This window comes from Bradyrhizobium sp. Tv2a-2 (genome assembly GCF_000472425.1).
Lineage (GTDB): Bacteria > Pseudomonadota > Alphaproteobacteria > Rhizobiales > Xanthobacteraceae > Bradyrhizobium.
Genome location: NZ_AXAI01000034.1, coordinates 1 through 49,824, shown reverse-complemented (window position 1 = coordinate 49,824; position 49,824 = coordinate 1). Strand labels below are relative to the sequence as shown.

32 protein-coding genes and 4 pseudogenes are annotated in these 49,824 nt (G+C 59.1%); 10 read left to right on the top strand and 26 right to left on the bottom strand.

The features are described 5' to 3' along the window. The first annotated feature begins 580 nt into the window (after window positions 1-580). From ltrA to pdxY, 3 genes and pseudogenes are all read left to right on the top strand, one after another. Window positions 581-1,828, top strand: a complete 1,248-nt coding sequence (ltrA, locus tag A3AI_RS0137910) for a group II intron reverse transcriptase/maturase (protein ID WP_024520505.1) — start codon at window positions 581-583, stop codon at window positions 1,826-1,828. Between the two features lie 67 nt (window positions 1,829-1,895). Further along, window positions 1,896-2,975, top strand: a pseudogene (locus A3AI_RS0137905) (IS5 family transposase); the annotation flags it as partial. Window positions 2,976-3,275: 300 nt separating this feature from the next. Continuing rightward, window positions 3,276-4,103, top strand: a complete 828-nt coding sequence (gene pdxY / locus A3AI_RS0137900; RefSeq protein ID WP_024520503.1) for a pyridoxal kinase — start codon at window positions 3,276-3,278, stop codon at window positions 4,101-4,103. Window positions 4,104-4,500: 397 nt separating this feature from the next. On the opposite strand, the pseudogene A3AI_RS50400 reads toward pdxY, so the two are convergent. Beyond that, window positions 4,501-5,046, bottom strand: a pseudogene (locus A3AI_RS50400) (LysR substrate-binding domain-containing protein); the annotation flags it as partial. Window positions 5,047-5,237: 191 nt separating this feature from the next. Between A3AI_RS50400 and A3AI_RS44385 the strand changes: the two are divergent. Both A3AI_RS44385 and A3AI_RS0137880 read left to right on the top strand, forming a co-directional pair. Further along, a pseudogene (locus tag A3AI_RS44385) lies at window positions 5,238-5,533 on the top strand (type II toxin-antitoxin system HigB family toxin). Then, a complete protein-coding gene (locus tag A3AI_RS0137880; RefSeq protein ID WP_024520501.1) occupies window positions 5,533-5,916 on the top strand; it encodes a helix-turn-helix domain-containing protein in 384 nt (127 codons plus the stop codon). The pseudogene A3AI_RS44385 and the gene A3AI_RS0137880 overlap by 1 nt, the downstream one beginning before the upstream one ends. Window positions 5,917-6,030: 114 nt before the next feature. Here A3AI_RS0137880 and A3AI_RS48420 read toward each other — a convergent pair whose 3' ends face one another. Both A3AI_RS48420 and A3AI_RS49645 read right to left on the bottom strand, forming a co-directional pair. Further along, window positions 6,031-6,168 carry a hypothetical protein gene (locus A3AI_RS48420; RefSeq protein WP_156928129.1) on the bottom strand — a complete coding sequence of 46 codons (138 nt, stop codon included), beginning with the start codon at window positions 6,166-6,168 and terminating at the stop codon, window positions 6,031-6,033. A gap of 514 nt (window positions 6,169-6,682) precedes the next feature. Then, complete coding sequence (locus A3AI_RS49645; RefSeq protein WP_245287044.1) at window positions 6,683-6,835, bottom strand: DUF930 domain-containing protein; 153 nt, start codon at window positions 6,833-6,835, stop codon at window positions 6,683-6,685. Window positions 6,836-8,729: 1,894 nt separating this feature from the next. Here A3AI_RS49645 and xopAD point away from each other — a divergent pair. Further along, complete coding sequence (gene xopAD, locus A3AI_RS44380; protein WP_024520499.1) at window positions 8,730-16,313, top strand: XopAD/skwp family type III secretion system effector; 7,584 nt, start codon at window positions 8,730-8,732, stop codon at window positions 16,311-16,313. 681 nt (window positions 16,314-16,994) lie between these two features. On the opposite strand, the gene hypE is transcribed toward xopAD, so the two are convergent. The 13 genes from hypE to A3AI_RS0137780 all read right to left on the bottom strand — a co-directional run bounded on the left by hypE (window position 16,995) and on the right by A3AI_RS0137780 (window position 30,546). Next, entirely contained in the window at window positions 16,995-18,044 is a 1,050-nt protein-coding gene (gene hypE, locus A3AI_RS0137845; RefSeq protein WP_024520498.1) for a hydrogenase expression/formation protein HypE, read from the bottom strand. Further along, a complete protein-coding gene (hypD, locus tag A3AI_RS0137840; protein ID WP_024520497.1) occupies window positions 18,041-19,180 on the bottom strand; it encodes a hydrogenase formation protein HypD in 1,140 nt (379 codons plus the stop codon). Before hypD ends, hypE begins: the two co-directional genes overlap by 4 nt. Further along, on the bottom strand, window positions 19,177-19,413 hold the full coding sequence (locus tag A3AI_RS0137835) for a HypC/HybG/HupF family hydrogenase formation chaperone (RefSeq protein ID WP_024520496.1): 237 nt from the start codon (window positions 19,411-19,413) through the stop codon (window positions 19,177-19,179). Before A3AI_RS0137835 ends, hypD begins: the two co-directional genes overlap by 4 nt. Further along, window positions 19,391-21,679 (bottom strand): carbamoyltransferase HypF, encoded by a 2,289-nt coding sequence (gene hypF / locus A3AI_RS0137830; protein WP_024520495.1) that lies wholly within the window; start codon window positions 21,677-21,679, stop codon window positions 19,391-19,393. The genes A3AI_RS0137835 and hypF overlap by 23 nt, the downstream gene beginning before the upstream one ends. Next, window positions 21,676-22,569, bottom strand: a complete 894-nt coding sequence (hypB, locus tag A3AI_RS0137825; RefSeq protein ID WP_024520494.1) for a hydrogenase nickel incorporation protein HypB — start codon at window positions 22,567-22,569, stop codon at window positions 21,676-21,678. Before hypB ends, hypF begins: the two co-directional genes overlap by 4 nt. Further along, a complete protein-coding gene (hypA, locus tag A3AI_RS0137820; RefSeq protein ID WP_024520493.1) occupies window positions 22,569-22,910 on the bottom strand; it encodes a hydrogenase maturation nickel metallochaperone HypA in 342 nt (113 codons plus the stop codon). Before hypA ends, hypB begins: the two co-directional genes overlap by 1 nt. Beyond that, on the bottom strand, window positions 22,903-23,997 hold the full coding sequence (locus A3AI_RS0137815) for a nickel-dependent hydrogenase large subunit (RefSeq protein ID WP_024520492.1): 1,095 nt from the start codon (window positions 23,995-23,997) through the stop codon (window positions 22,903-22,905). The genes hypA and A3AI_RS0137815 overlap by 8 nt, the downstream gene beginning before the upstream one ends. Window positions 23,998-24,483: 486 nt before the next feature. After that, a complete protein-coding gene (locus tag A3AI_RS0137805) occupies window positions 24,484-25,350 on the bottom strand; it encodes a hydrogenase expression/formation protein (protein ID WP_024520490.1) in 867 nt (288 codons plus the stop codon). Between the two features lie 646 nt (window positions 25,351-25,996). After that, on the bottom strand, window positions 25,997-26,287 hold the full coding sequence (locus tag A3AI_RS46825; protein WP_024520489.1) for a HypC/HybG/HupF family hydrogenase formation chaperone: 291 nt from the start codon (window positions 26,285-26,287) through the stop codon (window positions 25,997-25,999). Window positions 26,288-26,304: 17 nt separating this feature from the next. After that, complete coding sequence (locus tag A3AI_RS0137795) at window positions 26,305-26,886, bottom strand: HyaD/HybD family hydrogenase maturation endopeptidase (RefSeq protein ID WP_024520488.1); 582 nt, start codon at window positions 26,884-26,886, stop codon at window positions 26,305-26,307. Between the two features lie 13 nt (window positions 26,887-26,899). Next, a complete protein-coding gene (gene cybH / locus A3AI_RS0137790) occupies window positions 26,900-27,631 on the bottom strand; it encodes a Ni/Fe-hydrogenase, b-type cytochrome subunit (protein ID WP_024520487.1) in 732 nt (243 codons plus the stop codon). Window positions 27,632-27,642: 11 nt separating this feature from the next. Continuing rightward, the gene (locus A3AI_RS0137785) at window positions 27,643-29,433 is read right to left on the bottom strand and encodes a nickel-dependent hydrogenase large subunit (RefSeq protein WP_024520486.1); all 1,791 of its coding nucleotides are present in this window, start codon (window positions 29,431-29,433) and stop codon (window positions 27,643-27,645) included. A gap of 21 nt (window positions 29,434-29,454) precedes the next feature. After that, a complete protein-coding gene (locus A3AI_RS0137780; protein ID WP_024520485.1) occupies window positions 29,455-30,546 on the bottom strand; it encodes a hydrogenase small subunit in 1,092 nt (363 codons plus the stop codon). A gap of 350 nt (window positions 30,547-30,896) precedes the next feature. Between A3AI_RS0137780 and A3AI_RS48415 the strand changes: the two genes are divergently transcribed. Next, window positions 30,897-31,166 carry a hypothetical protein gene (locus tag A3AI_RS48415; RefSeq protein WP_036051243.1) on the top strand — a complete coding sequence of 90 codons (270 nt, stop codon included), beginning with the start codon at window positions 30,897-30,899 and terminating at the stop codon, window positions 31,164-31,166. Between the two features lie 297 nt (window positions 31,167-31,463). Here A3AI_RS48415 and A3AI_RS0137765 read toward each other — a convergent pair whose 3' ends face one another. Then, on the bottom strand, window positions 31,464-33,080 hold the full coding sequence (locus A3AI_RS0137765; RefSeq protein WP_245287043.1) for an ABC transporter substrate-binding protein: 1,617 nt from the start codon (window positions 33,078-33,080) through the stop codon (window positions 31,464-31,466). Between the two features lie 33 nt (window positions 33,081-33,113). After that, window positions 33,114-33,551 (bottom strand): hypothetical protein, encoded by a 438-nt coding sequence (locus A3AI_RS48410; RefSeq protein WP_156928128.1) that lies wholly within the window; start codon window positions 33,549-33,551, stop codon window positions 33,114-33,116. A gap of 2,364 nt (window positions 33,552-35,915) precedes the next feature. On the opposite strand from A3AI_RS48410, the pseudogene nodU reads away from it, so the two are divergent. After that, window positions 35,916-37,596: pseudogene (gene nodU, locus A3AI_RS44370) on the top strand (nodulation protein NodU). 684 nt (window positions 37,597-38,280) lie between these two features. On the opposite strand, the gene A3AI_RS44365 reads toward nodU, so the two are convergent. The 6 genes from A3AI_RS44365 to A3AI_RS0137720 all read right to left on the bottom strand — a co-directional run bounded on the left by A3AI_RS44365 (window position 38,281) and on the right by A3AI_RS0137720 (window position 44,741). Further along, entirely contained in the window at window positions 38,281-39,579 is a 1,299-nt protein-coding gene (locus tag A3AI_RS44365; RefSeq protein ID WP_084801179.1) for a condensation domain-containing protein, read from the bottom strand. Beyond that, window positions 39,533-40,906 carry an MFS transporter gene (locus tag A3AI_RS46810; protein ID WP_245287042.1) on the bottom strand — a complete coding sequence of 458 codons (1,374 nt, stop codon included), beginning with the start codon at window positions 40,904-40,906 and terminating at the stop codon, window positions 39,533-39,535. The genes A3AI_RS44365 and A3AI_RS46810 overlap by 47 nt, the downstream gene beginning before the upstream one ends. Continuing rightward, a complete protein-coding gene (locus A3AI_RS0137735; protein WP_036051240.1) occupies window positions 40,903-41,844 on the bottom strand; it encodes a sulfotransferase family protein in 942 nt (313 codons plus the stop codon). Before A3AI_RS0137735 ends, A3AI_RS46810 begins: the two co-directional genes overlap by 4 nt. 26 nt (window positions 41,845-41,870) lie before the next feature. Further along, complete coding sequence (locus tag A3AI_RS50065; RefSeq protein ID WP_051382713.1) at window positions 41,871-42,377, bottom strand: PLP-dependent aminotransferase family protein; 507 nt, start codon at window positions 42,375-42,377, stop codon at window positions 41,871-41,873. Then, a complete protein-coding gene (locus A3AI_RS50060) occupies window positions 42,370-42,708 on the bottom strand; it encodes an aminotransferase class III-fold pyridoxal phosphate-dependent enzyme (RefSeq protein WP_024520478.1) in 339 nt (112 codons plus the stop codon). Before A3AI_RS50060 ends, A3AI_RS50065 begins: the two co-directional genes overlap by 8 nt. 518 nt (window positions 42,709-43,226) lie before the next feature. Then, the gene (locus A3AI_RS0137720; RefSeq protein ID WP_024520477.1) at window positions 43,227-44,741 is read right to left on the bottom strand and encodes a GMC oxidoreductase; all 1,515 of its coding nucleotides are present in this window, start codon (window positions 44,739-44,741) and stop codon (window positions 43,227-43,229) included. 426 nt (window positions 44,742-45,167) lie between these two features. Between A3AI_RS0137720 and A3AI_RS44355 the strand changes: the two genes are divergently transcribed. Then, the gene (locus A3AI_RS44355) at window positions 45,168-46,016 is read left to right on the top strand and encodes a radical SAM/SPASM domain-containing protein (RefSeq protein WP_036051237.1); all 849 of its coding nucleotides are present in this window, start codon (window positions 45,168-45,170) and stop codon (window positions 46,014-46,016) included. A gap of 526 nt (window positions 46,017-46,542) precedes the next feature. On the opposite strand, the gene A3AI_RS48400 is transcribed toward A3AI_RS44355, so the two are convergent. Further along, the gene (locus tag A3AI_RS48400; RefSeq protein ID WP_024520475.1) at window positions 46,543-46,911 is read right to left on the bottom strand and encodes a hypothetical protein; all 369 of its coding nucleotides are present in this window, start codon (window positions 46,909-46,911) and stop codon (window positions 46,543-46,545) included. Between the two features lie 532 nt (window positions 46,912-47,443). Here A3AI_RS48400 and A3AI_RS0137705 point away from each other — a divergent pair. After that, window positions 47,444-48,769: a DUF3422 domain-containing protein gene (locus tag A3AI_RS0137705; RefSeq protein ID WP_024520474.1), complete on the top strand. Its 1,326-nt coding sequence runs from the start codon at window positions 47,444-47,446 to the stop codon at window positions 48,767-48,769. Window positions 48,770-49,564: 795 nt separating this feature from the next. On the opposite strand, the gene A3AI_RS44350 is transcribed toward A3AI_RS0137705, so the two are convergent. Further along, window positions 49,565-49,824 (bottom strand): integrase core domain-containing protein (locus A3AI_RS44350; protein WP_024520986.1); only part of this gene is annotated, 260 nt, incomplete at its 5' end.

Sequence of the window (49,824 nt, the reverse complement as noted above, 5' to 3'; positions counted from 1 at the left end):
GATGAGGTGTTGTGCGCCCGCTGGATCGAGAACCCCTATTACCGTGTGCCTCGTAGCCGGTGCGTATCTGCCGGCAGAACTGTGTTGAAGATGGGAGTTGGCCTCCCGGAGCCGGCCTGCAGGGGCAGGCTTCAAACCACTCCAGGCTGCTGCGTTTAAGAGACGTGGTGGTGAGCGCTGGGGGAAAAGGCGGCGGGCTACGCCGTCAGGTGAGTGATGAGAAGATGAGCGCAAGCGAACGGCCGATGACGCATCGAAATGGGTCCAGACGCTGTCAAAACGAGCATCGTGGTAATGATGCTGGGAAGAGTGTGGGCGATACCTGCTTACGGTCCACGCGGCAGCCGGTGTATAGGTGGCATGATCTCATCACAGGCTTCAATCCGGAACGAGGGAACCTGGCTCGGGGTGTTAAGGGAAATCCGCAAGTGGCGCACACCACGAGGGAGAATACCAAAACCCGAGACAGGGGCGGAGCAGCCTGTAGTAGCGCTGAAGTGGCTGTAATGGCCATGGAGCGAAGGGGCTGCGTTATCCTGTCCGACATCGGACGCCAACCGGCTTTGTCGGGAGGAGCGTCATGACGCCGGACAAACCGTTGCCGATCACCAAACGTATGGTCTGGGAGGCCTACCAGCTGGTGGCAGGGAATGGAAAGGCGGCGGGCGTCGATGGCCAGAGCCTGGACGAATTCGCGCAGGACCTTGGGAATAACCTCTACAAGCTCTGGAATCGCATGGCGTCGGGAAGCTATCTCCCGCCTGCGGTCAAGCGCGTGGAGATTCCCAAAGCCAATGGCGGCATCCGCCCATTGGGCATTCCGACGGTCGCGGACCGCGTCGCACAGATGGTGGTCAAGCAGTATCTGGAACCGGGGTTGGATCGAGTGTTTGATCCTGACTCCTATGGCTATCGGCCGAGAAAATCAGCGCATCAGGCGATCGAGCAAACGCGCAAGCGATGCTGGGACTATGACTGGGTTTTGGACCTCGACATCAAAGGCTTTTTCGACACGATCGATCATGCCCTTTTGGTGAGAGCGCTTCGGAAGCACTGTCAGGAGCCCTGGGTTTTGCTCTACGTCGAACGATGGCTGAAGGCTCCGGTAGAGATGCCAGATGGGACCATCCAGAAACGGGAAGCCGGAACACCGCAAGGTGGAGTGGTAAGCCCGCTGCTGGCGAATCTTTTTCTGCATTATAGCTTCGATACGTGGATGCGTCGGACGTTTCCGCGCATTCCGTTCGAGCGCTATGCCGATGATGCAATCTGCCATTGCCGGACACGGCAAGAGGCGGAGCATCTGAAGGCGGTTTTGGAGAAAAGGTTGGCCGACTGTCATCTGACGCTGCACCCGCAAAAGACCCAAGTGGTTTACTGCAAGGACAGCAATCGACGCGGGACACATCCGCAAGTCCAGTTCACCTTCCTTGGCTTCACCTTCCGACCCCGTATGGCGAAGAACCGTTGGGGAAAGCTCTTCACGTGCTTCCTTCCCGCAGCTGGCCCGCAGGCGCTCAAACGCATGCGGGAGCGGATAAGGAGCTGGCGCCTGCCACAGCATGCGCCGCTTCCGTTGGCTGACATAGCCCGAATACTCAATCCGACCCTTCAAGGGTGGTGGCAGTATTATGGGCGTTTCTATCCAACGGAAATGTGGAAGCTGTTCACGTACTTTGATGAACGTCTCGGAGCCTGGCTCCGGCGGAAGTACAAGTCGCTCAAAAGGCACCGAGGACGGAGCTTGCGGCGACTGAACAGTATTGCGAAGCGCTATCCCTCTTTCTTCGTCCACTGGGCGCGCCTTGGCCACGCAACGGTTGGGTGACAAGAGCCGGATGATGCGAGAGTATCATGTCCGATTCTGTGAGGGGCTGAGGGTGAAACTCCCTCGGCCCACTCGACAATACTTNTGCGGCGAATTGAGCTTCTGCCACCGTCTGCCGTTCGATCGATCGTCGATAACACGCTGGCGCCAACGGCTCGGAGAGGAGCAACTCGTTGCGCTGATCCAGGAAAGTCTGTCGGTGGCNCACAAGACTGGTGCCATCGGCCCCAAGGACCTGGAGCGGGTGGTCGTCGATACCACCGTGCAGCCCAAGGCGGTTGCGCATCCAACCGACGCACGGCTGATGCATCGGGCGATCATCAAGCTCGTCGGGCTCGCCAAGCGCAACCGTTTGCCGCTGCGCCAGAGCTATCTGCGCCTGGCCAAGCGCGCCGCCATCATGGTCGGCCGCTATACTCACGCTCATCAGTTCAAACGCGCCCGGCGCCAGCTCAAGTTCCTGCGGACACGGCTTGGCCGGATCATCCGCGACATCCGCCGCAAGATTGATGGCGATGCGGTGCTGGAAGCTCGCTTCAACCCGCTGCTCGGTTTAGCGCAACAAGTGCGCAGCCAGGACCAGCATCAGCGCGGTCCAAAGGTCTATGCGTTACATGCCCCGGAGGTCGAGTGCATCGGTAAGGGTAAAGCCCGCGCGCCTTACGAATTTGGCTGCAAGGTCAGTATCGTCACCCCCGTGACGTCTCCGAAGGGCGGNCAGTTCGTGCTCCACGCCAAGGCCCTGCACGGCAATCCCTTCGACGGGCATACGCTNGGCCCCGTGATCACCGACATGGAGAAGCTCACTGGCGTGGAGGCTCGCCGCATCCACGTCGACAAGGGGTATCGCGGCCACAACCACCCGCATCGGTTCAGGGTCTGGATCTCNGGGCAGGTCCGCCGCGTCACGGCTTCCATCCGTCGCGAGATGAAGCGNCGCGCGGCCGTCGAGCCTGTCATCGGCCACGTCAAGGCCGAGCATCGCATGGACCGCAACTACCTCAAGGGACGTCTCGGCGACCGCATCAACGCCGTCCTCGCCGCTGCAGGNTACAACTTCGGCCTGCTCCTGCGATGGCTCGCAAAACTCTTGCGTGTCATTATCCGAGCCTTCATCGAGACCGTCCCAGCTCAAAACATCGCTTGAACCCGGTTCTTCACAGACGACTAGATGTCGGACCAGAGGCTGTGGCTGCGACCTTCTTGCCCGCGCGGCTTCGGAAATCAGGGCGCGATCTCTGCAACGCGACGGTGATCGGGTCGTCTACAATAGCAACGGTCGTGCGGCACCGATTGGCAAGTAGAAGTGTTTCTTGACCTTCTGGACGAGCGAAGCAATTATTTCGCTAACTGCACACACGAGAGCTAACGACCGGTCATCCCAATAGGCGGCATGTGTGCGGTTCCGCGTTCTCGCGTACTGGCCGAGTGCCTCAGGAACTAGTCGATGCTTGTGATCTCAATCCAAAGCCAGGTTGTCTTCGGCCACGTCGGCAATAGCGCCGCAGTCTATCCGATGCAAGCCGAAGGAGTGACCGTAGCTGCCGTTCCGACGACGCTGCTCTCCAACCATCCCCGGTATCCGACGATGCGCGGGCGCGTGCTGGATGCCGACCTGGTTGCGGATCTCCTCCTTGGTGTTGAGGAGCGCGGCCTGATTGAACAGGCTGCGGTCCTCGTGACCGGATACCTAGGTTCGCCGGCAATCGCTGACACGGTCGCCGATTTTGCGGAGCGGGCGTTAGAGCGGAATCCGAAGCTTGTCTATCTTTGCGATCCGGTGATGGGGGACGACGATCTCGGCATTTTTGTCGCAGACGGAATAAAGGAAGTGATTTGGGAAAGATTGGTGCCGATCGCTTCGCTGGTAACGCCCAATCAATTCGAGCTCGAGCTGTTGACCAATATCAAGGCCCGAGACGCCTCGCGGCTGCTGGCCGCAAGCCGCGCGGTCGCCGCTCGAGGTCCGGTGGGAGTAGTCGACACTGGTTGCACACTCATTGATACGCCTCCGGGGATAGTGGAGACGATACTCTGCTCGGACGGAAAGCTGTTGCGCATCGCGACACCTAGACTGCAAATCCGTCCGTGCGGTACAGGCGATCTTCTGACCGGCCTCATTGCTGCTCATCTTGCCAAAGGGCAGGACGTTGAGACTGCTCTCCGACTTGCCGTAGATCATATTTTTGGCGTTCTCGAACGCACCCAGCGAGCGAAAGCGCACGAAATGTGCCTCTTGCCGCGACCGCGTAGAAGTCATTCGAAGAAGTTTTGACATGACCAACGCGGTTAGGCGGATCCCGACCGGCGATGTCGAAGGCCCGCTCGCCGGCGTGTGGGCCGGCGCGATCCCGCATCCAGCTGTGCTCTTCGCACATCTCGTTCCGAAAAAAAATACGTCGGGCATGCACGGTTTTGTCTATCCCAGCGGCTTCTTCAGCGGGCGCGCCGAACGCACAAGCGACTTCCATTGTTCCAAGATACGCGCCGCGGCATCCTTCAAATCTTTACCGAGAAGCGACTTCGATCGGCTCGGCCGCGCCATGGATGCAGGGCGAGGGCACATGGTGGGACCTCGAACTGATGTGTCTGAGCTTCATCCAGATATCTTGTCTCGCGAATGCCTTCGTCTCGCTGGTCGTCGGTCTCAGCGCCTCGTGCGGAACGCCAGTTCACGGAGCCGCGGCAGGGCGGAGTTGCGGTTGTCTTTCCGCCAAATCCGATGCTACTCGGCTTAGACCAATGCTCCCAGCTGCTCCCAGCTTGATCGGGCGAAACACCACATTATCGAAGCAGGCGTTGCGCATTTCCTCCGGGACAATTGTGAGGCCGAGACCTGCGCTGACCAAGGACAGGATGGCCGGTGCTTGGCTCATCGATTGGACGACCCGCGGCCGAACGCCGTTGTCGTCATAGGCCGATGTCAAAAGCGCGCGCATATATGGTCCGTCCGGTGAGTACATAATGAATGCTTGGCCTTCGAGCTGCGACAGTTCCGGGCGTCGGCGAACCGCGAGCGGATGATTGAGCGGCAGAGCGAGGGCAAGGCCCTCGCGGAATACGCTCGCGCTTCTCGCCGTTCGTCTCGATCGGCCGGATCGGCTCGAAATCGATCCGTCCCGCCTGAGTGCGTCGAGCTGCTGACAGGAGGTGAGCTCCTGGAACGTGATCTCGACGTTCGGCAACTCGTCGCGAACGCGGGTCGCAACCTCACTAAACGGGACCTTGCAAGACTCGCTAGACGCTTCTTAAGATGGCGTGAAAAGCGAGCGCATCAGGGACGCGCCAAAGCCCTGAAATTGTTAAAAAATCGGGAAAAAGACCCTGTTTGGGTCTGTATGGAGCAGAAATTTAGGTTCCCATATTGGGAATTTTCAAATTGATCCCATATTGGGAACATGCTATGGCAATGAACGTAATAGCAAGGAAGGCACTCAAGGCCTTTTGGGAGCGGTACCTCAAGCTGAGAAACCTCTTGGCACTTGGTACGAGATTGTTTCCAAGGGAGACTGGGGTGGACCAGCAGACCTGAAGACGGCGTTCGGAAGCAATGTGGACTTTGTGGGAGACAACAGAGCCATCTTCGATATCGGCGGGAATAAATACCGCCTTGTGGTTCACTTCTCCTACAAATTCAAAAGCGCCCTAATCAAGTTTGTGGGCACGCACGAAGAGTACAACGGCGTAAACGCGGAGACTGTGTGATGATGGACGTGAAGCCTCTCCACAATGAACAGGATTACGACTGGGCTATCCGCGAAGTAATCCGCTATTTCGAAGATGAGCCCACCCCCGGCACACCTGATGGTGATCGTTTCGAAGTGCTGTCTACTCTTATCAAGGAGTACGAAGATGGCCACTTCGCCACCGCACGTGGAGATCCCGTAGACGTTCTGCATTTCGCAATTGAGTCTATGGGCAAATCTCAGGCCGAACTCGCAAACCTAATTGGGCGGAATCGCGCATCCGAAATTTTGAATCGTATTCGCCCTCTAACGCTGGAAATGATTCGTACCATTAGCAAGGAATGGAACATTCCTATTGACGCGCTAACCGCTCAATACAAGTTAGAGCGCGCTTATGCTTGACCCAATTGGCCCCGCTTCGTCGGGGCCTTCTGAATCTTGTCTTTCTCACTTAGTGATTTATGCGGCGTTTTGAGCGCGGCCACGCAGTGCAGCCTCAAAGCGCTCTTGGGCTTCTTAATTCTTGTCCTTGTCGTCGGTCATGGCGCTACCGGAGCTAATGGAGGTCCGATAAAATTCGCTCTGGCGCAATTCATCACGCAAAAGTTGGCGGTTTTTTCCATCTCTGAAGGCCGCCCGCAATTCGGAAGACATTTTTCTCTTCAAAGTCCTAGGATCAAACGGATGCATCGCCCCCACGTTTACACATGAATTGAGCAATTAGGGCACGACGCCTCCGCCCGGTCTATCCCATGAGGTTGGATCTTCACCCATAATGACCAGACCTCCGATACGCTGCGTAGAACCGAAGAACCTGCGCTGAATGGTGTCAAATCGCGCACGCACAGTTTCTACTGGATAATACTACGCGTCGGGAATGATACAAAAAATGCCGCAGGGTTCCCCTTGGGTAGTTGTTTTCGTTTTTTATTCAGCGCATCCAAAATAGTCGTTTGTGAAGAACGTTTCTGAGCGCCGTTTTACGCAAGGTGTGGTTGCGATAGGTGGCGACAGCGTATCGATAACAGGCCGCGTAAAAGTTCCACGAGCCAGCGGCGGAGCAGGCTGAAATTGTAGCCGGCGGCGGCGAGCACGACTCGGGTCTGGGCACTGGCGCCCCGAGCGTGTAACCGAATGAACGAATTGTGACGCCGTCGTCGCTCGTTTCTCAATGATGCGCGACATGGTACCACACGCCGCGGCTTCGCAACGCGGCTCCGCCGGCGGCTATGGCATGGCCGCGAATGACCGGATTCGCGAACGCATAGGCGACGAATTCATCCGGCCGAAAGCGCTGGTGCTCGCGGCGGATCGCTCCCATTGCGCGTGCATCGCAACGCTGCTCAAGTCGTGTTTCGGGAGAAAGCGTCAGCATCTGCTCTTCGGTGGATTTGGCCGCATGGGCAATCCGAGGCAAGGCGAGGAAGATCAGGTAGGCTGATAAAAAGTATCGTCTCATGATTCAACTTTGCTCTGGCGGTCGACGGCGGTCACATCAGAAGAGCGGCGTGCCTTGCGGAAATTCGTGCCACGGTCACGAATCTCTGTGTCGACCGCATCGTTGAAGGCAGCCGCCATACAATGCTTGTGTTAGGCAACATTACGGCTGTCCCTGACGGATTGAATATCTTGGCAATATCCGAGAGCTGGGCGCTCTGTTCTCAAAGCAGCCGTTCGAGCAGAGCAGTTCAGGTAACCCCTGAGGAATCGGTCAGCTCATACCGGCGTCAGCCGAGTAGGGGAGCGTCAGTTAGACGCGTTCAAGGTGCGGTTCGCCTTGATGCTCGCCGGCGGTATCGGCGAGGAGGGCCGCAAGTGCCGAGCATTGGTTGTGTTTGATGTCACGAAACATGTCCCCCAGCCCGCGCATTTATGCGCGGTGCCGATCGTTAAGCCGCCATAAGGGGAACCGGTCATGTAACTGGACTCATCGCTAAGCAGGGAAACCGCTTGAGAGAACTTTCGGCTTGGTCTTGCCGGGAGACTGGTTTTGGTCGCGGGGCCGGGTTTGGACCGCACCTCTGACCGTCTGCCGCGGGTTTGTCAGCTTTTCGTCAGCTCGCCCCTTTAGCTTTGTCGTGCCTTCGATAGCTGCAACTAGGATTATCCATTTTGAAGTGATCACTCCCAGTCTATGGCCGTCCAACCGATATGCTCCACTGTGTAGTCGGGGAAGGTGTTGGTGGGCACATCCAGTCTCAGCAGAGACGTTCACGCTGACTGCTACTTAAAGGCAACATCCATGAGTGAGTGAAGGAAACGCTGATCCGCTGTTCGACGTTCATCAGCTGACATCAAAACTCAACTTCGCAGGTGCCGCAAGCCGGCAGAGTTAGCAGCGCGTCCATGCGGCAACGAGCTTCGGATAGCCAGCTTACCTCGAGCATCGAGGCGGGCTAGCAAAGGCATCTATTGCTTTCGCGAAAATTGCAACTTCAGCGATGGATGACGGTGACGCTGCTTGCTTGTTCTGCTCGAAGTAGCCCTCGTCAAGCCGTCTACTCTGTATCGAGCAATTTTGGCATCGCCATTTCGTGCTCCTACGCTCTTGGAGGAGCCAAACATATCGGTCCAGGGCGCAGCTAGGCAAACGCATGATCGCCCGCGCATCCGTACCTCATCGGAGACGCTGCATGAGAGACATCACCGGACGTATGAACTACCGGATTTCCGACTTGGATGCGAGCAATGTCGGCCGGGACAATGAATCTCAGTTCGCATCCAGCCGCGGCGATGGAGAAGCTAGTGGAACGTTCGGATCCGCGCTTGTGCGGACGCGCTCTGAGCTTCAAGGCGTAAAGGCTCCCTCGACACGCACCGCGTCCGCGCCTGGCAATGATCTTTGCGACGCGTTTGCCGATCCTAGCCTTGACGCACATGGAACCTTAGCGGGTGCGCCGTACGGAACCAATGGCGAGCGCGAGTGCTCCTCGAAACGCGCGCGTGGCGCGCAAACTTGGAAAGCAAGCTTGTCGCGTTCCGGCGTCGATCCCCGGGGAGGTGATCTGGAGCTGGAAAGCTCCCAAACAGGTGCGCTGCAACGACGCCAAGGCGCGTCGGGACGGGAGGCTGGATCGGGAGCGCATCGTTCCGGCGATGTAGTAGGAGAGAGCTGGCGTCATGCCACTTATCGAAGCGCGGAGGATTCGGAAGGCGGCTTGACGCATTATCGACCTGAGGATCGGCGAGCTGACCTAGCCACCGAAAGCTCGCGAATGGGCACATTTGCCGCAAATGTGCAGTTCGCTCCGCAACAGCGTTCCAGGGCAGGTAAGCGTCGTATCGACGAACTGGCTGGGCACCGTCCGCATGCCGCGACCTCGGAACGGTACGGACGTGCAGAGCTCGAAAGTAAAAAAGTTCACGAAGCGATCGAGATCATTGATCGCGCTTCTCGCGCGCATGACTTCTATCAATTCTCGAGAAGTATAGTCGACCATACACAACAGAATAACCCCAAGCAGCTGAAGATGCCGGGGTTGGCAGCTTTTCTGCAAAGGGCTGCGACTCTTTTCAAAACTGAATTTGTCCCGCGATGGGAAGATAACCTCCGCGGCCGGCAATCGTGGGGCTACGCCACGACCTGCAATGCCGTGAGCCGGGAGGCCGGAGGTCTGGCGGGTAGAGACGCGTGCAAGGCCATGGCAGCTCAACTGTCACAACTTGATAGCGTCCTTATGAGGAAAGTCGACCTCAAGGCGTTTTCCCTCTTTGCGGCGTCATTCGGCCGGCACACGCAATCGAGTACCTGCCGCAATGGAACAATCAGGATCGCCGAGTTTTTTTGCGATGAGAACGAAGCACTTCAGGAGCTGAACGAACAGGGTCTCTCATTGCTCGTGAACGGATTTAGCAAGTGGCCGGAACGGACGGAGTGTCGGGAAGCCACAATTACGATTGCGAGCGAAGTCTCTCGCCGCGCCAGCCGTGCGGGGCTCGCCCATCTCACTCAGCAGCAACTGTCCAACTTGGTAAACGCCTTCTGCAAGTGGCCTAACGAGACGAAATGTTGCAGAGCAACCGCCGTGATTGCCGATGAGGTGTGTCGTCGCACGCACCTCTCTGATTTCAATCCGCAAGCACTTACGAACCTGGCGAATGCGTTCTGCAAATGGCCGGACGAAACGAGGTGTAAGCGCGCGACAGTCGCCATCGCCAGGGAGGTTGCTCGACGCCGGCTCAGTGATTTTGAGCCGCAGGGCTTGACGAACTTGTTGAACGGCTTCGGCAAGTGGCCAGACGAGCGGCCTACTCGGCGAGCCGCGGTCGCGATCGGCGGTGAGATCTGTCGTCGGCACCTCTCTGAGTTCACTCAACAGAACCTCGCCCTCCTGGCAAACGGTTTCAGCAAGTGGCCGAAGGAGGAAAATAGCCGGGTAGCCATAGTGGCAATCGCTGAGGAGGTCCTCCGCCGCGGGCTCAGTGATTCCACGCCACAGGGATTGGTGAACCTAGTGAGCGGCTTTAGCAGATGTCCCGAGGAGGCGGACTGTAGAGCGGCCACAGCAGCAATCGCCGGGGCGGTCGTCCGCAAGCGACTACTTGGTCTGACTCCGCAGGGCCAGACCGTCCTGGTAAACGGCTTCAGCAAATGGCCGAAAGATTCGACCTGTCGCGCGGGAACCGTGGTCATAGCCTCCGAGGTTCTTGAGCTCGCCCGCCGAACCGACGGTCTTTCTCGCTATCCGGAGCAGGACCTCGCGAAGTTGGTGAACGGCTTTTGCAAGTGGCCGCAAGAGACAGTCTGTCGCGAGGCGATCGTCGCGATTGCGGGCGAGATCCTCACCTTTCCTGACCGGCTTTCTAATAATACGCAGCAGGAACTGGCAAATCTGGCAAACGGTCTCAGCAAGTGGCCAAGAGAGCTGGCCTGCGGTGAAGGCATAGGTGCAGTCGCCCGGGAGATCCTTGGTCGTGCCGACCGCGATGGTCGGCTCACTGGTTCTACTGAGCAGTCGCTCGCGAATTTGGCGAACGCTTTCAGCAAATGGCCAGACAAGACGGCTGTGTTTCAAGCCACGATCGCAATCGCCAATGAGGTGCTTAGCCGTTCCGATCGGCTTTCGGCTTTTACTCGGCAGGAATCCGCGAACCTGGTGAACGGCTTTTGCAAGTGGCCGGCAGATGAGCGCTGTCGCCAAGCAACAGCCGCGATCGCCCGTGAGCTTTGCGACCACGACAAACCATCCAGTTACAATAGCCAAGCGTTGTCGAACCTAGCGAACGGCTTTGGCAAGTGGCCTGCAGACGAAGACTGCTCCGAAGCCGCTGTCGCGATCGCTCGGGAGGTCCTCCGCCGCCGGCCCTCCGATTTTACTCCGCTGCAACAGGCTGACCTGATGAACAGCTTTATCAAATGGCGGGGTGAGACTTCGTGCAGCCAGGTCATCGTACACCTATCGCGCGGTCTTGGTCGCGGAGGGCAACGATTCGCTACTTTCACCACGCCTCAACTCAGCATGATCGCCAATGCTGTGGGACGAAGTTTCATGAGGGCGGAGGAGAGTGGAGACATTGCTGACGCCACCCTGCTCAAAAACCGGCTACAGCAGCTGGTTCATTACTTGCATTATGCAAATGATCGGCTTGAGCAGGCCAATGCTTTAAGCATTACCAACATCTTCAAGGCGCTGGGAAAGGCCCGGCTGTTTGACGATCTCGGTTTGCTCGCACCGACAGGGTTAGGCCGGCTCGAGGAATTGCTTCATGCCTCGGGCTTTGTCGCCGAGAACAACCTCGAATCCATGGGCAATATTTGCATCGCTCTGCTGCCGCTAGCCCGCAGTCCGCAGAAGGCGATGCGCTGGCACCGCATGCAGGCTCTAAACCTGCTCAACGATCTCCAACCAGTTTTGGAGCAGAAGATCGCGGCACATCTAGCAGCAAGCAATGCTGAGCCACGGGTCCGTGGTTCGGTTTCGGCCCGCCGTCCCGCACTCTCGATTTTTCAGGTGCTCAAGGCGCGTGAGGTCCTGGTGACTTTGTACCGCCGGCCGCATGTCGAGGGCAAAAAGTCCGATTTGGCGATGAGGCGGCAAAAACTGGAGCACGGGACCAAGCAGATCCTGGCCGACGCACGAGCCCTCATCGAAAGCGATCTTTCCAACATGAGCTGGAATCTGATCGCGCAGATCGAGGCGGACGATGTGGTTGATGCACTCGACTCATTCATGACGCTGGATGAGGCCGCGATCCGGACTCAACATCCGGCGTCCGTCTTCGATACGAACCAGGTGTTACGAACCATGGATCACGAGCCAAGACCGCCGCACGGTGAGGCGGGACTGATGCAGTTGCCAGTGGTGGACATGCAGGGGCGGCGACTGGCCACGGCGCCCGAGACGCGATACTCGATGTTTCATCGCTTGACCTCGGGGGCCTTGCCGGTCGTCGCAGTGCAACTACCGGGAAAGCCGAGCCCCTTCATGTTGAGGCGCGTGTTCTGCGTCGATGACGTGCCCTACCGCATGGACCTGTTCGGCGGAAGCAAGTTAAAGGCGCCGAAACCAACCCTGTCGCAGATTGCTGCCGTCGTTCCGGGCGAGCCAGGACCCAAGGCTTCAGGGGGGAAGCTGTTGGCAATTCCGTATGCCGACACCGCGCCCGGCACGGCGTTCGAGCAGCTATCGCGCGCCTGGGCGCCCTTTAAGGAAGCATATTATTACACTCAGCGCAGGGGGTTTGCAGCGCCACCTGCTGTCAAAAATCTAGGCCCTCATGACTATGCGCTGGAGGGGACCTTTCAGTTGTCGCTGCTGCCGGACCGCCCTGCTGGCGAGGAGCATCCCTTTAAGCTGACGGGACCGGACGGGCCGATCGCATTGCGACCGCACGATGGCTGCGGCTTCATCAGGGCTTCGTTGGCCGAGCGCATGTTAGCTGTTCGTCGAGGTAGTCAGCAGGAAGGTCCTGATCGCCTACCTGCTTTCGCTGAGGAAAAGAGGGCGTCGCTGCCCGCTGCGGCGCTGCAATATTATTCGCGCAGCGATGAGGTGGCGGAAGAAGTACGCGAGAAAGCCAAGAGCTGGCTTGAGAGTAGAGTAGGGGAACCGCTGACTTCAGAACAGCTGTTTCGTACCGTGACGGCCGGACACATCGAAGGCCCCGGCGCGGTCGCCGTGCCCTCCGACGATGGCCACCTGCATGTGCCCAAGCTCAAGAGCGACACGTTGGCTGGGACAGCTGGTGTGCTGATCGGCCGCTCCCCGTATGACAAGGCAAACCTGCGCCCGTTCACCACCGAGCGCGTAAAGACGGCAGCTGATGGTGATCCCACCGCGGCGTTCCTCGATAAATGCGTGGCGATGCAATACAGCTTTAACGTCGCGGAAAAATCAGGCGATCGACTGGCGGCCGACGATCCGACCTTTTTCGCAAAAGGCATTCTCATCGCGGTGCCTGATGACGTGTGGCCGGCGAACTATCGAGATCGTGGGCTGGTGATGTCGGCCGAGGACGTAAAGTCCCATTCGGGCTGGACCGAGCGCAAGGACCGCGTGACGGCGGACACCCCACTCGATTGTGTCGGCATCCTCCAGGCCACCGAGATATTCGCTCCCGGGTCCCTGATTGCCGTCCCGCCTGATGAACAGAAAAAGCTCGACGGCGACTTCGATGGGGATACCGTCATTATTCTCGGGGACCGGCCGCAGCTTTATGAGCATGTTCGGCAGTTTGATGCCGAGGAGCAGGCTCGCGGAGTCCGCTCACTCAAGCCGCCAAAGTCGCATACCCCCGCGATCGAGGACGGCAGGTACCAATTCAGTCGTGCCAGCCAGATTCTGGCTGCCACGCAGGACACTTTGGAAATTTATAGCACTCTGCAGAGAAACTTTCTGGCTCAATCCGATCAAGCCAGGCGCTGGTTTGCAGAACGGGCGATCTTTGGCATCTACGAGGGCGTTCACCACGAGCTCAGGAAAGAGATCCGTGACCTCTTGAACCAGGAACAGACGAGCGGACAGGATATTCAGGCCAAGCTGGAAAGGGCGATGCGCGAGATCGAGGTCGCAGAGCATCCAATCGCTCGCGAGATCACCGAGTTGCTCGTGGCCGACTTAGAGGCGTGGGCTGAGAGAACGAATGGCCAGGTCGGTTCCGAAAAAATCGACAGCGTCACCGATCTCAACTCTGGGTTAAGCCGAACGGCTTGCGAGCTTTTCCCGGACTTGGCGGACGCCTATCAGGCCTCCGCTCACCCGCGAGACCGCATCCAGGCCTTGCTCGATCAATATCCTGCGCGCATCGATCCACGACCGGATGGTTACGATCCAGACGACGTCGTACAAAGCGCAATCAATCTCCTGAGCCTCGGCAACAAAGTCGGGACCGACGCTTATAAATCCGACACAAGCGCCCGTCTGTTCCTGAAAAAAAGCCAAGAGCTTCAGCGGCTCCTGCAACTAACGCCGGGCCTGAAGCCAGTGCCCTACGTCAAAGGCGTAGCGGCCACACTCATGCATGGCAGGTTCGATGTCGATACGTCCTTGGACGATCTGAAGGACAATCCGACGCTAGCGGCTTCGGTCATGGAAGCCTCAATCAAGCTCGTTGTCGATAATCACATCCTCCCCGAGCGCTCCGGTCGACCACTCCCCACCACCGAGGATTCCGCTATAACGATGATTTTGACCAGCGCGGAGGCTGCGGACCGCGCCAGGGCGGAGTCTGCCAGGGCCGTAGTTGAAGAGAAGGACATCACCACAGCAACGCTTCGGGTCGCCGAGATACTCAAGCGAGCAGATATCGAGGTGAGCATGCCCCGTTTAAGTCGCTGCTTGAGATCAAAGGGGTCAATGACAGACCAGCTGACGGGAGCGATCGCCAAGTCGAACGGCGACACCCAGCTCATCAGCAGCGCCGTGCGCCATCTCTTCGAAATCCCTGACAAGGATTTCACACGTGGTTTCAAAAAGGCCATGTTGGCGTTTGACGAGCGCGGCTATGCTGAGGTCTGCACCACGAATTGGTTCAGGATGCGAGATCCCACCTTCCTCGGCGTTACTTCTGTGCTGTCCACGCCGGGCGGTTATCGCTTTGAGGTAGAGTTCCATACGCCACAGAGCTTTGAGGCCAAGACTGCCAATCACGATACCTACAAAGAGCGAGGCAGGCTGCGGCTGCAAGCGAGCGGAGCTGCTCTGGAAGAGGCTACACGACAACTGGCCCAGCGGGCGCGGGAGGTCTGTAGGGACGTGGCGATCCCAGAAGGCGCCAGAGAGATTGCCCACTGGGGAATCGAACTGGACGCTCGACCCTCTGCCGGCACCAACTTTGGTCCGCGAGCTGCCGAACGGCCAAGAATGGCCGAGACATCACCGATCGCAAAAGAGGTTCTCTCCGTTCTGGGCTCGCGGCCGATTGTGCTTGTCGGACTACCGGCCGCCGGCAAGTCCCGCATCGGCCCAGCTCTCGCACGACGACTGGGGTTAGCCTTCGTCGACACTGACAAAAAAATTGAAAGGGAGACCGGTATGAAGATTACGGATATTTTCGACGCCAAAGACAAGGGCAAGCAGTGGTTCCGGGACCGCGAGGCGAGCTTGATCGCGCAGCGTGTTGAGAAAGGCAACGTGGTCCTCGCAACCGGCGGGGGCTCGTTCGAGCGCGAGGAAACGCGGCGCCTCATCCTGGATAAGGCGGTCTCGATCTGGCTCGATACCGACCACGGCGAAATTTGGAAGCGCCTTGCAAATGACACCAGTCGGCCGTTGTTGCGGACCTACGAGACGGAGGAGACCTCCGGGCAGGGGAGTTCAAACAAGACGGCCATCAAGAAAGAGCTCTTCGAGGAAATCGTCAAGGAGCGGACGCCACAGTATCGCCAAGCAGATATCACGGTCGTTCCGCCCCATAAGAGGAACGACAACAAGAACGCGGATCTATGTGTGACGGCGCTGCACGGCTATCTCTACGGCGGCGCGGGGGAAAACGCTCGGCAGTCCAACTCGGTTGACGAGCTTCCGGCTGCGTCAAACCCTCCGAGCGCGGGAGCTTCGGTTCGGCTCAAGGAGCAGACGCGGGGACCCGCGGCACCATTACCTGCGAGCGCTCCGTGGTCAGACGTCTACGGCAGCCTTGGGTCCATGGTTGATTTGCCGTCGACACAGCACATGATGCCTGATGATGCTCATTGTCCGCCGGTTTTTCCGCGCAAACCATCCGGTCCTCACATAGCTTCTTTGGATCCGACAGCCTCGCCCCACGCCAGCTTGGTGCTCGGCGCCACGGAATGGCTGGGTGACGAGCACATCGCGGCGGACTACGCGCTCCTTAACGAGCAGTTGCAGAGGGACAATCCGCCTCTGGCGGCGCAGACGCGGTTCGTTCAACCGACCCAAGCCCATCTGCTGCGCTTGACCCAGAGCCGGAGCGGCTGGCTGGAAACTTTCCAGCGAATCGTACATGACCGGGATGGTAACGATACCGCCAGGTTCCTGCTCGTGCCAGTGAACGATGGTGATGCTGGTGGCGACGGCACGCATTGGTCGCTACTGTTCGTGGATCGCCACGCGCCGGAGGGAGCGCTTGCGTACCACTACGACCCCGCCGGGGCACACAACAGCACAGTTGCAGAACAGCTCGCAACGAGACTGGGCGCCCGCCTGCAGGTAGCTCGCATAACCCGGCAGCAGAACGGCTATGATTGCGGCGTCTTTGTAGTGGATGCCACGCGGGCGCTGGTTAGACGATTGGCGCAAGGAGAGCGGCCAGGGCGCGAGCCGCTGCACCTCGATCACCTCGTCGCCAATCGGCCGGCACTCCAGGACCGACTTGGGGCTGATACCGGCTTAGGCTGATGAAGTTGGCTCGATCGGCTCTCGCCGACACGACACGACACGCTCGCGCGGACGAGCCGGTCAAGGCTATCACCTCGCTTCCACTTTGAGGATCGGCCGATACGTCGGTCGAGATGCGCCCTCTTTCCAAGTGGTTGGCAGGCTGGCGAGCAGCAAGTCGATCGGCGGGCCGCCGTAATTCATCCGCCGTCGGCCGTACCGCCGGCGGTCTTTAAGATGCTGTCGGGGTTCGTCATCGACGGACCTTCCCCGCACAAACGACTTTGCCGCTGCTAGCTTACCTTACCGGGAATGTCGATCAGCTTCCAAATTCTGGACGGCGATCCCCAGGCTTTGCGGGGCAATATCGGGTTCTGACACAATCTTGGTGCAGCTCCACTCGTTTCTGCGCCGATCAACCTATTCGCTGCGGTCCATTTATTGACTAACGGCCCAAACAGGACCGTCCGCCCGGCGTAAACCAAGATCGAAGCACACCCGCGTCGTCGTTCGCAGAGCCGTTTCGGTCACGTGCGTTCACGCTAGACTTCCGGTTGCATCGGAAGACCGCGCGCAGACCCTTTGATCTCTGTTAAATTGCGCATCTGCGCAAATCGGTTTCGCCTCTCGGATTCCGCTCGACGTCGTACAGCATTCCAACAGAATCGTGCCCCGGAGTTGTGATTTGCGGTCATGGCGTGCTCAACAGATCCGCGGTAATTGGTCGCCCGACAGCCACTCGACGATTCGTTCGCCGCCAAAGCGGGTTAGCATCTGTACGAACTGATGATCGTCCTCCACGGCACAGCCAATATCCGCAGCATCGCACCCGAGCGCATGGGCCTTCATGGCTGCGAGCACAGCATCGGCCGTTTCAGGCGCGACAATAGCGACAAGCTTGCCCTCATTGGCGACATGCAGCGGATCGAGTCCAAGGAGTTCGCAGGCGGCCGCAACCGTTGGCTTCACGGGAATGATCTCTTCACGAAGGCGAAATCCGAGACCGGATTGATTCGCAATCTCGTTGAGTGTCGCGGCAAGACCGCCCCTCGTCGGATCGCGCATCACCCGGATTCCGCTGCCGCCTGCTGTTACCATCACGGCAACGAGATCATGCAGAGGTGCGGTATCTGAGACGAGTCCGGACTGAAACGGGAGATTCTGCCGTTTCGACATGATGGTTATACCATCATCGCCGAGGCTGCCGGAGACCAGCACACGATCGCCGATTCTGGCGTTGTCAACCGAAAGATCGAGTCCATCGGGCAGTACGCCGATGCCGGTTGTGGAGATGAACAAGCCGTCCGCCTTGCCGCGCTCGACGACCTTAGTATCGCCGGTGATAATGTTCACGCCGGCAGTACGTGCTGCCTCGCCCATGGAACCCGCAATTGTCTTCAGATCCGAAAGTCGGTAGCCCTCCTCGATGATGAAGCTTGCCGATAGATAGAGCGGGCGGGCGCCAGCCATCGCGACGACATCATTGATCGTGCCGTTGACCGCCAGAAATCCGATATTGCCCCCTGGAAAGAAGCGCGGTGAAACCACATAGCTGTCAGTCGTCATCACCATCCTGCCGGTCTGAACTCCAAACGCCGACTGGTCGTTGCCCCTGGCGAGCCAATCATTGCCGAAGGCTTCGTGAAACAGGCTGTAAACCAGCTGCGACATGGCGCGGCCACCGGAGCCATGGCGCAGTTCGACGAACCCATTCCGGACATCAAGCTTGCTCTGATAGGATTTCGCTCTCATGGCGCCTGCCTCCGCGAATGATCGCGGAACCGGCCATATGACCAATGCGCCGAACAGGCCCCCTCCGATGAAACCATGCAGGATCCGATGGGAGTCTCGGGCGTGCAGACACATCCGAAGAGTTTGCAGTCGGCCGGCCTCTTCACACCTCGCAAGATGGCCCCGCACTCGCAAGCAGGATTGTGGGCTACCCGCTGTTCGTGCAGTGCAAAGCGCATTTCGGCATCGAATTGGGCGTAGCCCTGCTTCAGCTTCAGCCCGCTGTGGGGTATGAACCCGAGCCCGCGCCATTCGAACAGGTCACGCACCTCAAACATATCCGATATCTCTTGCTGGGCACGCAAATTACCTTCGCGCGTGACCGCACGGCTGTATTGGTTTTCCACCTCAGAGCGGCCCTCATTCACTTGCCGAACCAGCATCAGAATTGCCTGCATCATGTCCAGCGGCTCAAAACCTGTGATCACAACCGGCTTGCCGAATCCGTCGACGAACTCGTAAGCTTTCGTGCCAATGATGATGCTCACATGTCCGGGACCGACCAAACCGTCGATTTCGACGCTCCCGACGTTATCGACGTCGGGGCTCCCGAGAATGCTCTGCATCGCCGACGGCGTCAGCACGTGATTGCAGAACACGCTAAAATTCCTTAGCTGCTTCTTCTCAGCATGGCGGATCATCACCGCCGTGGGCGGAGTGGTGGTCTCAAATCCAATGGCAAAGAAGACGACCTCCCGATCGGGCGCCCGCTCGGCGATTTGAATCGCATCGAGCGTCGAGTAAACCATCCGAATGTCGGCACCCATCGCCTTGGCGCGGGATAGGGATCGCCCTTGCGAGCCGGGCGCGCGCATCAGGTCTCCGTAGACGCAGAGAATGACATCTGGCCGATCGACAAGGCTGATTGCCATGTCGATCCGGCTAGTGGGGAGAACACAGACGGGGCAACCCGGCCCGTGAATCATACGAACCGTCGTGGGCAGCATGTCCTCCAGACCGTGGCGTGATATTACATGGGTGTGCCCGCCGCAGAATTCCATGAACCGATAGCGCCTTTCCGAGCTGGCCTCGGCGGCAATCGCACGCGCGAGGCCCTGCGCGATGACCCCCTCGCGAAATTCGTCGGCATATCTCATGGGTGCAACTCCGGCCCCACACCGCTGAATTCCCGCAGGAGATCCAGCGTGCGCTCAGCTTCCGCTGGGTCGATTTTGGTCAGAGCATGACCGACATGAACAAGCACATAGTCGCCAACCACGACATCTTCGGTCAGAGCGATTGATATTTCCATGCTCACGCCATCGACGGACACAATAGCCATCTCGCCGGGAAGAACCTTTATGACCTCAGCGGGTATCGCGAGGCACATTTGCAGCGCTTCCTTCTAGAATTGGCGGCCTTTCTGCAAGCCGAAGTGCGGCGATCCAGGCTTGTCCGAGGCTCAAACCACCATCATTCGGCGGCACCAGCCTTGGGAGCAGTGGAGTAAGGCCGGCAGCGACGCAGCCTCGCTCGATGCCATCCGCCAGTATGGCGTTGGAGAAACAGCCGCCACTCAGAACGACAGTGGTGATGCCGCTCGCCCGCGCCGCGCGCGAAACCCAGTCGACGCAAGCAGCGGCAAACGTGCCATGAAACAGTTCGGCACCTTCGGTGGCCGAGATGTCACCTGCTACCAAACGCGCAAACAGCGGACGAAGCGAAAGCGTCCGGCTATCCACAACCCAGCCCGCTTCGAGCACGGAAGTCTGGCGGACAAGCGCCTCCAGCCTCATCGCGGCTTCACCCTCATAGCTCTGCAGGGTCGATAGCCCGAGCAACGCCGCCGCTGCGTCGAACAGACGGCCTGCGCTGGTCGTGGTCAGTACGTCGGACTGATCGAGCAATTCCATTAAACGTTCAGCTTGAGGCTGCGCAGCAAAGCGCTGCCTGATTTCTCTTCCGCGTCCCAGGGAGTGCAAAATTGCACCCGCCATGCGCCAGGGCTCGCGGGCTGCACGATCTCCGCCAGGCATCTGCAGCGGCGCAAGATGCCCCATGCGCCGAAACGCGCCCTGGTCGCACAACAGCAGCTCGCCACCCCAATTGCCGCCCTCTGAGCCATAGCCGTGGCCATCAAGCACAAGCGCGAGAACAGGCCCCGCAATCCCGTGTTCTGCGATCACAGCGGCAGCGTGCGCGTGGTGATGCTGGGTGGCAACCAGAGGCAGCCCGGTTGCTTCGGCAAAGCGGGTGGACGCCAGGCTTGGATGAAGATCATGGGCTATGACCGCCGGGGTGACGTCGAGCGCTGAGGTGAGATGCCGGATGGTCTCCTCGAAGAAGCAGATTCCCTCGGCTGTATCGAGATCACCGATATGCTGAGAAATGAAGGCCTCGCTGCCCCGCGTGATCGTGACCGTCGACTTCAGCGCCCCGCCTACGGCGAGCACGGGTGGCACTGCCTTCGCAAGCCGGATCGGTTCGGGAACATAGCCTCGCGCGCGACGGATGAATTGTCGGCGTCCGGCCACGACCGATACCACGGAGTCGTCGGCGCGCGTCAAGATATCGCGGTCATGCGTCACGATCAGGTCGGCGATACCCGCAAGGCGCCGCGAAGCCTCTTTGTTGTCAGCCACGAGCGGCTCGCCCCTAGAATTGGCGCTGGTGGCGACGATGATCGGATCTGAGCCAACACGCGGCGTCGCAGTGGCACGAAGCGCATGAAAGATGAGGTGGTGCAGAGGCGCCGCCGGGAGCATGACCCCGATGCGCGACAGACCTGGCGCAATCGCCGCGAACTTGTTGCGGGAGTTCAGTAGCACGATCGGTCGAGCTGCGGATTCGAGGAGCTCAAGCTCGTCGGCATTCGACTCGGCGAACTCGTTGACATGCTCCGCTGCACCTACCATCACAGCAAGCGGCTTCTGATCCCGGCCTTTCCTCTTCCGCAATCGCTGCACGACGCCATCATTGCGCGCGTCGCAGAGCAATTGATAACCGCCGAGGCCCTTGATAGCGACGATCTCACCAGCGGCAATCGCGGCAGCAATGTCTTTGAGCTCATGACTGAGCCGAGGACCACATGTCGGGCACGCAATTGCTTCCGCATGAAACCTGCGGCTCGCCGGATCGGCATATTCGGCCGCGCAGGCAGCGCACATATCGAATGCCTTCATCGCGGAACTGCGACGGTCGTAGGGAAGCCGTTCAGTGATGGTGTAGCGCGGTCCGCAATGCGTGCAGCTTATGAAGGGATATAGGTAATAGCGGCTGTTTGCATCGAATAATTCGTGGAGACATTGCTGGCATGTCGCGGCATCGGCGACAATCCGGGTCGACACCTTGCCCCCCAGACTGGCGTTGATCGAAAATCCACTCGTGGCCTGCTGGCCAATTCTCTGAACAGAGACGCGGTCGATCCGTGCCAATGGGGGGCTTTCAAGCGGCAAAGCGTTGACAAAATCCCAGGGGTAGTCACCCTCGACTTCGATGATGACACCGTCAGGATCGTTCGCGACGAAACCGGCCAAGCGATAACGCGTGGCGAGACTATATACGTATGGACGAAAGCCGACGCCCTGAACGGCTCCCCGGACGCGTACGCGTAGCCTCGTTCTACGACCAGTGACGGGTCTCATGCCCGCGGTCATGGCCTTGCCTCCTTGGGAGGGGGCTGATGCGGGGATCTCTTCTGGATCCATCCGCTGAGCGCGGCAAAGCCCTGACCAGTGCGGGCCGAAATCGGCAGCACCTCAATCCTCGGATTGGCACGTCTTGCATATTCAATTGCGTTGGAAAATTGGAAGTCGAGCGCCGGTGCTAGATCAATCTTGTTGATCAGCATCAGGGATGATGCGGCAAACATGTCGGGATATTTGAGCGGCTTGTCCTCGCCTTCTGTGGTTGAGAACACCACGATTTTGTGCGCTTCGCCGAGATCGAAGGCTGCGGGACAAACCAGATTGCCGATGTTCTCGATGAATAGAACACCACGCTTGAGTGGCGGTAAGCGGCTATAGGCCTCGCCGACCATCGCGGCATCGAGATGGCAGCCACGGCCGGTGTTGATCTGGATTGCGGGCGTGCCGGTCGCGCGGATGCGCTCGGCATCAGTTGAAGTCCGCTGATCGCCCTCAATGACCCCAACCGGACGACTCTGCTTGAGCTCAGAGACGGCACGAACGAGAACCGACGTCTTTCCCGCGCCAGGACTGGAAACGAGGTTGAACACCAGCAGCTCGTCGGCCAAAAAGCGGGCGCGGTTGTCGGCGGCGATCCTGTTGTTTTTGCCGAGGATATCACGCTCGATCCGGATGATGCGGTCGATACCGGAACTCGTAAGGATCGGCCGATGCTGCCTATGATCATGGCTATCCTTATGACGATGGTCCCGGTGATCGTGGTGATGGTCCCTATGTCCCTCGTGTTCGCCATGGCGGTGATCATGATGATCATGATGATGCCCGCGAGCGTAATTTCCCTGCACGTCGCCGCGTTCAATGGAGGGTGCCTCCTCGCTGCAGCCGCATACAGTACACATCAATCGACCTCCAACTCTTTGACCCGCATCTCTTCACCAGCGATCACCTGCAGCTGATAGCCGCCGCAGTAGGGACATGGTTCACCGCGCTGTGCGATCTCGACCTTCCTTGAACAGGCCATGCACCACGCGGCGCCCGGCAATTTGCGGATCCTAAGCGCCGCGCCATCGGCGATTGTCCGCGCTGCAACAATCTCAAAGTAGAACTTCAACCCTTCGGGCGTGACATGGCTTAGCGCGCCGAGATCCAGGCAGACGCTCCTCACCTTTGAGAATGGGTGCCGCCGCGCCTCCTCCTCGACAATGCCGATGATGCCTTCACAAAGCGCCATTTCATGCATCGGCGACTTCGCGGAGATTGAGCCTGAATCCGACACACGGGTCGAACGATCCGATCATGGCCCGAACCCCATCTTGTCGCGCTCTACTCTCTGCCAGCATCGCACCCTGCAAGCTGCGGACCAGCGGTCCGCGCGGGTGGAAATTCCATTCGGTCGGTGCAAGAAACTCCACGCGCGTGATTTGTCCCTCACGATCAAGTTCAACCGTGTAGTAAAGTCGCCCCCTCGCGCATTCGACCACAGCCGCACCTCGGCCATGTCCCGACCCGTAACTTACGAGGACCCCATCCTCCATTGCCTCGGGGTCATGAGCCTGGAGGCAAGCGTACAGGCGGGCCACTTCCGCGATCCTCGCCCGTAGCCGCTCGGCGGGCTCCGGCCGCTTTGCTGATGATTGGTGGCGGATCATGTCGCGCGCCCACACACCTGTTTCGGGAACACGCCTGTCGAGGTCGGGGTAATCGCAAAAGTCAGTGTCACCGGCAAACATCCGTTGAACGACTGGGAGGTCGTCGGCAACTGATAGGAACGTGTGCTCAGCCGCGGCGACCTTCAGTGCGTTTTCCTCAAGAGCCGCGATGGCTTGGGCGAGCGGAGTACCTTCCGTCGGGGTCCCATCTTGGTCCGAAAAGCCGAGACAGGTGAACGCAGTCTCCGCCTGTGCCCTGGCTTCCTGGTGTGCCGGCCCGCGGGCAGCCGCGTCCGTCCCGACAAGTACCGATGTAGCCTCTATTACGCCGCGGATTGCTGCGGCGCTGGCGATATCGTTTGCGAGATGCCCGACATATAGACCTCGCAGCAATTCCGTCAGCCGCTCGAGAAGGACCCGGATGATACGACGGCACCTCGTCGCAAGGCTGACCTCTTGCCCGCGCGCCGCCTCGATCGCGGACACGAATGCGACCTGATGCGCAGCCGCGCATAGGCTGAAGAGCCGCGGCAACATGTCGAGGAGCGAAGTGAGCGGCTTGCCGGCAAACAGCCGCGCCAAGGGCGGCCGGGCTCGAGGCTGGATCTTGACGGCAACTACGACGCCTCCCACCAGGGATAGCGTGACATCAACCTCGTTGCGGAAAGGAAGGCTCATCGGCGCCGCTGAGCCACTGCAGGGTGCAAGAACGAGCCGCGGCCGATGCCTGATTTCGGTCTATGACCTATTTGCGACACATCTGGCCTATGTGGCGCCGTGCTGTTGGTTCTCGACATCATCGGTGCTGCCTCAACGGTCTACGCGCAAACGAAGCGTGGGAAACTCGAATTGTGAAAGGCGAGCTGCTCTCAATCCGACCGAGCGGCGCAATACCACTGACGGTGAATTCGATTTCGCTCGTTGGAAATGGACGCAAGTCCCTTGCAAGGGGGGGCGCGCCGTCGGGCAACCGCATGAGCGCGTTCATAAATCGAGGGCGTGGCGATGATGGCAACGAGATTGCCCAGGGAGGTACCCAAGCCGATGGGGGCGATGCTCGGGGCTTCGTCGAGGATCGGGAAATAGGCCGTGAATGCCGCAGGCGCCGCATTCCGTGCGTAGGCATCTGCAAAATCCTGCGGGATGCCAAGCTTCCCGAGCTCATCATTTGAAGTAAGCCTCGACGATTTTCTGCAACCGTTCGGCAGAATCCTCAAAGTCCTCATCGGCCGCCAATACAGACGTCGGAATGCCGCCAACTTCGAGCGTATCCAGGATGATGCTGTCCATGGCATTGAAGAACTGCACCGACCAGACGTTTCGGATTCCTGTTGCCAGGATGCGGCAGGCGCCGTAACCGCGCGAGATGAGCTCGATCGGTCCGCTGCCGAGCGTTTGTTGCAGAAACACCATGTCGACCGGGCTCATCGGCAACAGGGTGAAATTGATGATGTGCGAGAGAGTGCCGGGCCGCCAGGCCAGCGCACGTTCTCGGATTTCCGTGAGCACTGGCAGCACGTTCATGGCGCCATCGGGCGCCGTGCCAATCGTGAGCTCGGGCGACGTCAGGTCAGTTGCTGCCCGCGCCACCAGGTTAGGGATCGTTCCGACCTCGACATATTCGTTTGCGGTATCGGCCTGAATACGCAGGCGCCAGAGTCCGGCTAACGCCGATTCGTGGATTTGGGCCAATGAGCCGTCCGGCAGGGCAACCACTCCGGAGACCTCGCCGTTGCCCAGCACGTCCACAATTAAATGGCGCTCGGCATCGTCGAGGCCGCCGAGCCGGAACAGCCGGTTCGGCGCGTCGCTCTTCTGACGACCAATGGCGGTGACGAGGTTCGACAACAGCGCAGTGGCATCGGGACAACGCCTTGCCAGCTCGACGCAGCGAATTGAAGAAAGCTTCGCGAGAGCGCCAGTAGCCGTCGAGGCGGCATGGATTGGGCCGGGACTCTCCGTATCGATGGGAGGCCGGCTCATTAAGTGCTCGGTGCCTTCGGGCATGACGCCGTGAGCTTTTACTTCCATAACAATTCTGCTGTGAATGCTGAGGAAGGATTCATTTGTCGAGTGACGCGGTACTGGCGGGTGAGCGATCAAAGAGCTTCGAATCTCGTTCGAGCAATTCAGGCAAACCCTGGATCTTGGTGGTCAGGTCCAACCTGTCCTCTTCGCGGGAGGGGACGGCGCCTATTAACGCGCACTTCAGAGGTGCTGGCTCGGCTCGCCTCTAGCGTCAGGCGCAATCACCCCGGGGACCAAAGATCCTGAAGATGCGCCGATCAGTCCAGAAAAAATCGTTGTGACGCCGATCTGGGGCGAACGCACAGGATTGCTCAATGAGAGCCGTACGGCGGCCGGCCTTACCGGATCCGCAGCGAACGGGAACGCATTAGCCTTTGCTGCATCGGCCAACGGCAGAGCGCGCCGGGTCGGACCATGTTGCGAATCCATCAAAACCCACTCTCATATGTTTCTGGTTCTGCTCGAGGAGGTGTTAGCAAGGCATGTGCCAAGAGGTGATTTTCGCGCTTGCGGCTCGCTTGGATTTGGGTACAGAGCCACTTCCTACGCTTCGTCGAAAAGCGCGCCCTTCGGTTGCCAATGCAGTGTTCGTAGATATCAGCGGAGAGCGGCGAAACGGCGCGCCGAGTGCTTTGGAAATGACGCCAGATTAGCGCAGGTGCTCGAGCAATTGCGGCTCGCGAGCGATCAAGTCTGCAAAAAAGCGATCGCAATCTCGGCCATTGAGGGCCGCATCAAGCCCGTCCAGCGCATCTGCGATCAACCTTGCTTCGTCCTGATCCAGGAGGCGTACCGCGGCATCCATATGGACAAGAACGCTGGCGCCGACTGGCGGATTCGAGAGCAACATGACCGAGACTCGCCGCTGCTCGTCGCCAAACTCGCATAATGCCGACATCCCGTCGCTCTGAATAATCGTCATCGGCAGCCCAATGCACATGGTAACCCCGCGCGCAACTAGCCTCGTCGTGCCTTTCTCTCGGATGTCGCATGATCGACGTCCGCGGGCAGGTTTCCCGAGTTTCGGAGTGGTACCCTCCGCAGCTGAGCTTCCGAGCCCCATTGCTTCAGCAGCTGACAGGCGAGGTCAATCGCGGGGCCAATCTGAGCGCGGACAGGGCTGGTCAACGGTCCGCACCAGTCCTCCAAGTTCAGCGGCTGGCAGCCGATCAGCGCCATTTCTCTCGGGAAGCGCCCCAGCAGATCGGCCGCACTCAGGACGTCCTGAAGGCCAGTCTGATGCAAGCTCATCTTTTTGGCGCCGGTGAACCTAGGCACCTCCTCGTTGCGCAACAGCCTCAGTTGGCCGGGTTTTAAGCTGTATTCGATTGCATCGAAGACGATCAGGCAGTCGGTCTCCTCGATATAGCTCAGCAGATACAGTCCCCGTGTCCCGCCGTCCACAACGGTGACATTGCCTGGTACGGAGTATCGGCAATAAAACTCATCCACGGCTCGTACGCCGAACCCTTCATCGGCCCACAGGACGTTACCCACGCCGAGCACAAGGATGCGTTTCGTGGTCTCAATTGAGGACACGGGCGCCTTCCCTTTAGCCGCGGAATTCACGTTTGCCTGAAATCATCGAGAAGACGATACTCTGTCGCGTGATGACGTCCTCGCGGATCACCGCATAGATGTGGACGAGTGTGAAGGATACGATCACCCACAGGCCGAGATGGTGCCAGGTGTGAACGTCCTGGGTGTTCGGCCAGATCGAAAACACCCAGCTAAAGAACTGGTATTGCCAGCTGTCGTTTCCAGCGCCTTGCGCATAGAGAGCAAAGCCAGTCACGACCATGAATGTGATTGTCTGCGTGAACATGGAGAACATGGCGACTTGGGCTAGCGGATTGTGCCCAACATATTTCTTCGGCTTGGCCTCGAGAAAGGCGTACCAGCGGAACTCGTACAACAAGTCAGCCCAATAACTCTTCCGCCACAGCGGCACGTAGAAGATCTGCTTGGCATGGAGCGTTCCGATTAACGCCAAGTAGATACGCAGAAGGAAGCCGACGGTGAGCACGTAGCCGGCGGATAAATGGGCAAAGCGGATATAGCCGAACAGGAAACTCCCGCTTGCTTCTCCCAGCGCGGTCGGGGTCCCGCTGCCGATGAAGTAACCCGTCAGGCCCAGCACCAGGATTGCCGCGGCATTGATCCAGTGCCACAGCCTCAACGGCACGTCGTAGACATAGACCGTGTCGCGCTCGCCGCTCGGATCGATGCGTGCGCCGTGGGCTCCCACGGCAGCGGTTAGCACGTGCGGAGATTTGTCCAGCATCGGTGCCTCCGCTAGCGAACCTTGACCGTTACCAGTTCCTGGCCATCCGGGCTCATCACGTGGGTAGAGCAGGCCAGGCACGGATCGAAGGAATGGATCGTGCGCAGAATTTCCAGTGGCTTCTCCGGATCCGCCATGGGCGTATCGATCAGCGAGGCTTCGAAAGCACCAATATTGCCCTTGAGATCACGCGGCCAGCCATTCCAGGTCGTCGGCACGACGCACTGATAATTGTCGATTTTGCAGTCCTTGATCTTGATCCAGTGCCCGAGCGCACCACGCGGCGCCTCCGTGAAACCGTAGCCCTTGGCCTTTCTCGGCCAGCTCTCCCGGCTCCACTTTTCGATGTTGGCGGTACTGGTGCCGCCTGCCTTGATATGCGCCACCAGCTTGTCCTGGAAATAGCTCATCTGGTGTGCGGCCCACTGGCATTCGAGCGCACGCGCCGCGGTTCGGCCAAGCGCTGAGAATAGCGCCGTAAAGGGAAGATGAAGCGGCTTCAAGAACTTGTCGATAGGCTCCTTGAACTCCGCTCTGCCTTGCGCGTAGCCCATGACATATCGCGCCAACGGCCCCACCTCGACAGCGTGGCCGCGCCAGCGCGGCGCCTTGATCCAGGAATATTTGGCGCCTTCGTCGAGCTCCTTGATATCGGTTTTTGTACCCTTGGTATCTGCGCCGAGTTGGAAGTTCGGCTCGGTGATGCCCTGCCAGGGGTGTAGTCCCCTGGTTTCGTCGGGATACTTGTACCAGGAATGGACGACAAATTCCTGGATCTGCTCGGGGTCGCCATGATCGATTGGCAGCACATCGTTGAGATTCCCATTGAGAATGACGCCCCGGGGCAGCATGAGGCTTTTCTCTGAGTAGTCGTTGGCGTGTTCGGGGATATCGCCGTAGGACATCACGCTCTTGCCCGAAAGCCCACCTCCATAGAGCCAATCCTTGTAGAATGAGGCAATCATGACGAGGTCAGGCAAGTAAACCTGCTCCACGAATTCGATTGACCGATCTATGATCGAGGAGACGAGGTTGAGCCGCTCCATGTTGATCGCGCCGACCGCACCGGTGCCGTCGACATTGATGGGGCAGGGCACGCCGCCCACAAGCCAGTTGGGATGTGGGTTCTTGCCGCCATAGACTGCCTGGATCTTGGCGATCTCCTTCTGGAAATCGAGCGCTTCCAGATAATGCGCGACCGCAATCAGGTTGGCTTCCGGGGGAAGCTTATAGGCCGGATGGCCCCAATAGCCATTCTTGAAGGGCCCGAGTTGCCCCGACTCGACGAACTTGATGAGCCTCATCTGCAGCTGCTTGAAATAGCTCGGCGACGACAGCGGCCAGGGCGAAACCGACTGCGCCAGTTGTGAAGTCGCCTTGGCATCGGCTTTCAGTGCGGACATCACGTCCACCCAGTCCAGCGCATGCAGGTGATAGAAATGAACCAAATGATCATGCACGTAGAGACAAAGCTGCATGATGTTTCGGATCGAATTGGCATTTTCCGGAATCGTGATGCCGAGCGCGTGCTCGACCGCACGCACGGAGGTAAGCGCGTGGGTGCCGGTGCACACGCCGCAAATCCGTTCGGTGAAGGCCCAGGCATCGCGCGGATCTCGGCCCTTCAGGATCGTTTCGATGCCGCGCCACATCGTTCCCGTCGACACAGCGTTGCGGATTACGTTGTTCGAGTCGACGTTGACCTCAACGCGCAGGTGACCCTCGATCCTGGTCAGCGGATCCACGACAATGCGTTTACCTGAATTGTCGAGATTGAACCCGTTGGGTGTCTGAACGCGCATCGTCGTGATCGTTGAATTCGACTAATTGTCTTGGGCTACGCCCGTCCGCTTGCCCATGAACCGCTTCACGGCCGTGACCGCGGCATGTGCGGCAACTGTCGCCCCAACGACCTCAGCTGCCGCCATGCCGATCTGGTCCGCATTCATTTCGATGCCGAGCTCCTTGATGGTCGTGAGACGGTCGTAGAAGGAGCCTTCGTCCCAGAAGCCGTCCTCCGAGCAACCGAGGCAGCCGTGGCCGGATTGAATCGGGAACGACACGCCTTCGTTCCAGCGCACCGTCGAGCAGGCGTTATAGGTCGTCGGCCCCTTGCAGCCCATTTTGTAGAGGCAGTAGCCCTTGCGCGCAGAGTCGTCGTCCCAGTCCTCGACAAACTGGCCGGCGTCGAAATGGGACCGACGGTAGCATTTGTCGTGAATTCGTTGGGAGTAGAACATTTTCGGCCGCCCCAGCCGGTCGAGCTCCGGAAGCTTGCCGAATGTGGTGATGAAGGTCACTACCGCGGTCATGACTTCCGCGATCGGTGGACATCCAGGTACCTTGATGATCGGCTTGTTCGTGATCACCTTGTCTATAGGTGTGGCCTGGGTCGGATTGGGCTTGGCAGCCTGCACGCAACCCCAGGACGCGCAGGTGCCCCAGGCGATGATTGCCTTCGCATCCTCCGCCATCAGCTTCAGCTTTTCGACGAATGGCTTGCCGTCCTGCATACAGAACATGCCACTCTCGTTCAGCGGCGGATTGCCTTCAACCGCAAGGACATACTCGCCTTTGTAATTGGTTCGGATTTCCTCGAGGATTGCTTCTGCTTGCCGGCCTGCCGCCGCCATGATTGTGTCGTCGTAATCAAGCGAGATCATGGACAGCACCACATCCTTCATCAAAGGATGTGCCGAGCGAATGAAGCTCTCCGAACAGCAGGTGCACTCAAGCCCGTGCAGCCAGATCACGGGTACTCGCGGTTTGGTTTCGAGCGCATTGGCGATACGGCTCGCCGCGAGCGGGCTGAGCCCAAGACTCGCCGCCGTGAGACTGCAGAATTTGTGAAAGCTACGACGTGTGATGCCCTGGCGTCTGATCACACTATAAAATGTTTCCTCTGTCGCAACCATATGACTGCTGTCTGCTGACGAATTTGCGTTAGAACAGCAAGAAGCAGGCCAATATCGCCTTGCCACTTGCAGGCAACAAGTGGCGCTAGCCAAACTGAACGCTCAGATTGGCGCATCCAAGCGCCAGTCAAGCAGGGGAAAAGATCCTGTGTGGCCTCGGAAGCAACTCACCAAGGTACGAGGAGGTGCGCCTGATACACATGAAGCTCACTTCAGGGAAGCGATCATGAGCTGAATGACGGCGGCAGATGCGTGAACCGACACGCGTGCTGGATGGTTGACGAATTTCAGACATGGTGCGTTTACTTTCGGACAGGCGCCGTCTGGCGAGCTCCTGGGTCAGAGGGGCGATGGACACGATCCTTGTACGTAGCCGACCAATCCATGCTGAAGCTTGCGCGCCGCGCGAGTTCGGCATGCACCAGCATGATCGTGCGGCCATTGCCATCCAGAAACGGATGGCCGTAGGCAGGATAGCCATGACCTCGCCCGCCTTTTCAGCCATAAACGCCTTGTCCCGGCCCTTCTCCAGCGCGCAATCAATGGCCTTACGAATGTCGTTCGGATGCGCGAAGATGAACTGGCCCCTTTTTACGAAAATGTGGGACGCGTTTCCTTGAAGGCAAGTTTTGTGTCCTTCCACGATCGGGCAAAAATGCGATTTGTCCGCAAACTGAACCCGGTGACCTATCGGGAAGGCGCCTTGCAGAACACCGTGCCGTCGCCCGCCGGCTCGGTTTCGTGCACTTCATCGGTCACGAGCGGCCTGACGGCGTTTTCCTGCGTGGTGAAGCACAGCAAACCATGTCGGAAGCGGGATGTCCCCACTCCCGACGAATGGCGATGCAATGGGAAATCAGAATTCAGTGAGATCCTCGCCTTTCCCCCGGCGAGTTACGTGCTCCAACTTCAGTGGCTCAATCGAGCTCCAACGGTTCGTATTTGCCATTGTCATCGATCGCGGTGCCCCAGACCTTATGGGATGCCTGGTGCTCGGAGCGTCCGAAGTTGAGGGGCGTGCCGAGGCCGAGATCCAGATTGTGCGTATTCTCGAGCATCTCGATCAACTTCTCGGCGTCGAGCTGTGGGCCAGCTCGTTTGATCCCCTCAATCAAGACGTTGGCGGCGACAAAGCCCTCGAACGAGATATAGTTGGGTGGCTCGCCCGGGAAGTATTTGGCAAGCGCGTTCTTATAGTCGAGAACCGCGCTCGAATAGCCGTCGATCGCTGGTACGACCTGTGTTACGATGACGCCACTTGCAAAGCGCTGGCCCTGCAACATCAGTTCATCGGCAAGCTCGCTCGCGCCCACTGACGAGACGTTTGTGTAGATCATGCCGGGAGTCAGGGCGCGGCTCTTCTCGATGAATTTCGCCGCTGCCCTGTAGGTTGCGACCATGACGACGGCTTTGATGGTTGCCTTCTGTGCACGCAGCGAATTAAACGCCCCGTCCACATCGACGGTGTTCCGCTTGTAGCCCAGACGCAGGATCTTTGTGCTGTTCAGGCCAAGCGAGCGGAATGCCCTGGTCACCCCAGCAAATCCGGCGTCGCCAAAAGCATCCTGCTGGGCGAACACCGCGATCTCCTTCGGCTGCAGGCCGCGGACTTTCAAGAGATAACGCACGGCCGCATCGGTCTCCTCTGTGTAAGATGCGCGATAGTTGAACACATAGCGGTCCGGCGGATCATGGCGGAGGTTAGGGGCGCCGCTAAAAGCCCCGAAAAACAGCGCGTGATGTCCGAGCGCGTAAGGGACTGCGACGGCTGCAGTCGCTGTTCCGACATTGCCGACATAGGCAAAGACCTGGTCCTTCTCGTAGAGCTGCTTCATCGCGGGTAGCGTTCGCGTCGGCTCATTGCCGTCGTCGGCGGCGATCAGTCGCAACGTTCTTCCCTCCAGGCCCCCCGCATCGTTGATGCGGTTGAAGGCAGTATCGATACCGAACTTCATCTGGCGCCCGAGCTCGCGCGACGCACCGGAGAAGGGCGCCACGATACCAAACCGGATCTCGCGGTCAGTCGCGGAGCGCGCAGTGCTGGTAACGGGCTGCGTCGTCGTGGGCACGGCAGCGGCCGCGGCAGACGCCGGGGCGCTGACACTCGACGGGGTCGATGCTGCGCCCGATGGGGAGTTGGGTGCGGAGAGCGATTGTTCAAGATCGGCGAGCTCGCGCTCGGCCGCTGCGCAATTGATCTTGCCCGATGTGATGGAAGTTCGCCCATCGTTGACATGGCGGTCGAACACCCGCAGCAGATCGTCGCGGTCGGCATTGTTGGGCGAGTTTTGCTTGATTACGGCCCTAAACTTCTCGGCAACGCCGTCAATACGGTTCTGCGGGATGTCATGGCAGGACAAAGCCGAGCCGATGATCGGCCCGACGTGACCCGCGAGGTCACGCACCGCATTGGTGTTTTCGTCCGGCCCAGCGTTCGCGGCTGTCGCGAGCAGGACGGTTATCAGAGCTGTCGTCCAATGCGCGGGCTGGCAGGAGCTTCGCGCGTGGATGATATGGGACGCATCGACAGTCATGGTCAGTGATACCTCTTCTTCGCAGCAGTTTGTCTATTGCTGATGTTGGGCGAAAGCCGCTTTTTGGTGCCACCGCATAAACTGCTCGAGCAGCCGTTTCGATTTTTCCTGAGTCATCGGCCGATCGCTCTCGTCCGATGCGAGCGGCGATTGAAGTTCGCGACGCGGTGGATTGATTTCTGCTTCCGAACCATTGCCGTGGTCTCGCAATGAAGGGAGCACCGTAACCACAATCAGAGCTATAGCTGCCGAAAGTCCGAAAGCTGCCGCGACGCCACCACTCCGCCATAGCAATTTGTGCCGTTGCGATCGCTCGTGTGCATCTGCCGGCGGTTCCGGCACAACTTCGGGGGTCAGGCTGCGGTTCAGGGACTCGTCGATGGGCGCATCAAGGTACGTTTCGAGCGACGCCGCAAAGTGGGAGCTTGCGGGATCAATTCTGAAGGGGGGATCGAATTTCGTTTCGCTCACAGCCGGGATCCCAGTCGGCAAATGGCCCCCCGTCCGTTCCGCACGCCTGCGGGGTGCATAGTGAAGGGGATCGTGCGGGTTAGTCGGTCGTTGCTCACTCGATACGTTCATTCGCCACTCCTTTCACGCGTCTACTGTTGTGCTGATCGGTCATCCGACGCTCGAAACCAGGGGCGGGAAATCGGCCCAATGCTTTGCTTGCGGCAAATGTCGCCTGCGCAGTCGGATCAAGACGCAACTTCGTCACGGCATGCCGAACTGCATCGAGAGCAACAGGGCGTCCGAGGTTGCATTGTCATTCTCGCTTACATTGCCGTAGTCGCAGTTTGCCGCGGATGTGATAGTCCGCCTGCTTCTGTGGCGCACTGCCGTGCGCTCGCGTCAATAGTAAGTCGAAATCGCGACATGATCGTGCTGACGTTAAATGCACGGTTTACACTGCCGAGCAGCGGGCAATGTCATATCCAGGCGACCGACGTAACGCGAAGGCTGCAATCAGGGCTGGTGCCAAGCGCGTTTTTGCCATGTGCGGGAGAACTATGAGCATGTCATCGCGTACCGATCCGCTGGCTGCCCATTGTGCTTGGCGGGACTCTTGTCGTTCATGCCCACAATTTGCCATCTGAAACGCTCCATGCGGTTGCTTGCGCAAGCGGATCGGTTCGTTCTGACGCATCAAAAATTCGATGGTGCCGATGTCGTAGATATGCGGTCCCGTGCACCGGGAACATCGGACGCGGAGCCGAAGCGTTGATGACGCGCAACCAGCGGCTGATCTCGATGCCCATAAAATGAGCGATCCGAAAAAGCTGGATCCGGGCTATGAACCAATTGTTCAAACATTCTCCGGCACGATGATGATATCCGGTATGCCAGGTGGAACGGCACCGCGGATTACAATCCAGATTATGGATCATGGCAGCTTATGGATCATGGCAGCGCGATGTAGGGCGCGATCGGCTTGCTGACGGCGAGCACTGAGCGGCACCGCACGGGGGCGGTCGCAATAATGACAACGTCCCAATTGGAGACACGATCGGGGTGGTTGACCAGCCGTTACTCGCGCAGCTAACGGAGAGGTCCGTAACGGCATCCTACGGGCAGTCCTGACGTAGCCGTTGTTCGACGCATTCGAAGGTGCGGATGGACCCATAATCATCGCGGCTCGCAATGATGCGCTGTTCAGAAAACACTGTCCTGCCAGGACAAACCCGAAGGGGCCGCAGATCCAAGTTTGGCGACCAACCGCCAGCGCCTCGATCGTCCCGATGAGCTCCCCGGCGAGCCTGGGCACATTTTTCGCACCAAGCTTCCGCACGTGTTGGCTGCAAGAGCTCGCTGCGGCCGGAGTTCCGTCCAGTTCCAATCAACTCACTCCGGGAGATGTTGGCTGAACCCCAGATCGAGAGCATCGATATATTCCGGGCGGTCCCCTCACGTTTTGAGCACGCTTGATCGCGCTTCCAATAGAGTTCGATGGGGAGCGACCACCGATACGCCGCCGCGCGCCTGCCGTGTTCCCCTCATTCCTGCAACCTGACGCACCGGTCGATTCAAGCCCGTGAGCGCTTTCCATGGCCAGAGCTAAGATCGAGTGATTGGCCACAAGGGCCAATGGCTCTAGTTTCCTGCAGTTTCCTGCAAAGCGCACCAAAAGCGCTCGGTTAGACGAACGCGCGAAAAAATCGCTTGGTGGCGCCTTGCCGCATAGCTTAGAGCCGCGCCGGCTCACAAAGCTACTACGAGAACTGGTGGTCGCTTCAACTCGAGCGCGATGCCATAGGAATGCCCGTGCATCCTGCGACATCGCCGCGTTTGGGGTGTATTCGGCAACTGACGGGCGACTTCAGACCTTAAATCCTTGGAACATCACATCTGATGCCGACCGTCCGCGGGACCGCGACCAGAACGATTATGTATCACACGCTACGCAGGCTCAATGCCGACAGTGTAGCGCGACGCTCATTGCTGACCAGCCCAAACTTGGGCCCGGGGGTGGCCAACTGTGCGGTCGGCCCCGTTCACGGATGGGGGGTGTTTCGCTGGCAAGGCAAGAACGAGGTAATTCATGCCTGAGGCCTTAAACGCAGTCCGCGCGAGCGGGAGCCTCTCGCGCAAATGCTCCAGCTGTGGCTTTGGAAGCAGCTATCGAAGACTCCCCCTGAGCTGTGCGGCGGGCCCATTCATGGAAAGGCTGGTGCCGTACTCCCAACGGGTGACCGTTTATCCACGCTGATTGAGCTTAACCGGTCCCCCCCCAAGGTGAAACCGTTAGCGGAAACGTCCAGCTTTTGCTCGCCTGCTTTGGCTTTTTGATTAGATCCTTTCATCATTTGAACTATCGGCGCCAAACATGGAGTCACCGTGCGGATTTGCGGTATAAAGCTGACGCATGACGCAGCGATCGCCCTTGTCGAGGACGGTCAGCTGGCCTTTTGTGTCGAGCAGGAGAAACGGGGTAACAATCCGCGCTATCCAAACATGGATAATCTCGACGCAATTGTCAGTGCTCTGGCGGAGCACCGTCTGGATCCAGGTGATGTTGATCAATTCGTAGTCGACGGCTGGATTGGGGAGGGCAGCTCCCAGTTCGAAGTGCTCAGCGGGGCGACACCTATCGCTCTCACTGGGGCGCCTTATGTTGAGAACCATGCTGAGGGCGTCCTCGCCTCTCGCGATGGTTTTGGGCTGATGCTTGATGGCAAGCTCTTCCCATATAGAAGCTATCCACACGTCACGAGCCATATAGCATCCGCATACTGCACCAGCCCGTTTGCCAAATTCGGAGAGCCTGCGTTCTGTTTGGTGTGGGACGGCGGCACCTTTCCACGTCTCTATCATGTGGAGCGCCGAAAGCCCCGATTTCTCGAATGCCTGTTTCCGACGACTGTTTACGCCTACGGCGCAGCAGGGCATTACTTCGGACCGTATAAGCAGGCGAACCGCCCCAGATTGGAAGACCTGGGTCTTGCCGGCAAACTGATGGCCTACATCGCTCTCGGTTCTGTTGATGAAAACATCGTCGCCGTATTTCGGGAGCTCTACGAGGAGCACTTTGCGGCCGACACGGAGCCTGCGCGGCGTTACCGTGCAGACATAAATAACATCACCAACTGGGACACGTTTCATGCGCCCGTACATGCCTTCCTCAAAGCGAGCGCGACTTAGGCTGAAGGCCATGGCACCTGAAGACGTGCTCGCATCCTTTCACGCCTTTCTCGAGCGGCTCCTGATCCGCGGAGTGACGATCTCCTTGCAGCGATATTCGTCTCTTGGACCACGCAACTTGTGCATATCCGGCGGCGGTGGCCTCAATATCAAGTGGAACAGTGCGCTACGTGCAAGCGGTCTGTTCGATGCTGTCTGGGTGCCCCCCTTTCCGAATGACAGCGGGTCGGCCATCGGTGCCGCTTGCGCTGCAATGGCGGTGCAGAAGGGATTGGTGGAGTTGGAATGGTCGGTCTACAGTGGTCCGGCCCTTCGAGACAGCAAAGTCCCGCCCGAATGGGACGCTGCGCCTTGCAGTATGCGAGAGCTTGCGATCCTGCTCGCGAGCAAAAAGCCCGTCATCTTCCTCACTGGCCCCGCCGAGCTTGGGCCACGGGCATTGGGTGCCAGAAGCATTCTGGCAAGCGCCACTCTTTCGGGGATGAAGGATCGTCTCAACGACATCAAACTTCGGGAACACTTTCGTCCCGTAGCGCCGATATGTTTGGAGGATCGTGCGCCGGATATTTTTATTCCCGGAACGCCGGACCGCTACATGCTGTTCGATCACCGGACGCGAGCCGAGTGGCAGGACAAAATCCCTGCTGTTGTACATCTCGACGGATCCGCGCGATTGCAGACAGTTCCCAGAACCTCTCAGCACAAAATAGCTGAGCTTCTCGTCGAATATGAAAAGCTCACAGGCATTCCGTTGCTTTGCAATACGAGCGCCAACCACCATGGATGTGGGTTCTTCCCGGACGTCGCAGCTGCCTGCGAATGGGGGCGCATTGGGCACGTTTGGTGCGATGGCATGCTGTGGACGAAGGAGCGTTGAGCGAGCGAAAGCCGATGGCTTTTTTTCCCGCGAAGATGAGCGCAGTTCCTGCCGACCCCCCACGTGCGCGCAAAACCGCGGAGAATAGGGCCTGCTTGCCTCACTAAACGATACGCCAGCAAGCTCTAGGAGACCGATCCGCCGACCTATGTCGCCAATATGCCGATCAAGCTAATCAGTATCTGGATCTGACCCGCTGCTCGCATAATGAGCTCAAGCGTCGGGCTTGGCGCCAATCGTCGCTCGCGCGGCCCCACGCTCGGCATCAACCGTCATTATGGGGCGACTGGAGCACTTACGGTCAGCCCGCAGGTGCAAGACTATCTGGCGCACCTTGCGGCGAGAAGAACTTCCGCACCTTGGAAGCGGGCTTAGGAGCGCTTAGCAGATAAGCCTGCATCTCGGTGCAACGGAGCTGCCGCAGCAGCTCCTGCTGCCGCTTCGTCTCGACACCCTCCGCAGCGGTCGTCATATTGCTCGCAGCGGCCTTGTTCGCGGCGGGTTGTACGCTTGCCGACGACGGACCACTGCCGATGCCGAAATCGGTCGAGTGCGATGGGCACTGCGGCGCGGAGGAGAATTGGCGCAAGCCGAGAGCGTTTGTTTGGGATGCCCGCGAGGAACTCGTTTATTGCGCGACCGTCGTCGGCCGTCACCTGTTTGGCCGTAGTGCCGGGAAAGAACTCAAAAGCGGGGCAATGCCCCGCTGATCCTGCGAGACAGTGCGGCAAATTCGGCCAGATAGTTGTCCGTCGAGGTTCGAGCGGTGGCTGTGCCGGGGTGACGAAAGTTCACGCAGATTCCCTCGTGCGACCGGTTGATCCAAAAATAGGCCTCATGCGGATCGGCGTTACAGCTGATCAGAAAACTCGTCCGCCAGCGCGCCCAGCAATTCGACCCAGGCACCTTTCGAAGGTCCATATATGATACCATGAAGCGGTCACGGAGGCGTACGCCGAGCAGTTCCATCGCCTTGGAAAACGGCACCCGCGCAGTTTCCTTGGCCCGCACCAGTTCGAGACGGGTGACGCGCAGCAACTCCGGGAAGCCGTCCGGCACCCGGAAGTGCAATGGACTCATTCCGACGTACCAGCCGAAAGAGCCCCTCCATCGCAGATCATCCCGGGTGTGGAAGGGGGCGACTGTTTGAAAATCCTGGTGGTCAGCTAGACGTTTACCCGCTAATGCAAGACCGGCAAAGAGCCCGACCGCGGTATTTGCATTTTCGGTGCGACACGCCCGATCGAATTCCCGTGTCCCGACCGGATCGAGCAGCCACATCCGACCACTGCGCTGCATGGTTTGGTCCTGCACACCGAGTGGAAGCGGGAAATGGGGCAGTTGACCAGCGTTGGCCTCAATCAATTCGCGCCAGTGCTCGATTGCGTGGCCGTTTACGGCTGACTCGGTCAGACGAACACGCTCGGCCTCGGCGTAGTCCAGATAGCTTTGCACCGGCGCGAGTTTCGGCCGCACTCCCCGCACAGCGGCGATGTACAGTTGAGTAAGGTCGTGCGGCACCGACGCCAGCGAGTACAGATCGGTGATCGCGTGGTCAGAGGCGAGCAGGATGGTAGTCGATCCGGGCCTGCTGACAGTGGCGAGTGCGTAAGGAGGCCAGCGCAGGGGGCTCGTCTGCGCGTCGAATACGTTTTTCAGTGACCGAGCGAGTTCGGTGCGATCGATGTAATACCCCAGTTCGGTGCGGTGGACGATTGATTTGCCGGGACCGACAGTAGCGGATGTGATTGCCGGACCGTCCTTCGCAAATCGCCTACGCAATGCCTCGTGCCGGTCGACCCAGCCCAATATCGCACGGGTCAAGGGACGAGGATCGAGTTCCTCCGACCATTCGAAGGCCACGCCGAGCCATGCCGGTAATCCATTCTCAGCATAGTTGAGGTGTTCCTCCTGAATATGAGATGGGCGGCGTCTGTCAGGCTGCCAGCAGGCGGGACCAGGCACGTCGACTTGCCACAGCATCAGCCGACCCGGCCGAACGTCGAGATCGCTTAGTTCCCTTATCTCCAAGGGGCCTCTTTCCGCCGATCAGTGATGTCGTTAATTGAGCTAATTTTTGGGTGTGGCGCAACGGCGACCACCAAATCCACAGCACTGAAGCCAAGCCCAGTAAGCTGCTGGCGAACAAGGTGGCACGCAGGCCCGGTCCAGCGCCGCTCGCGCCACCGGCCAACGCGCCGAGTGTCGCCATACCCCACACCAGGGTCCTGATGCTCGCGTTCACCCGGCCCTGCGCCCACTGTGGAGCAAGCGCGTATCGGATTGGCACCTGTTGTACGTTGAAGATATCTTGGCCGACCCAGAGCAGAAATTGCGACAACGCAACGCACGCTATTGCCGCCCATGCCGGCTCTGTGAGCAGTGTCGCGAGAGCCATCCCTGCGGCGCTGAGGGCGAGACCAACCATCAACACTGGCCCAAGGCCGATGACACGGCCGACCCACGGAGAGATCACCGCGCCGAGTATGCCGCCGAATGCACCAATGCCGAGCACCACGCCAATGGTCCCACCGCCCAAACCCAGCTCTTTTGTCAGATACAGCACAAACACAGCAGAATAGGCATTGTAGCAGAAGACGAAGGTGCTGTTCGCCAGCGTGACTGACCTGAGCCTTCTGTTGCCGAACACGGCGCTCAAGCCCTCGGCGATTTCATCGAGCAATCGCCGCGATTGGACGGCCGGCCGGTCTGCTGTCCCCGCCGGCACCAGAAAGATTAATGCCGCGGCGAACACGAAGGAGCTCGAGTCGGCCAAGATCGCCATCGGCGCGGAGACGACGCTGACGAGCCAGCCGGCCAGGAACGGACCTGTAGCCAATGCGCCGGCACGGCCAACCTGAAGCGAACTCTGCGCTCGCACCAGCAGACTTCGGTCCAGCATGGTGGGCACGCATGCCAGATAGGCCACGTCGACGATCACAGCCGCCACCCCAAGGAGCGTGTTTGCAGTGTACAGTTGAACCATCCCGAGGTGCCCGAGTCCGGCGAGCAGCGGAATCGTGGCCAGCGTCAACGCCATCAGAAGATTCGCGATCAACAGGATCGGCCGGTGCGGGAGGCGGTCCACCATGACCCCAGCGAACAGGCCTAACACCAGATACGGCGCCTTCCCGCAAGCCAAGAGCAGGCCGACCTCCGATGGCCCCGCTCCGAAGAGGCTGATCGCCGTTAGCGGCAGTGCCAACAACGTCACTTGAGAACCCAGCACCGATACGGTCTGCCCTCCAAGTAGCGCCAGATAGCCGCGCGGCAATCCGCGAAACCAAATAAAAACGCTCCTCTTCCTCACGCGTCGACCGCCGGCAGTGTCATCGACAAATAGCCCAAGCGGACCAGTTCATCGCCCGCGATTCGCTCGAACTCGGCAATCTCCGCTCGTGTCAGATCCTGGGCGTGGCGACCGAGCCGACCTGCGTGCAGCGGTTTGCCTGCGGACTCCGCCGCCGGATGGCCATACGGTCGCTCAAATAGCGCGTGCTCGTGTTCGGCATGCCTCAGCACGGCCTCATCCCAGGGAACGCCGAGATAATCCAGTATCCCAGTCAAAGTCGGTCGGGAATGACTTACCAAATCTTCGTAGCGCACCTCGAGATAACGATCAGCCGGCGCGGAGCAATGCGCCCGCGACACGACTTCAAGCCAGCCTAGCGCTGCTTCGGCTGCGGTCCGGTAACCCCAATCCGGCACCGTTTTCAGATGTGAGGCGGCGATGTCCCGACCGTCCCGCACGATGTGGACGAAATGTGCGCGTGGCCAGACCTGAGCATAGGTATCAATCTGAGCGATCTTGCGCTGCAGCTTCAGTCCCCATCGAGAGGCGCCTGCGCGCGCCTTGCAGAACTCACCGATCTCATTGATGAGCCGGCATCGATCAGCAAACGAGATGATGTCGTTTTTCACCTCATCCATCACTTTGGTGACCAGCTCGCGCAGGTCGTCGAATTCCAAGCCAAAGCGCCGACACTGCACGACGAAGTGGACGCCATCGAACCAGAACGGGTCGATCGTGCTCTTGCTGATGCCCGTTACTTTAGTGTCGTGAGCGGCGAGCAGGTCTATACTGCGCAGGATGCGGGGCCCGAGATTTGGCGGATCCAGGAAGTCGATTTCCGGCCCAATGACCAACTCGGAATGCGAGTCCAGCACAACGCTTAACAGAGTGGTGCCGGACCGGTTTTCGCCGCCGAGCAGCACCGGCGAGCTGGAAAAAGAATAGACCTCTGGCATACTGTCCCCCGGTTCGACGCTTGAGCTCATGAGCGGCTGGGCGCGCTCAACCACCGTTGGATCGAGTCGGGGCTTGCCAAGAAGTGATCGCCGGCGAACCGCACGGCAGCGGCTATTCGGTCGGCGGCCCCGCCGCGGCTCTCTGTCCGAGTCAATGCAGTCGACAAAGCCTGTTCGGCAGCGTCGATCGCTGCCTGCACATCGGCATCGGAGAGCGCCGCAGAGGGCATGAATCGGCCTCCGTATTGCATGAGGAAGCCTCGCGACCACATTTCCTGAAAAAACGCGTCGCCGAGTTTCATATCGGCGAACACGACGTCAAACATTGTGGGCCAGGCGAACGCCCAAGCCTTGACTTGCTGTTGGGCGAAGACCTCGTTGAGGCCGTCAATGAGCTGCTCGCCGACTTGCCGTATTCGGGCCAACACGGTCCCATCGTGCAACGCTTCCAGTGTGCTCAGCGCAGCCGCGAACGGGGTGACCTCGCGCTGGTAGGTGTTGCCCAAATAGGTTTTCTCGGCCGCTTCAAGCACGTCCGCTCTGCCGACCACTGCGGAAAGCGCCATGCCGTTGGCGAGAGTTGGCGAGTCCTTTAGTCAGCGTAATCAGGTCGGGCGACAGACCAACGGCGGTATGGTAACCGCCATGCGCGTAGCGGAATCCAGTCATCACCTCGTCCAGGATCAGCAGAGCACCATGTTCGCGCACCACCTTTTGCAGTTCCCGATGATACGCCCGTGGAAAGAAGTTGACCTCTGGAGTGATGATCGCTGCGGCGACATGCTGCTCGCTGACGAGCTGCTTGAGCAGATCCAGGTCGTAACCGAACTCCACGCTGTCCCGGTCCCGATCGGGCAGCCCCATCGCCGGCCGATCCTGCAAGTGCCAGTCGTGCCACCCGTGATATCCACTGGTGAGTACAAGGTTGACCCCCGTGTGTGCGCGGGCCAAGCGGACCGCCGCGGTAGTGGCGCAGGAGCCGGTGCGAAAAAAATATCGAGCGCTGCGCAGATGGGAAGATCTCCGCCAGGCGTTCAGCCAGCTCGACCCGGTGCATGGACACTGGCCCGGGCAGAATACCGCCGGTGCGGCGCATTTCGCAGGCAACGTGCGCGACCACGGGTTCGTATCCGGCGCCCAATGGCGCGGCCCCGCTGCACGAGGTGAGATCTACATATTGCTTTCCAGCCACATCCCACACATGCGCGCCGGACGCGCGGGTCATCACGACAGGAAAACGCCGATTGAGATGCCATTTCGCCGACGCCGTAACGCGCAGCGCACGACACAATGCCGATCTATGAACCTCGCTCGCGGCTAAAGCGGGATTGGGCGCTAAGATGACCATGAATAGCTCGATTTCGCTTGTCGAATTGCGTGGGTCACGCCAATTGCGTGACTATTCTGCGAGCGATCCGCAGTGCGTTCGCCTGGATGGTGAAGGTCGGGTTAACGCCTCCGGCATATGGAAAGAAGCCGCCGTCTGCGACGTAGAGATTGTCGATGTCGTGCACCCGACCCCAGCGGTCGACGACGGATTGCGTTGGATCGTTGCCGGCTCGGCAGCCGCCGTGCAGATGCCCGCTTCCAAACTGATAGTTGGAATCCTGATACTCGATCTTTTTCACGCCGGCTTGGGCCAGCAACTCGGACGCGCGTCGGGACAAATAGCCTAATCGGCGCTTGTCCAGCGGGTGGGTCCAGTATTGAAGAACGATCTTCGGCAAGCCCAGCCGATCCCAGCTATTTGATAGTTGGATCGCGTTGTCATGCATCGGCTGGTCGGCTGCCAGGAAATGCAGTCGTACACTTATGTTTCCGTCACAGATCGTGCGCTCGGCCGGACTAGCTTCGTAGATCATTCCGCCTAAACCGGACGGGGCCTCGCTGTCGAAATAGTGATCGGACAAGGCAACCGTTGAGAACGGACCGCCGGATGGCGGCGCTTCCAGCCGATCCGCAGTGATGTGACCCGACACATACCCGCTGATCTTGAATGAAATGCCGCGGCCGACCATGTCGCTGGAATTGCCAATTCCGTTGGGCGCCGCGCGATGCACAGAGCGCAGCAGTAGCGCTGCCGATTGCACTGCGTTGCCGGCAAGCACGATGCAACGGGCTCCAACGCTACCGCGTTGCCCGGTTACAGTGTCCAGCCATTCAACCGAATCGGCGCGACTGACAGCGCCGAGCTCGATGCGCGCCGCTTTGCTACCCTCTGAAACCGTCAGTACGTTTGACGGAATGGTGATGTCGGTGAAGGGAGAGCGCGCATCTGCTCTGGCGCCGGTAGTACATAAGTGTTCGTTGCATGGACCGCAGCGCTCACAGGCGGGGCGGCCCGCGTACGGAGCCGAATTGATCGCCAGCGGGGTGGGGAACGGCTGCATTGCCAAGCGCTCGGCGGTGCCGGCGATCAATCGACCCTGAGTGCTATAATCATGTGGCGGTAGCACGGCGGGATCGCTAGGCGGCTCGAGAGGATCCGCGCCGGCTAGCCGTGCCACTCCCACCCGCAGTTCGAGCTCATCGTAATAGGGGCGCAGCTCGGCGTAGTCGATCGGCCAGGCAGGGTCGAGTGCGTCTGCGGCCACATGTGCTCGCGCGTCGAAATCGGCGCTGCGATAGCGGAAGGCTATTCCGGCATACAATGTAAGCCCGCCGCCTAACGCCGATACGCTCCATGGCCGTCCGAACGGGGTCAATGTGCCGATCGAAGAGCGCACGAGGGCATTGCCCACATCGCTTTGAACAGTCGCCAGTGTAGCGCCAGGCGGAAGCGTCCGGCCTGCTTCCAAAACATGCACCCGGAAGCCATTTCGAGCGATTTCATGAGCGACTATCGAGCCGCTGGCGCCGCTGCCGACTACGCACACATCAACGGCTTGGGCGGCCATTGTCTCACCTTTACGCAGCAGCACATCCGCCGCCGTGAACCCTTTGTTCCGCCGTCACGATTGCTGTGTCTTCTCCCAGCATCTGCACGATCTGGGCCAACGCCGGTTCCACAGAACGCTCGTGCTTTTGCGGATACAACGTGCCGCATTCGCAACAACTTGGCCTATTCTCGACATGAGGCGTCTACGCTCGGACAAGGTGCGTGCGCTGCGCCCGAGATTGATTGGGTGACTGTGTCGCGAGAGGCCTGGTGTCGCGAAGCTGACGTCGCGTGCGAAAGGCGTACAAATTGGCGCATCGGTGGTCCAAAATCTGCATCCGCAGATGGCGCGCCCGGAGCCACCCGAAACGATACTTGTTGCATGAGCGTTACTAAGCTTGCGGCCGCGGCCATCTTTGTCGGACGGTAGCTCAAGAGACGGAAAATGGACGAGTCCCATCCAAGAAAGTTGTATATTCCCGGGGGCAGGGTCCTGGAAGTAACGACGACGACGGGCTGCATCGTCGGATGCGCTTATTGTCCGCAGGATAAGTTCGCTGCGCGCCAACGAACGGTCTCTGACGTGAAGCATCTTAGCTTTGAAGATTTCCAGCGATGTCTGGCGCGCGTGCCAAGAGCAGCCGACATAAGTTTTTCCGGGTACTCCGAACCTTGGCAGAATCGCAATTGTACTAAAATGGTCGAGCTGGCTTATGCGCGCGGCCATGCCGTCCGAATTTTCACGACGCTTGTAGGAATGAATCAGCGTGACCTGCGGCGCTTACGGGCGCTGCGCTTCAGAGTGTTTGTGGTCCACGTCTTCGATGATGGCGAATACATGAACAGTCGGCTTGTTAGAAAGAAGTATCTCGATCTGATCCGTCAATTGGTTGACGCGGACATTCCATCCATTCAATTCCTGGTATTAGGCGAGGTGTTTCCCGATCTCGCCGAGATAATTCCTGCCGGAACACTGGTTCGCTCCTCGCCGCTGATTAGCACGGCCGGAAGCGTCGATCGCAAGCTGGTTGAATCACAACAGCCACTCACCGGAGCTCTGACATGTACTGAAGCAAGACAGTATCGTAATGTTCTTCTCCCAAACGGCGACGTTACACTCTGCTGTATGGACTTTGAGAGACGGCACGTTTTGGGCAATCTTCTTCACGATAGCTATCAAGATATCTTCGAGGGCGCCATTTTTTCCAAGATTGTCGATCGCATGAACGGAATGAGCGGTTTTCTCCTTTGCAGGATGTGTGAGCGTGCCGAACCAAAACAGCAGGTCCACTGATCTGATAGTGACGAATGGCCGGTAAGGGAAGGGGATGCGAAGGGAGTTCGTCGGTATATTGTGCGTACGGCCACGATATTGTGTGTACGGCCACGGCGGCCCGTTGTCGCGTCCTTGCCGCCAGCCGTGAATATCGAGTGGAGGTTCATCCTCCTGCCAGAGCACTCGAGCGTGGCTAAGTGCCTGTGCTACATGGTCCGGTGGGTTTGGGGTTTGCTAGTGTGAGACCTGGAAGAACTTGCTTCGATTGAATATCGCGCTCCAACTATTGCGCAGGTTTACCGCGTAGCAAATGGCTGCGGTGCTGGGTCCGGCCCAAGGTATCTGGAAAGATGCATGGTGCGGTCGCCAGTTCTCCTGGGCCCAAGAGGTCAAACCATGGCCGCAGCGAATCGTGCGGGACGGCATTTGGTCCTCAATTTGGGGTGTCCATGCGATCATTGGCTCGGCGCCAAAATTGGAACTTCCGTTTATTTCCAAGCCTGCAGATTAGCGGGCGGGCCGGAATTCGCATCTGATGAACGAGCTAGGCCCTGGCGAAAAAGCGGTACGTGCGGTCTCCCGCAGCAATGAGCCGGGCCGGATGTGCAAAGCGGTGGGCCTCGGCCGGCGGTTTTGCGGCAAGAGCAGATTGGTACATCCTCTGACGCGCTGTTCGATACGAAACGCTGGTCTTGTCCGGATTTGTCGGTGACTGTTTAAGAAAACTGACGCTGCGCTCCGAAAACGTCTGAAACTTTCCGGCGGCATCGTATTGGCCCAGATCCTGCAACGCCTTCCCGAGGGAAGACGATGAAAGCGACAGGATGGAAGGCGCATTTTGACGCTTGATCAGCAAACTAAAAATGCGTGCATCGGTTCTATGTTTGCCGCGAAGGTCGGCCGTCCGTTTCACAGCGACAAGCGCGCGTCGCCAAAGGGCAATGAAAGGTGCTGGTGTTGGCCAAGGGGGCGCATGGCAGCGATCAGGTCACTGGAAGGCATCGACGGAAATGGGACTGCCCGCATTTCAAGCGCGCCAGTCGTTCGATAGCGGTCAACGGCCGTTTGCGTCTGGGGCCGCCAAGGATGCGGCCGATCGGAGCAATCGTCGAACGGTGATGGACGGTGTTGGCGCAGGGAAGGGCGGCGGGCTGCGACCGCGCCGATACGCGCATTGATCAACAATGTCGATACTTCACTTAAGTCGTCGGACGATAAAGGCGGTTGATGTCGTTAAAAGCGTGAGTTGAATCCCGATGAGTGTGGTCCACTCCAACCTGCTGGCGCCAAATCTGTCAGCAACGTCTCGTCCAGCGCAAGGCCGCGGTGCGGTCGATCGCCGATGTGAGGTCGCTCGCGGCCTCGCGGACCCCCACTCGGCATCGCGTATGGCGCTAGTGGTAGTGCCGACGGTTGGTCGTCTTTACGAAGCAAGGCCTCGATAAATGGTTCAGCAGTTCAACTTGGGATTATTCAAGCTGCATCCGCAGCGTGAAGCCGTGCTCAATGAAGTGCATGCGCGGCCGTTCACGCGCCTTGTTTCGTCATTTGGGGTCGTCCACCTTGCTTTTCTCGCACAGGGGGAAACGGCCACAAGGGATCGCCGCTGCTTCGTGGAGTTCTGCCGTGAGCACAAGCTTCCGCCTCCCGATCCCTCGGCCAAACATCACCAGATTGGGATCGGGCAGGTCGTGCTGCGCTGGGAGCAGCATTCTGAATTTGCAACCTTCACATGGATCTGGAGCACTGCGAATAACTCTGCGACTCGTGACTTTGGCGAAATCGCTGATAGCGTTCAATCTTTCATCCGCTCGCTGGAGCAGTCCGGACAGTTACTCGTTGCCATCAAGTTGGAGGTAGAGCGCGGTAATTCTCCAATAGAACGAGCCGAACAGATCTTTGACAGAAGCAGTCTGGCGATGGCTAGTGTCAAAGATGACGGAGCCATTGTGGCGTCTGACTTCCGACTGGACGAGCTAGGCTTCACGAGAATTCTGGTTTATGATCTCGGGCTTACTCCGGACGATCTTGGCGCGCTGGTGCAACGTCTCCTCGAAATCGAGACTTACCGTCCGATGGCGCTGCTTGGTCTCTCGGTGGCCCTTGAGCTAGCGCCCTCCGTGGATCGAATTGATCGGCGTCTCGTTGAGGTGCTCGAAGATATGCAAGGTGCCGAGGGGCTGAAGATCAACAACCATTTGCTTACGGAACTGACAGCGTTGGCCGCCAGCTTCGAAAGAGGCGCGGCGGGCAGTCTGTTCCGCTTCGGCGCCAGCAGGGCCTACAACGAGCTCGTGCAATCGCGGCTATCCATCGTTGAAAGCAAGGACGTGGCGGGCTACCCGACCTGGTCGTCATTCCTCGCGCGCCGCATGACGCCGGCGATGCGAACCTGTGCAATGATGGAGGATCGTCAGACGAATCTATCCCTCAAGCTGACGCGAGCGGCCGATTTGTTGCGAACGCGTGTCGATGTCGAAATCGAGCGGCAGAACCGTGACCTGTTGCATGCGATCAACGAGCGTACGAGACAGCAACTGCGGCTGCAGCGCACGGTTGAAGGGTTGTCGGTTGCGGCAATCGGATATTATGTGGTCAGCCTGTTCGGCTATCTTGCCAAGGGCGCCCATGAAGTCGGACTGCATGTAGAGCCCACATTCATTACCGCGGCTTTCGTGCCGATCGCGGTGAGCGCGATCTGGCTGATCAGCTATAGCATCCGAAAGCAACACCTTAGGCACGACGACGCGCCTTCCCCGGCTGGCGAATAAGCAGTCTCGATCCAAAGCAGGGAACCGGGCGCCAGGAACCTCCGATCTGCCTTCCCAAATACGCAACGCGCGAGCGGGCTGGCTGCGGCACACGGATGATTCAAGAAGGCGCCCGAGCCGAGATCAAGGCTCTTGATTTTCGGCCTTGGCGACGATCTCTTTTTTAAGAACTTGGGGCCAATCGAACTAGACGGTGGCAGTGCTGAAAATTGCTGACGGAAAGCGGGACGACGACGGCGATCGGTATCAGTCCGATTTTGGGGCATCCAGTGGCTGGTTCGTGAACCCTGCGATGCGCGAGGGGACGTTGTCCTTCCCGTCGGTAACAGCTGGACCTCACCTTGCTCATCACGAGAGCGCCGCACGCTTGCCGATCTGCCGCTGCAACTATCCGATGAGGTGCTAGGCAAGTCCAACGGCTCGATCTGAAATCTCCCTTGATACCGCTCCCGTCTCGGATCGCGGCCGTTAGGAGAGGCGTATCAGTGTAACCAGGCCGCACGGCAATGTCAGCACCGAATGCGGGGACTAAACGCAATGACGCTGGCGGCCGCAAGCCACAGCTTCTTCATTTGCCTACATCGTCCCGACGGGCGCAGCCGCCGATCAGACGACCTTGCTGTAGCAGCCACGCAACATCCAACGAGAATTAGGCTGCGATATCGCGGAGCAAGCACTCCGAAGGTAAGCGGGCACGAGCTGCCGACGGCGACGGTTCGGTGCAAATTGGTTGCGCCCACCATTTGAAAGGTATTCGCGCCACGGATTTCGGCAACATAACGCCCGAGTCACACTCTAGATGTGGAGCCTCAAGAGGTTATACCCGGCCAAGCCGAGCCTGCTGATTGGTGGTACAGACCCGATACTGCCATGAGGACGATGCCAATTGTAGCGGTGGAGCCATCTTGGCAGCTCGGCGGCGCGTTCTCTTGAGGTGTTGTAGGCCTGGGCGTAAGCCCACTCGCGCAGGCTGGTTTGAATGAAGCGCTCGGCCTTGCCGTTGGTTTGTGGGGTGTAGGGCTTGGTGCGGATGTGTTTGAGGCCGAGGCGCTTGC

Excerpts from the sequence above, each read along its gene's own strand:
- hypB (WP_024520494.1), bottom strand. The coding sequence starts at position 22,569 with ATGTGTACTGTATGCGGCTGCAGCGAGGAGGCACCCTCCATTGAACGC.
- hypD (WP_024520497.1), bottom strand. The coding sequence starts at position 19,180 with ATGAGATATGCCGACGAATTTCGCGAGGGGGTCATCGCGCAGGGCCTC.
- ltrA (WP_024520505.1), top strand. The coding sequence starts at position 581 with ATGACGCCGGACAAACCGTTGCCGATCACCAAACGTATGGTCTGGGAG.
- A3AI_RS44365 (WP_084801179.1), bottom strand. The coding sequence starts at position 39,579 with ATGCTGTGGCAAGTCGACGTGCCTGGTCCCGCCTGCTGGCAGCCTGAC.
- A3AI_RS50060 (WP_024520478.1), bottom strand. The coding sequence starts at position 42,708 with ATGGGGCTGCCCGATCGGGACCGGGACAGCGTGGAGTTCGGTTACGAC.
- A3AI_RS0137705 (WP_024520474.1), top strand. The coding sequence starts at position 47,444 with ATGGTTCAGCAGTTCAACTTGGGATTATTCAAGCTGCATCCGCAGCGT.
- A3AI_RS44355 (WP_036051237.1), top strand. The coding sequence starts at position 45,168 with ATGGACGAGTCCCATCCAAGAAAGTTGTATATTCCCGGGGGCAGGGTC.
- A3AI_RS48420 (WP_156928129.1), bottom strand. The coding sequence starts at position 6,168 with ATGTCTTCCGAATTGCGGGCGGCCTTCAGAGATGGAAAAAACCGCCAA.
- cybH (WP_024520487.1), bottom strand. The coding sequence starts at position 27,631 with ATGCTGGACAAATCTCCGCACGTGCTAACCGCTGCCGTGGGAGCCCAC.
- A3AI_RS49645 (WP_245287044.1), bottom strand. The coding sequence starts at position 6,835 with ATGGGAGCGATCCGCCGCGAGCACCAGCGCTTTCGGCCGGATGAATTC.
- hypE (WP_024520498.1), bottom strand. The coding sequence starts at position 18,044 with ATGAGAGCGAAATCCTATCAGAGCAAGCTTGATGTCCGGAATGGGTTC.
- pdxY (WP_024520503.1), top strand. The coding sequence starts at position 3,276 with ATGCTTGTGATCTCAATCCAAAGCCAGGTTGTCTTCGGCCACGTCGGC.
- A3AI_RS0137735 (WP_036051240.1), bottom strand. The coding sequence starts at position 41,844 with ATGCCAGAGGTCTATTCTTTTTCCAGCTCGCCGGTGCTGCTCGGCGGC.
- A3AI_RS0137805 (WP_024520490.1), bottom strand. The coding sequence starts at position 25,350 with ATGGAAGTAAAAGCTCACGGCGTCATGCCCGAAGGCACCGAGCACTTA.
- A3AI_RS0137880 (WP_024520501.1), top strand. The coding sequence starts at position 5,533 with ATGATGGACGTGAAGCCTCTCCACAATGAACAGGATTACGACTGGGCT.
- A3AI_RS48415 (WP_036051243.1), top strand. The coding sequence starts at position 30,897 with ATGGACACGATCCTTGTACGTAGCCGACCAATCCATGCTGAAGCTTGC.
- A3AI_RS0137720 (WP_024520477.1), bottom strand. The coding sequence starts at position 44,741 with ATGGCCGCCCAAGCCGTTGATGTGTGCGTAGTCGGCAGCGGCGCCAGC.
- A3AI_RS0137785 (WP_024520486.1), bottom strand. The coding sequence starts at position 29,433 with ATGCGCGTTCAGACACCCAACGGGTTCAATCTCGACAATTCAGGTAAA.
- A3AI_RS0137835 (WP_024520496.1), bottom strand. The coding sequence starts at position 19,413 with ATGTGCCTCGCGATACCCGCTGAGGTCATAAAGGTTCTTCCCGGCGAG.
- A3AI_RS0137780 (WP_024520485.1), bottom strand. The coding sequence starts at position 30,546 with ATGGTTGCGACAGAGGAAACATTTTATAGTGTGATCAGACGCCAGGGC.
- hypA (WP_024520493.1), bottom strand. The coding sequence starts at position 22,910 with ATGCATGAAATGGCGCTTTGTGAAGGCATCATCGGCATTGTCGAGGAG.
- xopAD (WP_024520499.1), top strand. The coding sequence starts at position 8,730 with ATGGGCACATTTGCCGCAAATGTGCAGTTCGCTCCGCAACAGCGTTCC.
- hypF (WP_024520495.1), bottom strand. The coding sequence starts at position 21,679 with ATGACCGCGGGCATGAGACCCGTCACTGGTCGTAGAACGAGGCTACGC.
- A3AI_RS0137815 (WP_024520492.1), bottom strand. The coding sequence starts at position 23,997 with ATGAGCCTTCCTTTCCGCAACGAGGTTGATGTCACGCTATCCCTGGTG.
- A3AI_RS0137765 (WP_245287043.1), bottom strand. The coding sequence starts at position 33,080 with ATGACTGTCGATGCGTCCCATATCATCCACGCGCGAAGCTCCTGCCAG.
- A3AI_RS46825 (WP_024520489.1), bottom strand. The coding sequence starts at position 26,287 with ATGTGCATTGGGCTGCCGATGACGATTATTCAGAGCGACGGGATGTCG.